This window comes from Myxococcus xanthus, from assembly GCF_013116825.1.
Taxonomy (GTDB): domain Bacteria; phylum Myxococcota; class Myxococcia; order Myxococcales; family Myxococcaceae; genus Myxococcus; species Myxococcus xanthus_B.
Genome location: NZ_JABFNS010000023.1, coordinates 1 through 57,413, shown reverse-complemented (window position 1 = coordinate 57,413; position 57,413 = coordinate 1). Strand labels below are relative to the sequence as shown.

Annotated in this window: 48 protein-coding genes (1 of these 48 running past the window's edge); 21 read left to right on the top strand and 27 right to left on the bottom strand. The window is 70.0% G+C overall.

Features of this window, described 5'->3' with window-relative positions; genetic code table 11:
• On the bottom strand, window positions 1–2,721 hold the 5' portion of the coding sequence (locus tag HNV26_RS09200) for a non-ribosomal peptide synthetase (protein ID WP_171443425.1). It extends 2,616 nt beyond the left edge of the window; the window shows 2,721 of its 5,337 coding nt (coding positions 1–2,721); the start codon lies at window positions 2,719–2,721; its stop codon lies off the left edge, out of view.
• Between the two features lie 256 nt (window positions 2,722–2,977).
• Here HNV26_RS09200 and HNV26_RS09195 point away from each other — a divergent pair, with 256 nt between their 5' ends.
• Window positions 2,978–3,958, top strand: coding sequence for an aldo/keto reductase (locus HNV26_RS09195; RefSeq protein ID WP_171443424.1), 981 nt, complete (start codon window positions 2,978–2,980; stop codon window positions 3,956–3,958).
• On the opposite strand, the gene HNV26_RS09190 is transcribed toward HNV26_RS09195, so the two are convergent.
• From HNV26_RS09190 to HNV26_RS09180, 3 genes are all read right to left on the bottom strand, one after another.
• Complete coding sequence (locus tag HNV26_RS09190; RefSeq protein WP_171443423.1) at window positions 3,937–5,199, bottom strand: DUF4130 domain-containing protein; 1,263 nt, start codon at window positions 5,197–5,199, stop codon at window positions 3,937–3,939. The two genes, HNV26_RS09195 and HNV26_RS09190, sit on opposite strands and share 22 nt — an antisense overlap.
• A gap of 70 nt (window positions 5,200–5,269) precedes the next feature.
• The gene (locus HNV26_RS09185; protein ID WP_171443422.1) at window positions 5,270–6,238 is read right to left on the bottom strand and encodes an FHA domain-containing protein; all 969 of its coding nucleotides are present in this window, start codon (window positions 6,236–6,238) and stop codon (window positions 5,270–5,272) included.
• Window positions 6,226–7,539 (bottom strand): S1C family serine protease, encoded by a 1,314-nt coding sequence (locus tag HNV26_RS09180; protein ID WP_171443421.1) that lies wholly within the window; start codon window positions 7,537–7,539, stop codon window positions 6,226–6,228. Before HNV26_RS09180 ends, HNV26_RS09185 begins: the two co-directional genes overlap by 13 nt.
• A gap of 173 nt (window positions 7,540–7,712) precedes the next feature.
• Between HNV26_RS09180 and HNV26_RS09175 the strand changes: the two genes are divergently transcribed.
• Complete coding sequence (locus HNV26_RS09175; RefSeq protein WP_171443420.1) at window positions 7,713–9,119, top strand: DUF3943 domain-containing protein; 1,407 nt, start codon at window positions 7,713–7,715, stop codon at window positions 9,117–9,119.
• A 23-nt stretch (window positions 9,120–9,142) separates the two neighbouring features.
• Here the strand turns inward: HNV26_RS09175 and HNV26_RS09170 are convergent, their stop codons facing one another.
• Window positions 9,143–9,817 carry a hypothetical protein gene (locus HNV26_RS09170; RefSeq protein ID WP_171443419.1) on the bottom strand — a complete coding sequence of 225 codons (675 nt, stop codon included), beginning with the start codon at window positions 9,815–9,817 and terminating at the stop codon, window positions 9,143–9,145.
• Between the two features lie 143 nt (window positions 9,818–9,960).
• Here HNV26_RS09170 and HNV26_RS37880 point away from each other — a divergent pair, with 143 nt between their 5' ends.
• From HNV26_RS37880 to HNV26_RS09160, 3 genes are read left to right on the top strand one after another with little or no spacing between them, the layout of a single operon-like run.
• Window positions 9,961–10,110 (top strand): hypothetical protein, encoded by a 150-nt coding sequence (locus HNV26_RS37880; protein WP_171443418.1) that lies wholly within the window; start codon window positions 9,961–9,963, stop codon window positions 10,108–10,110.
• Between the two features lie 44 nt (window positions 10,111–10,154).
• On the top strand, window positions 10,155–10,502 hold the full coding sequence (locus HNV26_RS09165; protein WP_171443417.1) for an ArsR/SmtB family transcription factor: 348 nt from the start codon (window positions 10,155–10,157) through the stop codon (window positions 10,500–10,502).
• Window positions 10,499–10,951 carry an SRPBCC family protein gene (locus HNV26_RS09160; RefSeq protein ID WP_171443416.1) on the top strand — a complete coding sequence of 151 codons (453 nt, stop codon included), beginning with the start codon at window positions 10,499–10,501 and terminating at the stop codon, window positions 10,949–10,951. The genes HNV26_RS09165 and HNV26_RS09160 overlap by 4 nt, the downstream gene beginning before the upstream one ends.
• A gap of 15 nt (window positions 10,952–10,966) precedes the next feature.
• Here HNV26_RS09160 and HNV26_RS09155 read toward each other — a convergent pair whose 3' ends face one another.
• From HNV26_RS09155 to HNV26_RS09145, 3 genes are read right to left on the bottom strand one after another with little or no spacing between them, the layout of a single operon-like run.
• Window positions 10,967–11,635: a hypothetical protein gene (locus HNV26_RS09155; protein ID WP_171443415.1), complete on the bottom strand. Its 669-nt coding sequence runs from the start codon at window positions 11,633–11,635 to the stop codon at window positions 10,967–10,969.
• Complete coding sequence (locus tag HNV26_RS09150; RefSeq protein ID WP_171443414.1) at window positions 11,632–11,973, bottom strand: protealysin inhibitor emfourin; 342 nt, start codon at window positions 11,971–11,973, stop codon at window positions 11,632–11,634. The genes HNV26_RS09155 and HNV26_RS09150 overlap by 4 nt, the downstream gene beginning before the upstream one ends.
• A gap of 19 nt (window positions 11,974–11,992) precedes the next feature.
• Window positions 11,993–12,949, bottom strand: a complete 957-nt coding sequence (locus HNV26_RS09145) for a M4 family metallopeptidase (protein WP_253816369.1) — start codon at window positions 12,947–12,949, stop codon at window positions 11,993–11,995.
• 445 nt (window positions 12,950–13,394) lie between these two features.
• Between HNV26_RS09145 and HNV26_RS09140 the strand changes: the two genes are divergently transcribed.
• The 8 genes from HNV26_RS09140 to HNV26_RS09105 all read left to right on the top strand — a co-directional run bounded on the left by HNV26_RS09140 (window position 13,395) and on the right by HNV26_RS09105 (window position 23,741).
• Complete coding sequence (locus HNV26_RS09140; RefSeq protein WP_171443412.1) at window positions 13,395–14,726, top strand: sialidase family protein; 1,332 nt, start codon at window positions 13,395–13,397, stop codon at window positions 14,724–14,726.
• Window positions 14,727–14,954: 228 nt separating this feature from the next.
• Window positions 14,955–15,437 carry a tetratricopeptide repeat protein gene (locus tag HNV26_RS09135; protein ID WP_011554025.1) on the top strand — a complete coding sequence of 161 codons (483 nt, stop codon included), beginning with the start codon at window positions 14,955–14,957 and terminating at the stop codon, window positions 15,435–15,437.
• A 152-nt stretch (window positions 15,438–15,589) separates the two neighbouring features.
• Complete coding sequence (locus HNV26_RS09130; RefSeq protein WP_216611954.1) at window positions 15,590–16,675, top strand: 6-phosphofructokinase; 1,086 nt, start codon at window positions 15,590–15,592, stop codon at window positions 16,673–16,675.
• An 18-nt stretch (window positions 16,676–16,693) separates the two neighbouring features.
• A complete protein-coding gene (locus HNV26_RS09125; protein ID WP_171452786.1) occupies window positions 16,694–18,625 on the top strand; it encodes a serine/threonine-protein kinase in 1,932 nt (643 codons plus the stop codon).
• Entirely contained in the window at window positions 18,622–19,629 is a 1,008-nt protein-coding gene (locus tag HNV26_RS09120) for a hypothetical protein (protein ID WP_171444873.1), read from the top strand. The genes HNV26_RS09125 and HNV26_RS09120 overlap by 4 nt, the downstream gene beginning before the upstream one ends.
• Before the next feature lie 28 nt (window positions 19,630–19,657).
• The gene (locus tag HNV26_RS09115) at window positions 19,658–21,550 is read left to right on the top strand and encodes a sigma 54-interacting transcriptional regulator (RefSeq protein WP_171444872.1); all 1,893 of its coding nucleotides are present in this window, start codon (window positions 19,658–19,660) and stop codon (window positions 21,548–21,550) included.
• Between the two features lie 17 nt (window positions 21,551–21,567).
• A complete protein-coding gene (locus tag HNV26_RS09110; protein WP_171444871.1) occupies window positions 21,568–22,140 on the top strand; it encodes a hypothetical protein in 573 nt (190 codons plus the stop codon).
• Window positions 22,137–23,741 carry a carboxypeptidase regulatory-like domain-containing protein gene (locus tag HNV26_RS09105; protein WP_366816818.1) on the top strand — a complete coding sequence of 535 codons (1,605 nt, stop codon included), beginning with the start codon at window positions 22,137–22,139 and terminating at the stop codon, window positions 23,739–23,741. The genes HNV26_RS09110 and HNV26_RS09105 overlap by 4 nt, the downstream gene beginning before the upstream one ends.
• Before the next feature lies 1 nt (window position 23,742).
• Here HNV26_RS09105 and HNV26_RS09100 read toward each other — a convergent pair whose 3' ends face one another.
• The 5 genes from HNV26_RS09100 to mutL form a co-directional block, all read right to left on the bottom strand.
• Entirely contained in the window at window positions 23,743–24,255 is a 513-nt protein-coding gene (locus HNV26_RS09100) for a hypothetical protein (protein WP_171444869.1), read from the bottom strand.
• A gap of 91 nt (window positions 24,256–24,346) precedes the next feature.
• Window positions 24,347–25,333, bottom strand: a complete 987-nt coding sequence (locus HNV26_RS09095; RefSeq protein WP_171444868.1) for a tetratricopeptide repeat protein — start codon at window positions 25,331–25,333, stop codon at window positions 24,347–24,349.
• Between the two features lie 117 nt (window positions 25,334–25,450).
• Window positions 25,451–26,092, bottom strand: coding sequence for a hypothetical protein (locus HNV26_RS09090; protein WP_366816817.1), 642 nt, complete (start codon window positions 26,090–26,092; stop codon window positions 25,451–25,453).
• Between the two features lie 98 nt (window positions 26,093–26,190).
• Entirely contained in the window at window positions 26,191–26,346 is a 156-nt protein-coding gene (locus HNV26_RS09085; RefSeq protein ID WP_163884409.1) for a hypothetical protein, read from the bottom strand.
• 95 nt (window positions 26,347–26,441) lie between these two features.
• Window positions 26,442–28,301, bottom strand: a complete 1,860-nt coding sequence (gene mutL, locus HNV26_RS09080; protein WP_171444866.1) for a DNA mismatch repair endonuclease MutL — start codon at window positions 28,299–28,301, stop codon at window positions 26,442–26,444.
• A 102-nt stretch (window positions 28,302–28,403) separates the two neighbouring features.
• On the opposite strand from mutL, the gene HNV26_RS09075 reads away from it, so the two are divergent.
• Window positions 28,404–29,366 (top strand): SDR family oxidoreductase, encoded by a 963-nt coding sequence (locus HNV26_RS09075; RefSeq protein ID WP_171444865.1) that lies wholly within the window; start codon window positions 28,404–28,406, stop codon window positions 29,364–29,366.
• Window positions 29,367–29,368: 2 nt separating this feature from the next.
• Window positions 29,369–31,327 (top strand): lysophospholipid acyltransferase family protein, encoded by a 1,959-nt coding sequence (locus tag HNV26_RS09070; RefSeq protein ID WP_171444864.1) that lies wholly within the window; start codon window positions 29,369–29,371, stop codon window positions 31,325–31,327.
• A gap of 38 nt (window positions 31,328–31,365) precedes the next feature.
• Here HNV26_RS09070 and HNV26_RS09065 read toward each other — a convergent pair whose 3' ends face one another.
• Together HNV26_RS09065 and HNV26_RS09060 are read right to left on the bottom strand one after the other, a co-directional pair.
• Window positions 31,366–32,241, bottom strand: coding sequence for a diguanylate cyclase (locus tag HNV26_RS09065; protein ID WP_171444863.1), 876 nt, complete (start codon window positions 32,239–32,241; stop codon window positions 31,366–31,368).
• Window positions 32,242–32,333: 92 nt separating this feature from the next.
• Window positions 32,334–34,943 carry a carboxypeptidase-like regulatory domain-containing protein gene (locus HNV26_RS09060; protein ID WP_171444874.1) on the bottom strand — a complete coding sequence of 870 codons (2,610 nt, stop codon included), beginning with the start codon at window positions 34,941–34,943 and terminating at the stop codon, window positions 32,334–32,336.
• A 180-nt stretch (window positions 34,944–35,123) separates the two neighbouring features.
• Between HNV26_RS09060 and HNV26_RS09055 the strand changes: the two genes are divergently transcribed.
• Both HNV26_RS09055 and HNV26_RS09050 read left to right on the top strand, forming a co-directional pair.
• Window positions 35,124–35,429: a DciA family protein gene (locus tag HNV26_RS09055; protein WP_171444604.1), complete on the top strand. Its 306-nt coding sequence runs from the start codon at window positions 35,124–35,126 to the stop codon at window positions 35,427–35,429.
• Entirely contained in the window at window positions 35,426–36,940 is a 1,515-nt protein-coding gene (locus HNV26_RS09050; RefSeq protein WP_171444605.1) for a CAP domain-containing protein, read from the top strand. Before HNV26_RS09055 ends, HNV26_RS09050 begins: the two co-directional genes overlap by 4 nt.
• A 76-nt stretch (window positions 36,941–37,016) precedes the next feature.
• Here the strand turns inward: HNV26_RS09050 and HNV26_RS09045 are convergent, their stop codons facing one another.
• Complete coding sequence (locus tag HNV26_RS09045; protein WP_002636478.1) at window positions 37,017–37,250, bottom strand: hypothetical protein; 234 nt, start codon at window positions 37,248–37,250, stop codon at window positions 37,017–37,019.
• Window positions 37,251–37,609: 359 nt separating this feature from the next.
• Between HNV26_RS09045 and HNV26_RS09040 the strand changes: the two genes are divergently transcribed.
• Complete coding sequence (locus HNV26_RS09040) at window positions 37,610–39,745, top strand: transglycosylase SLT domain-containing protein (protein ID WP_171444606.1); 2,136 nt, start codon at window positions 37,610–37,612, stop codon at window positions 39,743–39,745.
• A 53-nt stretch (window positions 39,746–39,798) separates the two neighbouring features.
• Here HNV26_RS09040 and HNV26_RS09035 read toward each other — a convergent pair whose 3' ends face one another.
• Window positions 39,799–40,461 carry a glutathione S-transferase family protein gene (locus HNV26_RS09035; protein ID WP_171444607.1) on the bottom strand — a complete coding sequence of 221 codons (663 nt, stop codon included), beginning with the start codon at window positions 40,459–40,461 and terminating at the stop codon, window positions 39,799–39,801.
• A 92-nt stretch (window positions 40,462–40,553) separates the two neighbouring features.
• Between HNV26_RS09035 and HNV26_RS09030 the strand changes: the two genes are divergently transcribed.
• Entirely contained in the window at window positions 40,554–41,054 is a 501-nt protein-coding gene (locus HNV26_RS09030) for a winged helix-turn-helix transcriptional regulator (RefSeq protein ID WP_216611952.1), read from the top strand.
• A 45-nt stretch (window positions 41,055–41,099) separates the two neighbouring features.
• Here the strand turns inward: HNV26_RS09030 and cmk are convergent, their stop codons facing one another.
• The 3 genes from cmk to HNV26_RS09015 are packed head-to-tail and all read right to left on the bottom strand — an operon-like array spanning window position 41,100 to window position 43,875.
• On the bottom strand, window positions 41,100–41,792 hold the full coding sequence (cmk, locus tag HNV26_RS09025; protein WP_171444608.1) for a (d)CMP kinase: 693 nt from the start codon (window positions 41,790–41,792) through the stop codon (window positions 41,100–41,102).
• Window positions 41,789–42,880 carry a histidinol-phosphate transaminase gene (hisC, locus tag HNV26_RS09020; protein ID WP_171444609.1) on the bottom strand — a complete coding sequence of 364 codons (1,092 nt, stop codon included), beginning with the start codon at window positions 42,878–42,880 and terminating at the stop codon, window positions 41,789–41,791. The genes cmk and hisC overlap by 4 nt, the downstream gene beginning before the upstream one ends.
• A gap of 26 nt (window positions 42,881–42,906) precedes the next feature.
• Window positions 42,907–43,875 (bottom strand): acetyl-CoA carboxylase carboxyltransferase subunit alpha, encoded by a 969-nt coding sequence (locus tag HNV26_RS09015; RefSeq protein WP_171444610.1) that lies wholly within the window; start codon window positions 43,873–43,875, stop codon window positions 42,907–42,909.
• Between the two features lie 71 nt (window positions 43,876–43,946).
• On the opposite strand from HNV26_RS09015, the gene HNV26_RS09010 reads away from it, so the two are divergent.
• Window positions 43,947–44,633, top strand: coding sequence for a tetratricopeptide repeat protein (locus tag HNV26_RS09010; RefSeq protein ID WP_253816368.1), 687 nt, complete (start codon window positions 43,947–43,949; stop codon window positions 44,631–44,633).
• Window positions 44,634–44,866: 233 nt separating this feature from the next.
• On the opposite strand, the gene HNV26_RS09005 is transcribed toward HNV26_RS09010, so the two are convergent.
• The 6 genes from HNV26_RS09005 to HNV26_RS08980 all read right to left on the bottom strand — a co-directional run bounded on the left by HNV26_RS09005 (window position 44,867) and on the right by HNV26_RS08980 (window position 53,343).
• Window positions 44,867–46,834, bottom strand: coding sequence for an ArsA family ATPase (locus tag HNV26_RS09005; protein WP_171444612.1), 1,968 nt, complete (start codon window positions 46,832–46,834; stop codon window positions 44,867–44,869).
• Between the two features lie 269 nt (window positions 46,835–47,103).
• A complete protein-coding gene (nla6, locus tag HNV26_RS09000; RefSeq protein WP_171444613.1) occupies window positions 47,104–48,555 on the bottom strand; it encodes an enhancer binding protein Nla6 in 1,452 nt (483 codons plus the stop codon).
• Between the two features lie 79 nt (window positions 48,556–48,634).
• Window positions 48,635–49,372 (bottom strand): HAMP domain-containing histidine kinase, encoded by a 738-nt coding sequence (locus tag HNV26_RS08995; RefSeq protein WP_171444614.1) that lies wholly within the window; start codon window positions 49,370–49,372, stop codon window positions 48,635–48,637.
• A gap of 176 nt (window positions 49,373–49,548) precedes the next feature.
• Window positions 49,549–50,001, bottom strand: coding sequence for a deoxycytidylate deaminase (locus HNV26_RS08990; RefSeq protein ID WP_171444615.1), 453 nt, complete (start codon window positions 49,999–50,001; stop codon window positions 49,549–49,551).
• A gap of 94 nt (window positions 50,002–50,095) precedes the next feature.
• Complete coding sequence (locus tag HNV26_RS08985) at window positions 50,096–50,974, bottom strand: S1 family peptidase (protein ID WP_171444616.1); 879 nt, start codon at window positions 50,972–50,974, stop codon at window positions 50,096–50,098.
• 122 nt (window positions 50,975–51,096) lie between these two features.
• Window positions 51,097–53,343 (bottom strand): PrkA family serine protein kinase, encoded by a 2,247-nt coding sequence (locus HNV26_RS08980; RefSeq protein WP_171444617.1) that lies wholly within the window; start codon window positions 53,341–53,343, stop codon window positions 51,097–51,099.
• A gap of 273 nt (window positions 53,344–53,616) precedes the next feature.
• On the opposite strand from HNV26_RS08980, the gene HNV26_RS08975 reads away from it, so the two are divergent.
• The gene (locus HNV26_RS08975) at window positions 53,617–55,137 is read left to right on the top strand and encodes an Hsp70 family protein (RefSeq protein ID WP_011554055.1); all 1,521 of its coding nucleotides are present in this window, start codon (window positions 53,617–53,619) and stop codon (window positions 55,135–55,137) included.
• 91 nt (window positions 55,138–55,228) lie between these two features.
• Here HNV26_RS08975 and HNV26_RS08970 read toward each other — a convergent pair whose 3' ends face one another.
• A complete protein-coding gene (locus tag HNV26_RS08970) occupies window positions 55,229–57,301 on the bottom strand; it encodes a protein kinase domain-containing protein (RefSeq protein WP_171444618.1) in 2,073 nt (690 codons plus the stop codon).
• Between the last annotated feature and the right edge of the window lie 112 nt (window positions 57,302–57,413).

The window sequence follows — 57,413 nt, the reverse complement described above, 5'->3', positions numbered from 1 at the left end:
GGGTCGTGGGAACGACGTGGGCAGCTCCAACACGGGCAGCTCGCCCCCCAGGCGCTCACGCCACCAGGCCAGGAGCGCTTCGCCCTGCGCTCCCGTGGACCGCCGCGCCAACGACAGGAGGATGGGCGCCGCGGGTGGCGGCGGTGGCGACAGGCTGGACGGCGAGCCTCGGACCTCCGACGTGTAGAGCGCGCCCAGCTCCCCCGCGATGACCTCCAATGACCAGAAGTCCGTGACCAGGTGGTGCATGGCGAGCAACAACACGTCGCCCCGTGGCGCGCCGGTGTAGAGCCGGGCGCGCACCAGTGGGCCCCGCTCCAGGTCGAAGGACTCCCGCGCATCCGAATCGAGCCGCTCACGCAGCGCTTCATCCGTCCAGGTGGACGTCTCCACTCGCGCCAGCTCCAGCGGCGCGACGCAGGCCCTCCTCGCTGGCGCTCCCTGCACCTCTGGGAACGCGGAAGACAACGCGGGGTGACGGGCAACGAGCACGGAGAACGCGCGCACAAGCGCTCCAGCATCCACTGGCGTGACGAAGCGCACCGCTTGGGACACGTGGTAGGCCTTGCTGCCCGGCGCCATGCGCTGGAGGAACCACAATGCCTGCTGGCCATCGGAAACGAAGGCCATGGGGTCGCCGGGCATGACGGCCGGAGCCTCGGGGCGCGCCTCGGCGCCCTCGGTCCGGGCCCGCCCGACCCACCGCGCCAGCTCGCGGAGGCTCTGCCCCTGGAGCACCGCCGTGATGGGGGGCGACACGCCCCATGCCTCTTCCACGGCGTGCAACACCTCCAGCGCTCTCAGCGAGTCGAGCCCTTGGTGCGTCAGGGGCACATCCACGCTCAGCGCCGGTCCATTCGCGCCAGGCAGTGACGCCAGCCGGGACTGGAGCACCGCGAGCACGTCCGCCGCTTCGGGTGCCGCGTCAGGCTTGATGTCCAAGGACGCCGCCGCGGCGTCCTCCTTCCATCCGTGCACCTCGTCCAGCGTGCCCGCCAGGAAAGCCTCACGCGTGGCGCGCCGCTGCACCTTGCCGCTCGACGTCTTCGGCAATGTCCCCGCGGTGATGAGCACCACGGCATGGACGGCCAGGCCATGCGCTTCGCCCAGCGCCGCGCGGATGCTCGCGACGACCTCCGCCGCCGCTTCCGGCGTGGCGACCTTCGCGGCGACCTCCTGCACGATGACCAGCCGCTCTTCGTCGCCAACGTCCACCGCGAACGCGGCACCGCATCCGGGACGCACGCCCGGATGGCAGCGGTCCGCGGCGTGCTCCAGGTCCTGCGGGTAGTAGTTGAGGCCGCGCAGCACCAGCACGTCCTTCAAGCGGCCGGTGATGAAGACCTCGCCGCCGTCGATGACCGCCAGGTCTCCGGTGCGCAGGTACGGGCCCTCTCCCGAGTCCGCCAGCCGGCCATGGAACGTGCGCTCCGTTTCGTCGGGGCGCTGCCAGTACCCATCCGCCACGCTCGGACCGCGCACCCAGAGCTCACCCACGCGGCCCGGCGCACATGGACGGCGGGTTTCCGGGTCCACCACCCGCACGTCCTGGCCGCCCAGCGCCTGCCCACACCCCACCAGCGCCGTCGCTGGAGCGTCCACCTCGGGTGCCCGCGCCTCGCCGCGCAGCAGGCCATCACGAGCGAAACGCCGCACCACCGGCACGGCCGAGCGCGTCCCTCCCGAGACGATCAGCGTCCCCTCCGCCAATCCGTAGCAAGGATAGAAGGCCTCGCGCCGGAAGCCCGCCGGGGCGAACGCCTCCACGAACCGCTCCAACGTGTCGGCGCGTACGGGCTCCGCGCCGCTGAACGCCACCTCCAGCCGGCTCAGGTCCAGCGCCGCGCGCTGTTCGGGCGTCGTCTTGCGCACGCACAAGTCGAACGCGAAGTTGGGCGCACCGCAGACCGTCGCACCGAAACGCGACATCGCCTCCAGCCACCGCAGCGGGCGCTGGAGGAAGGACATGGGAGGCAGCAGCACCGACGGGATGTCGCGGTACAGCGCCTGGATGAGCCCTCCAATCAGCCCCATGTCGTGATACGGCGGCAGCCAGAGAGCGGCCACCGGGTGGGGGCGGGTGTCGAAGCCCCGGGCAATCAACCACGAGTTGTGCAGCAGGTGACGGTGCCGCAGCACCACGCCTCGTGGCGTCCCCGTCGAGCCCGACGTGTATTGCAGGAACGCCACCGAGTCGCCCCGCAGACCTGGCGCGCGCCAGGCCTCTGCTTCGTGCGGGGCCACGGAGTCCGTGGCCAACCAGCGCAGCGCCCGCAAGTCGGGCGCCCCCTGCGTGAGGGGCTCCACCATGTCCGCGATGCCGGAAGTCGTCAGCGCCACCCGCGCGCCACAGTCCGCCACCAGCGCCTGGAGCCTGGGCAAGGTGCGGCCCAGCCGCATCGGGTCCGGTGGATACGCGGGCACCGCCACCACGCCCGCGTAGAGACATGCCAGGAAGCCCAACGTGTAGTCGCGGCCCGGTGGGTACAGCAGCAACGCGCGCTCACCGGGCGCCAGGTGTCTTTGTAGCAGCGCCGCCACCGCGCGAGCGCTCGCGTCCAACTCCGCGTAGGAGAGGGCCTGCTCCCCCGCATCGTCGAGAAACGTATAAATCCAGTCGTCTGGCTGCGCGGCGGCGCGAGCCCGACACATATCCACGAGAGTGACATCCTCTGGGCAGACGAATTCGGAGGCGGGGTCGGCGCGGGTCGGAAGGTGCATGTCGAGAGTCCCGAAGCACTGCCTGGAGGCACCGCCCGGAACGCCGCCTCACATCCCCTGCTGGAAGCACGAGGGGCACGCTCCGCATTGCTCCGAACAGCGCCCCTTGGATTCCGGTTCTTTCTACCGGATTCCCAGTAACCAGAAAAGGCCTGGTACGCGCGCGCCTCGGTCTTCCACGGTATGAGCCATGACACGCCCAGTGGCACAACGAGGCGTGCCGCCATCCACGCTGAATGAATGAGGAACCAACGGAATGAAATACACCAACCTCGGACGCACGGGTCTTCGTGTGTCTCGCCTCGGCCTGGGCTGCATGAGCTACGGCACGCCCAAGTGGCGCCCCTGGGTGCTGGATGAAGAAGCCGCGCAGCCGTTCTTCCGCCGGGCGGTGGAGCTGGGCATCAACTTCTTCGACACCGCGGACATGTATTCGCTAGGCGCGAGCGAGGAGATCACGGGCCGTGCCCTTCGCCGCTACGCGCGCATGGACGAGGTGGTGCTGGCCACCAAGGTCTACTTCCCCATGGGGGACGGGCAGAACATGCGGGGCCTGTCGCGCAAGCACATCGTCCAGGGCTGCGAGGCCAGCCTGAAGCGGCTGGGCGTGGAGGCCATCGACCTCTACCAGATTCACCGGATGGACCCGAACACGCCGCTGGAGGAGACGCTGGCCGCCCTGGACCAGCTCGTGCGCCAGGGCAAGGTGCGCTACCTGGGCGCGTCCTCCGCGTATGCGTGGCAGTTCGCGCGGGCGCTGGGGATCGCGGACCTGCGCGGCTGGACGCGCTTCGTGTCCATGCAGGGCCACTACAACCTCGTCTACCGCGAGGAGGAGCGGGAGATGCTGCCCCTGTGCGAAGCCGAGGGCATTGGCGTCATCCCCTGGTCGCCGCTGGCCCGCGGCCTGCTCGCGGGCTCTCGCAAGTCGCTGAAGGACCGGGACGCCACCACGCGGGCGAAGTCGGACACGCTGTCACCCATGCTCTATGACCAGGCCGGTGACTGGGAAGTGGCGGAAGCGAACCGGAGCGTCGCGGAGAAGCGCAACGTGTCTCCCGCGCAGACGGCCCTGGCCTGGCTCCTCTCGCGCCCCGCGGTGACGGCGCCCATCATCGGCGCCACGAAGCTGGAGCACCTGGAGGACGCGGTGCGCGCGGTGGACCTCAAGCTGACCGCCGACGAAGTGAAGGCATTGGAGGCCCCCTACCAGCCTCACGCCGTGCGTGGACTCTGAGCATGCACCCGGGCCCGCGCGTCCCCCGTGAGCCGCTGCCGCAGCCACGCCGCCGCCGACCGGAGATCCGCTTCGAAGTGGATGCGCGCCTCCGCCCGCGCCCGGCCTTCTGGAAGCCGAAGCACCGCTTCGGGGGCAAACGTGGCCATCCAGCCCTCCGCCCACCGCGTGTCCAACAGCTGCCCACGGCTCAGGTGCATGCGAAACCCCACCCCCAAGAAGGCCTGCGCCGCCACGGGCCCCAGCGCGATGATCATCCGAGGGCGGACCTCCGCCACCACGCCCTCCAGCTCATGGCGGCAGGTGTGCCCTTTCCCCCACACCGCCGGAGGGAGCCCCCCGTGCCGCGAGCGGCATCCGTCCCCGCACGGCCGCACCACCCGGCGACTGGAACGCGTGAGCCCCGCGCGGCCCAACACGACCTCCAGGAGCGCTCCCGCGGCCCCCGCGAAAGGCGGCTCCGCGATGTCCACGGGGGAAGCCCCCACCAGCAGCAAGGACGCGCGCTCCGCGTCCGCCCGTGGGGGCGGATGGGACGCCGCCAGTCCTCCCCGGGCGCGTGCCCACTCCGGCAGCGCCCCGCCTTCCTCGAAGGTCAACCGCTCCCGGTCCCAGTGCGCCCAGGTGTCTGGCGTGAACAGGCTCCAGGAGAAGTGCGGGAAGCGGCGCACGAGGAACGGCGCCACCTCCCGGACGATGAGGTGTTCGGGCCGGTACCACGCGACATGGTGTTCGCGCCCGTCCCGCCACACCCGGCGGAAGCGCAAGGCCGCCATCAGCGCCTGCGTGTCCCGCCGCACCGCCTGCTCCAGCCACCGCAGCCGCCGCACGTCTGCGTCGTCGTGACACTCCAGCAGTGACGGCTCTCCATGGGTCAGCCGCCACAGCACGCGGTACAGCAGCGCCCAGCGCGCCGGCTCGCGGTGGCACACCACCTTCTGCGCCAGCCCCACGAAGTCCCGAGGCACCCCGGACGCGGCGCGCCCCCAGGCCTCCCAGCGCGCGGCCTCCAGCCACATGCCCTGGCGCCCACGCGTCTCCTCGAAGTGCACCCGCTCTGGAGGTTCGCCCCGCGCCAGCAGCCCTCGCGCCACCACCCGGAAGGACGCCAGGTCCGGCGCCACGAAGACCCGCGTCAGCCCACCGTCCCGGTGTCTGGCCGCGAGCCGCTCCCCCTGCGCGCCCCGGACCTGCGACCACCGGGCACCGATGACAGGCCTCAACTCCTGATGGACGTCCATCCGGGCATTCCTACCTGCCCGGTCTGACATCCACCGTCCCGCCCGTGACGTCCTGCCGGCCCCTGGCGGCTCACGGGTCGCGCGCCAGCGCGTCCACCTGCTCCTGGACCTTCACGGCGTCGGAGAAGAAGTCATCCATGGGCTCGGTGCCCACCAGGCGGAAGGCCGGCGGCAGGAGCGACCGGCGGAAGCCCAGCTCCGTGCTGAAGGACTCGTTGCCCAGCCATTCATCCGCCCGCGACAGCGCGCCAAACGACAGCGTGACGACGGCGATGACCCGGATGAGCCGCTCCGGCTCCCAGCGCGTCACGTAGCGCAGGTGCCAGTAGAGCCCCCAGGCCATCAGCGACAGGAAGGCGACGTGGTGGGCCCAGGCCAGGTTGCCGCTCACACCCAGGCTGAAGCCCACCAGCGTGAGCAGCGGCTGGATGACGACGGAGCCCAGCAGCACCAGCGCGGCCACGGTGGCATGCGTGCGGTAGTGGAACTGGCGCCTGCCGATGCGGCTCGCCACCGCCCAGCCCCCCGCCCACAGGAAGGTGATGCCCAGCGGCACCACCAGCGCCACCGTCAGCTCCCCCCAGTCCGTGCGCCCGTAGTTGGCCAGGTAGCCCTCCAGCAGGCTGGCGCCCAGCAGGGCCTGCAGGGCCAGGGAGAAGTAGCGGGGCTGCTCGAACACGCGGGGCCTCGGCGCGGTGGGCGCCGCCGCCACGACGGTCTTCTCCACCGGGTGACTGCGCGCGCGGAAGCGCAGCACCGTGTCCCCCACTGACACGCGGGTATTCGTGGCCAGCTCCAGCTCGGCCAGTTGCGCCCAGGGCTCCACGCGGTAGGTGCCGTTCTGGCTGCCCACGTCGCGCAGCACCAGCGTGCCGTCCTCGCGGCGCTCGATGCGCAGGTGCTCGGCGGAGACCTTCGGGTCATCCAGGATGACGTCGTTGCCGTAACCCCGGCCGACGTTGACGGGGAAGCGCTCCAGGCGATGACGGGCCTGGACGGAGTCCCCTTCCAACACCTCCAGGAAGATCACTTCGTCCACGACAGCCCCTCCAGGTAGCGGCGCGCCAGCTTGCGGCCATTGTCCGCGGTGAAGCCCGCCAGCGTGAGCGACGTGTCCACGCCGCTGGTGCTGGCATTGAGCGTGGCCGCGCGCAGCACCAGGTCATAGAGGCCGGGGAACTTCCGGTAGGCACGCATGCACAGCGCGGCGCGGACGGGCAGGCCCGCCACGTCCACGAACTCCGACTGGCAGCGGTAGTTGGTGACGTCCTGCCGCGTGGCCTCCACCGCGTCCGGGTCCTGTGAGAAGAGCGCGCTGTAGAGCGCGGAGAAGCGCAGCGCCCCCAGCTTCTGGCTGGTGGCGTGCTGATGCAGGAAGGCCACCACGCCCGTCCGGTGGCGGGAGGACACGAAGATGTCCTCCTCCGACGAGCACTGGTAGTTCGTCACCGTGTACGGCACCTCGGGGTCATGCGGCGTGTCCCCCCAGCACTTGAGGAACGTGCCCCAGCGCCCCGGGACGCGGTAGCTGCCCAGCGTCTGCTGCGGCACGGGCGCGCCCAGCAGCCTTTCGGTGACGCGCTGCTGGTTGTCCAGGAGCTGCGCGCGCACGGTGTCGAGGAGCGCCTGCGCGCCGGAGTCCTTGGCTCCCAGCGCGCGGGCCAGCAGCGCGCGCGCGTGCTTCACCGGCACCAGGAAGCCCACCTGGTTGCCCATGGTCGCCACGTTGACGCCCACCACGCGGCCCTCGCCCGTGAGGGTGGGGCCGCCGCTCATGCCCGGATTGATGGCCCCGCTGAAGTGCAGCCGCTCATAGAGCGCGTCGTGGATGAAGCCGTTGTACGTCCCCTCCACGATGGTGGTGCCCAGGTCGCGCGGATTGCCCATGGCGAACAGGCGCGCCCCCTGCGGCGGCTCGCGGTCGTCCAGGTCGAAGAAGCTCTGCACCGGGGTGGCCGTCTGGATGATGGCCAGGTCGTGCACCACGTCCACGTCCACCAGGCGCACCGGCACGGGCTCTGCGCCGCCCTTCAGGACCAGCTCCGCCGTGTAGTCCTCCGGGTGGATGACCACGTCTGAAATCACGTGGTAGTTCGTCACCGCGTGCCCGGCGGCCGACACGAAGAAGGCCGAGCCGATGGACGAGCGCGTGCCGGAGCGCCGCTCGATGATGCGCACCTGCGCGACCTGCCCCTCGATGCGCTGGAACAGCTCGTGCGTGGCGGGTGGCAGCGTGCTCAAGGGCACGGCTTCGGGGGTGCCAGGTGCGGGAGGCGGGCTCGGCGCCGCCGGCACGACCGGCGACTGCGTGAGCACCGCTGCGAGGATGAAGGCGAACATGGATGCGGCGCACCCTACCCCACCGCGCCCCCCGACGGACGTGCAGCCGCATGTCCCGCGCCAGGCAGGCGACCGGGCGGCCCGTCCACCCACCGACGCGGGCCTGCGCCGCCGGTCCATGGTCGCACCGCGCGCGAGGTCCCCATCTTCGCCCTTCGGGTGGGGGAGCCGGCATGCGTCACAGCCAGTGGTGCGGCCGGCGCGGCCCCGCGGCGCGATGGCGGAAGGTGGCGCTGCTGGTGTCCCTGCTGCCCTCGCTCGCCCAGGCGGCGGAGTTGCCCGCGGATGCGCCACGCGCCGAGGACGACGACGAGGAGGCCGCCGCCCTACCTCCCCGGCCCCGCCAGTTCTGGTGGGCCCTGGGTGAAGTGACGGCCATCAACCTCACGGTGTGGGGCTTCAACCGCTACATCATGAACAAGGACTTTGCCCGGGTCGGACTGGACGCATGGCGAACCAACTTCGAAATGGGGTTCTTCTGGGACAAGGATGATTTCAGTACCAATCAGTTCGCGCACCCCTACCACGGCAGCACGTACTTCAACGCCGCCCGGGACCACGGCTTCAGCTACTGGGGCGCCATGGGCTTCACCCTGGTGGGCAGCCTGCAGTGGGAGTTGTTCGGCGAGAACCATCTGCCCTCCTACAACGACCTCATCAACACCACGATGGGTGGGTGGGCCCATGGAGAGGCCATCTACCGGCTGTCCTCCATGCTGCTGGACCAGCGCGCCACGGGAACCCGGCGCGTCGCCCGCGAGGTGAGCGCGGGGTTGCTCAATCCCATCCGAGGCTTCAACCGCGTGGTGCGCGGGGATGCCTGGCGCAGCGCGCCCACCCCGAAGGACTGGCAGCCGCCCGTGTTCGCCGTGCTGACGCGCACCGGCTACCTGAACATCGACGCGGGCACGACGCTGAACCAGTTCTTCGCGGAGCTGGACCTGCGCTACGGCGATGCCCTGCGCTTCCCGGTGGACGCGCCCTTCGACGCCTTCAACATGGGCGTGCAGTTCACCACCGGCGAAAACCGCCTCATCAGCCGCGCCGAGGTGAAGGGCGCGCTGGCGATGCTCCCGCTGGAGAACGGTGGGAACGAGCGCGTGCTGCTCGGCGCCTTCCAGCACTTCGACTACAACGACACGCAGGCCTACGAGCTGGGCGGTCAGTCGATCGGCGCGGGGCTCGTGTACCGGTACCTGACGAAGGAGGGCCGTGAGCTGCGCCTGGCGCTTCATCTGCGAGGCGTGGTGCTCGCGGGCATCACCTCCGAGTACGCGGACAAGGTGGGCCGCGACTACGACTACGGCCCGGGCCTGGGCTTCCACTTCGAGGCGTCCTACGGGCGCTGGCCCTGGGAGTACCTCAAGCTGCACGCGGGCACCACGTGGCTGCACACGCTCAACGGCGCGGACGGCAACCACCTGGTCCATGAGGGCACCTTGCTGCTGGACGTGCCGTTGTTCGCCAACCTGGGCCTGGGCGCCAGCTTCACCTTCTTCGAGCGAAACAGCTTCTTCCGCGACTTCGATACCGTCTCACGCGGAATCCCGCAGGCCCGGGTGTTCCTCTCCGTGCACTGACCGTCCACGCGGGGCGCGGGTGACTACGTGGGGTTGCCCGCCGCGTGACGCAGCCGCCGCCGGCGCCACGCCGTGTACGAGACGACCAGCGCTCCGGCCAGGGTTCCCGCCAGCGCGCCCAGCACCCGGCGTGGGACGGGGCCCCCCGCGCTCGGCGGCTCGTGGCGGAAGGTCTCCAGCGAGGCGCGCACCTGCGGCTCCAGCGCCTGCCACCGCACCGCGGGCGCGCTGACCATCACCACGGCGTGCTCCCCCTCCGAGGCCAGGCCCGCGACGAGCACCGTGCGGACCTGCCCCGCCTCGCGCAGCGTCCCCAGCACCTCCACACGCGGTGTCACCCCGCCCAGGCGCTCCACGCGTTCGGCGGCGAGCGAGAGCCCCAGCTCACGCTGGTAGTGCTGCATCACCGCGGACGCGAACTCTTCCCGGTCAGAGGGGCTCGCGCTGAAGCCGCGCCCCACCACGGACACGAGCAGCGTGGCGGCGTCCGGGCCCTCACCGTCGGTGAGGGCCGCCGACAAGGCGCGCGGCGCGTCTGGATCCAGCGCCACCGCGCCCACGCGCGAGCCGGCGTACTGCTCCCACCGCACCATGTGGAAGCCCTTCGGTGGGCGAAACGAATAGCCATCCCGGCGCAGCTCCGTTCCGAGCGCGCCCGGCAACGTCAGCAGTCCGACGGCCAGGAAGGTGGCGTGCACCGAGGCATCATAGTCATCCCCCCACGCCCGCGCCCGCCCGGAAGCCGGGTGGCCTCATGACCTCAACGCTCGGCCTGTGACCCAGCGTGGCTGGGCTGGGGCGTACTTCCTGTCCCACCTGAGCCGCTCCGATCCTGGCAGCCATGCTCCAGGTACTTCAGCACATCGCCATGGAACGCCTGCACGACGAGGGCGCGCCCAGCCGGCGCTACGTGCACGCCCCGCCGCAACGCTCCGCCTCTCTCGCCCAACCCGAGCGGCGGCCAGGCGCGTCGATGGCCACCATCACTTAAGCGTCGGCTTGACAATCAAACCCCGCGCCTTGATACTTAAGTACGTGCCTAAGCAATCAGACATCGACCGGGTCTTCCACGCCCTGGGGGACCCCACGCGACGAGCGATGGTCGAAACCCTGGGCAGCGGACCCGCCTCGGTGAGCGCGCTCGCCAAGCCGCTCGGCATCTCGCTCGCGGCCGTCGTCCAGCACCTTCAGGTGCTCGAGGAGAGCGGCCTCGTGACGACCGAGAAGGTTGGCCGCGTGCGCTCGTGCCGGCTGGAGCCCAAGGGGTTCCGGGTGGCCGAGCAGTGGATTGCCGATCGAAAGAGCCTCATCGAGCGGAAGTTCGATCGGCTCGAAGCCCTGCTGTCCGAAGAACCCACCCCACCCTCTGGAGACGAGCCATGACCGTCGTTCACAGCACCTTCACCATCGACCGTGCCTTCAACGCCCCCGTTCCCCGCGTGTTCAACGCGTTTGAGAACCCTGAAATCCGCCGCCGCTGGTTCGTCGAGGGTGAGGGCTGGGAGGTTGGCCGCTACGAGCTCAACTTCCAGACGGGAGGCCGTGAGGGCGGTGTCTTCCGGTTCCAGGGAGGCCCGGAGGTTGGCAACGACACGCTCTACACGGACATCATCCCCAACGAGCGCATCGTCTTCGCCTACACGATGACCATCGCAGGCAAGCGCATCTCCTCGTCGCTGGTGACGGTGCAGTTCACCGCCGAGGGCGACAAGACGCTCATGTCCTATACCGAGCAGGGCGCGTACTTCGAGGGCGGACAGGATGCGATCCGCGGCCGCGAAGCGGGCACGAAGGAACTGCTGGAGAAGCTGGCGCTGGAGTTCACGCGCTGAGCGTTGGCGCTGGCCTCACTCGAGCGCCGCGATCCGGTACTCCCCCTCTTCGAGCACCAGCCGAACGGCGCGTTCGTCACCCAGGGGGAACACGGCCTCACCCGCGCCGACGCGGACATGCGTATTGAGTGCGAGCCGAGCACGGCGGAGACGCTCCTTCGCAAGCGGTTCACGCTCGAAATCCTCGCGGAGGCGCTCCGGTGTGTAACGCGCTCGCAAGGGCCCGGCGAGCTGGCCCCAGGCGGCCTTCCAGTCACGGGCCTCCACGCTGTCGATGAATTGGCGAAGAGCGGCCCGAGGCACGTCCGCGGGCCGGGCCTCGACGACACGCCACCCCTGGGTGGACTGCGCGACCGTCAGGGAGGGCGCGCGCGCCTCGAGGAGCGGCGCGCCGGCGCGGACGTCCGCGGCCCTGGCGCTGCGAGCCCCGGGATCCGAATAGCGCTCCAGGAACGCCGCCTCCTCCTCGGCCCCCCCCACCGTCAGCGCGAACGCGTCCCCGACACGTCCTTCCTCGAGGGCGCGGGCATACGCCTCCGCGACGGAGGCGGGTTCGCGCGGCGTGGTCGCACAAGCGGTCAGCAGGAGGCAGAAGACCAGGGAACGGTTCATACGCATCGCGGGGAGAATACCTGCCCGGGCATGCCAGCCAATCGCTGTCTTCGACCAGGCACGGTGCCTCACCCAGGCGTGCCTGGCCGAGCGCCGCGGCGCTGCGCCCGCTCCGCCTTCGTCACCTGCTCCAGCAGTTCATGGAGCCGTGGCTCCTCCACGGGCTCGATGAACTGGACGGTATGCCGCCGCCCCCCCTCCTCCACGGTCAGGGTGAACCGGCGGGCGTCCGGGGCGCCTGGAGGCAGAGCGCCCACAACGGGAGGCAGTTCGAAGAAGCGGGCCGCCTGGACGCATTGCCGCAGCGCCTCCGCCTGCTCTGGGGGCAGGCTCGTCAGGTCCACCTCTCTTGGCCGAGCCAGCCCAGGGAAGTAGGCCGGCCCACCTTCACGCTTGATTTCGATGTGCATGGCAGCCGCGCCGCAGCCCTTACGCCCTGGGGGCGCGCCCCGCTTGTGTCGAGGGCTGGGTGACGGCGCCGACGAACGCGGGCATGCGGACACCAGACCGGGCGACGCGGATGCCCACCTGCTCCCAGGCCTCCCGGACCGCGTCCTCCTCCTCGCCCGGGCCGAACAAGCGCGTCGCGGACATCACGGTGATGCGCGCGAAGTCGAGGAAGCCCATGTCGGGCTTGATGAGTGAGTCGCGGATGGCGTCGTACCAGATGCGCCCCGCCCGCTCCCAGGCGTAGCCGCCCAGGTGCGACGCGACCAGGTAGAACGCCCGGTTGGGGATTCCGGAGTTGATGTGCACACCCCCGTTGTCCTCCCACGTACGGACGTAGTCCTTCATGTGCCCAGGCTGAGGATCCTTGCCCAGCACGTCATCATCGAAGGCCGTCCCCGGGTTCTTCATGGAGCGCAGCGCGACCCCCTCCACGTTGTCGGTGAAGAGTCCCTTGCCGATGAGCCAGTCCGCCGCATCCGCCTTCTGATTGAGCTTCATCTGGCGCACCAGGGAGCCGAAGACGTCGGACATGGACTCGTTGAGCGCGCCAGCCTGGCGGAAATACCAGAGCGGCCCCTCGTCCTCGGTGACACCGTGCGCGAGTTCGTGCGCGATGACGTCCAGGCAGATGGTGAAGCGGTTGAAGAGGTCGCCGTCCCCATCTCCGAACACCATGCGCCGCCCATCCCAGAAGGCGTTGTCGTAGTTGTTCCCGTAGTGGACGAAGGCCTGCAGCGGCATCCCATCCCCGTCGATGGAGTTGCGCCCGAAAATCTCCCAGAAGAAGTTGTAGGTGTCTCCCAGGCCGTCATAGGCCTCCGTGACGGCGATGTCGTCCGTCGCCTCCTGTCCCTCGAAGCGAACGGGCGTGCCAGGAAACGCTTCGCTGTTCTTCAAGTCGAAGATGGTCCGATGCAGCGCGGATTCCACCATCATGGCCCTGGGACGGGTGACGAGCGTCGATGGGGTCGTTCTGCTCCCTGCGAGCCGGAGCGCACGGAACGTCGAATCCGTGGAAAGCGTCCGCAGGACGCGCTCACGTTGTTCGCTGGTGCCGTTCTGCGCGATGGAGCGAGCCAGGTAAGGCGGCAGGATGCAGTGAATGGAGTGTCGGTGTCGTGTTGGGTGGAACATGGCGAATCCCTCTGCTGAATGGGCTCAGCCACGAGGGTAGGAACGCCGGACGTCCCTTCGGGCGACTCGGCCGCGCACGGGCTCCGCCGTCCTGAAGGAGCACAGGCACGCGGACGAGCCGGGCCCCTCGTTTTCCAGGGCGTCTCGCTGTTCGCCATCCCCATGCGAACCGCGCCCTCGTTCAGTGACACCGCACGCGGCCAGCGCCTATTCCTCCGCCTCGCATTTGATGAGGGGGATGGGGAACATGGCGAGCACGATGAGCCGATGTCTCAGGGGCGTGCTGTTCGGAACCGTGCTGCTCTCCAGGAGCGCGGCGGCCCAGGAAGTTCCGGCGCGACTCCAGGAGACCTTCGGTCCGGTGCTGAATTTGAGCGGGACGCCCACCTTCAACTTCGAATTCCAGACAGCCGTCTCCGACGGCAACGTCTACATCGTGTGGAGTGATACATCGTCCCAGGACGTCACCCACGTCTACCTGCGCAGGAGCTCGGACCAGGGAAGGAGCTTCGAGCCTCCCCTGAGGCTGAGCAACAACACCGGGTCCGCCTACCTCCCCACCGTCGTCGCGGAGGGAAAAAAGGTCTACGTCGCCTGGTACGAACAGGGCATCCAGTTCCGCGTGAGCCACGACAACGGAAGGAACTTCGCCCCCGCGGTCACCCTGGCCGCGCACGGCCTTTCGCCCCGGCTCGCGGCCGAGAACAGCGATGTGTACGTGACATGGACCGAGCCCACGGGCGCGCGGTCCGCGACCCAGCGATTCCGGGCGAGTCACGACAAGGGGCTGACCTTCGGCCCCACACTGGCGCTGGATGACCGTCATGGCACCGGGGTGACGGAGATGACCGCGTCCAACAATCGCGTCTACATGGTGGGTGACAACATCGACGCGGATGACCGGCCCGACGTGTACATGAGGACCAGCCCCGACGAGGGAACGGCCTTCGCACCGCGCCTCAACCTCAGTGTCGGCGAGGGCCCGGGGCAGCCGTCACTGCTCGCCCGCATCGCCGTCAAGGACCAGAAGGTCCACGTGGTCTGGGAAGAATGCAACGACCTCTTCCCGGACACCTGCACCATCCTCTACCGCCGCAGCAGCGACCGGGGGGCGAGCTTTGGGCCCACCCAAGCCATGAGTGGGGGCCGAGGCTTCGCGCTCGCTCCGGACCTCGAAATCTCGGGTCAGCACGTCTTCGTGGCGTGGCAGGACGACAGCCCCGGCAACTTCGACATCCTCCTGCGCACCAGCAACGACCACGGGGCCACGTTCTCCGCGCCACGCAACCTGAGCCTGAGCCCAGGATACTCCGGAGCCGTCAGCCTCTCCGCGGCCCAGTCGCATCTGCGCGTCGCGTGGGAGGACACCACCGCCGGCTCGGTCGACATCTTCTACCGGGCCAGCGGTGACCTGGGCGCGTCGTTCACCCCCGTGACGGACCTCAGCAACACGCCGACGCGCTCCTCCGCGCCACGTGTCTTCGCCTCCAGCGGCGGATCGCATGGCTACGTGGCCTGGCTGGAAGACCTGACCAGCGAAAACACCGACGTGTTCTTCCGGCGAACCGAAGCGAAGTAGCCTGAGGCACCACGTCTCCTCGCAGTCGCGGCAGCCGCCCTCGCACAGCGCCCTGGCCTCGGCGCCTGCGCGCGCGACAGGCACCACACAGACAGCCCCTGGAATCCGAGCCTGAGTGTCGGCCACCCCGACACTGCGTGTGGCCTCCCGGAATCCGAGCCTTGTCGCGGCGTCTCCCCGCGTGTTCGTTGTGACATCCCCGCGCGGCGCGGGTAACCTGCCCGAGAGATGAACCCCGCCGCCAGGGCCGACATGGAGTCACGTGCCGATCGCGCCCTGCGCCGCGGCGAGCTCACCGAAGCGCTCCGCCTGTACGAGTCGCTCGTGCGGGCCTTCCCGGCCGACGAGGGGCTCGCCCTCAAGCTCGCCAACGCGCGCGAGTTGCTCCAACCCGCGGAGTTGGAGGTGCTCGAAGCCGCCCGGGCCGAGGCCAGCATCCCCCTCCCTGTGGGCCCGTCCTCCCCCGTCCAGGAAGGCGAGCGCCTCTTCGCGCTGGGCGACTATGCGGGCGCCGCTGCTTGCTACCGGCGCGCGGTCCAGGAACGCCCGGACAGCGAGCTGCTCAAGGAGCGGCTGATCGAGCTCTATGGCCTCGCGAAGGCCATGCCCCTACAGTCCCCGACAGATAGGGCGCTTCCCGACAAGCCGGAGCCTCGGCTCCAGGCCCTGCTGGACCGGGTGGCCTCGCGCCGCCGCCTGAAGCGGGACTGAGGAAAACGCCCGTTTCCACTCGCGAATCAGCCCTGGCCGGTGATTCACGCGTTGCACCCCCGGGGCCCCCCCCCTACAATCAGGTCCGACGTTTCTGTCATGGTGAAGCACCCTCCCTCTGACACCCGCGTCCGACCTGTATGTCCCGTCCCATGAGACTTGGAGTCCTGACCGGCGGTGGCGACTGCCCCGGCCTCAACGCACTCATTCGCGGCCTCGTGAAGCGGGGCACGCACGAATTCGGCTACGAGTTCGTGGGCATCGAGAACGGCTACATGGGGCTGGTGGAGCCAGGGCTCGCCCACCCGCTCACCGAGGAGGACACCCGCGGCATCCTCCCCAAGGGCGGCACCATCCTGGGCACGTCCAACAAGGCCAACCCCTTCAGCTACGCGACCCGTGAGGATGGGCACTGGGTGGAGCGGGACGTGTCCGATCAGGTCCTGCGCCGCTGCGAGGAGCTGGGCCTGGACGGGCTCATCGCCGTGGGCGGCGACGGGACGCTGTCCATCGCCCACCGGCTCGTGGAGAAGGGGCTCAAGGTGGTCGGCTGTCCGAAGACCATCGACAACGACCTGTCCGGGACGGATCAGACCTTCGGCTTCGACACCGCGCGGCTCATCGTCACCGAGGCGCTCGACCGCCTGCACTCCACCGCCGAGGCCCATGACCGGGTGATGGTCGTGGAGATCATGGGCCGCCACGCCGGCTTCCTCACCCTGGAGAGCGGCATCGCCGGGGGCGCGGACGTCATCCTGATTCCAGAGATTCCGTACCGCGTGGAGTCCGTGGTGGAGAAGATCCGCCGCCGCTCCACCCACCGTCGCAGCTTCTCCATCATCGCCATCTCCGAAGGCGCGTTCCCGCAGGGCGGCGAGCTGGCCGTGCTGGACACGGCGGAGGCCATTCCCGGCCGGGGCGTGGTGCGGCTCGGCGGCTCGGGGAAGGTGCTGGCGGACCTGCTGGCCCGGCACATCGAGGCGGAGATTCGCGTGACGGTGCTGGGCCATCTCCAGCGCGGGGGCAGCCCCAGCGCGGCGGACCGGGTACTGGCCACTCGCTACGGTTGCAAGGTGCTGGACCTGGTGAGCGCGGGTCAGTGGGACCACATGGTGGCCCTGCGCGCGGGCGAGATCATCGCGGTTCCCTTGAGCGAGTCGCGCAAGGAGCGCCGGGTGGATCCGGCGGGTGAGCTGGTGCGCTTCAGCAAGAGCATGGGCATCAGCTTCGGGGACTGAGGGGACCGCCAAACCACCATGACGACGCTCGTCGGCCGCCATATCGGTCGCTACCGCATCCTCGAGCAACTGGGCTCGGGGGGCATGAGCGTCGTGTACAAGGGGCTCGACACCGCCCTGGACCGTGAAGTCGCGGTGAAGGTGCTGCACCCCCACCTGGCCGGCAAGGACGAGTCCCGCCGGCGGCTGGCCCGCGAGGCCCGCGCGGTGGCCAAGCTGCACCACCCCAACATCCTGGAGGTCTTCGACTTCTCCGCCGCGGACGCCCAGGACGCGTTCATCGTCACCGAGTACATCCGCGGCCAGACGCTGAAGACGTTCCTGGACGAGGGGCCCATGGACCCGCCGGAGCTGGCGGCCATGGTCATCCACGAGCTGGCCGCGGCGTTGGCGCACGCGCACGAGTCCGGCGTCATCCACCGCGACCTCAAGCCGGAGAACGTCATGGTGCGCGAGGACGGCGTCCTCAAGCTCATGGACTTCGGCATCGCGCGGCTGATGGACATCGAGGAGCGGATGACCGTCACCGGCACGCTGGTGGGCTCGCCGGCCCACATGGCCCCGGAGATCATCGAAGGCCTGGAGGCGGGCCCCACGGCGGACGTCTTCAGCGTGGGCATCATGTTCTACGCGGCGATGACGGGACGGCTGCCCTTCAGCGCGCCCAACACCACCGCCACGCTCAAGCGCATCCTGGACGGTGACTACGAGGACGCACGCCGGCGCGTGCCCGCGCTGTCGGACGAGCTGGCGGACATCTGCGCCATCTGCCTGCAGCGCGACCCGGAGCGGCGCTACCCCGACGCGGCCCGGCTGCGGGACGCCCTGGCGGACTACCTGGCCGGCCTGGGCTTCGCCCGCGTGGGCGAGGAACTGGTGTCGTACTTCGCGGACCCGGCGTCGTACCGGAAGCTGGCCCGTCAGCGCATCGTCGCCACCCTGTTGGAGCGCAGCGAGCGGCAGCTCGCGGAGAAGCGCACCCCGCGCGCCCTGGCCAGCCTCAACCAGGTGCTGGCGCTGGACACGACCAACGCGCGGGCGCTGGCGCTCCTCAAGAGCATCCAGCGCGCCCAGCGCATCAAGACGTGGCGCCGCCGGGGGCTGCGCCTGGGCGTGGGCGTGGCCGCCGCCGGACTGCTGGGACTGGGCGGCTGGAAGGCCCGCCACGCGAACGACGCCGAAGCCACCCTCCCGCCCGACGCCGCCACGCCCGGACAGGTCGCGGCCACGCTGCCTCCGGCCCCGCCTCCCGAGCCGCTCGCCACCGTCGCGCCCCCCGACGCCACCCCGGCTCCGAAGGAGAGCGCCGGGCGTCCCGGCCCTGGCACGTCGCAGCCGCCCCGCCCGGCTTCGCGCGCGGTCAAGGGCACGACGGCACCGGGGGACCTGTCGCCGCGGACGGATGGCACGCCGGCCGTGGGCGGCACCGTTCGCAGCATGGGCACACGCCCCGCGGGCGAGGACGAGGAAGCACCGCGCAAGCCGCTGGTGCGCAAGCTGCCGGTGTCCATCCTGGTGCGCCCCTATGGCAGCATCCGCGTGGATGACGGCGCGCCCAGCGCCCAGCCGCTCCAGAAGCATGACGTGGAGGTGACGCCGGGCCGGCACACCGTCACCATCTCCTGCGACTACTGCGAGGACGTGGTGGACACCATCGACGTGCAGCCGGACGGCGACAACGTCTTCCACCTGCGCGCCCAGCCCAAGGCGTCCCGCCTGTCGGTCGACTTCGAGCCCGCGGGCGCGCTGGTGCGCGTGGGCGACGAGTTCCGCTCCGCGGAGGACAGCGTGAAGACGCCCTTCGAGGTCCGCTCCCCGCGAGGCCCCGCGGGCTTCCAGCACACCGTGGTGGTGGAGGTCTCCCACCCGGGCTACGTGCCGGAGCGCCGGGTGGTGCATCTGCGGCCGGGCGAACCCACCACCCTGCGCGGGAGCCTCCGCCCAGAATGAGCCGCTGCCTCCCGCTCTTGCTCACGGCGCTGATGCTGCTCGTTCCGGGCGCCACGTTCGCCCAGGACGCCGGTGACCCGGAGGTCGCCGCGCTGCGCGCCAGCTTCGAGTACGGCAAGTACGCGGAGGTGATGGACCGCGCGGCCTCGCGCATCGACCGGGGCGGCCTGGACGAGGACGACCTGGCGGAGCTGCACAAGCTCGCGGGCCTGGCGGCCTTCAACCTGGGCCGCACCGACGACGCCCGCCGTCACCTGCGCGCGCTGCTCCGGTTGGATCCGGACTTCAGCCTGGACCCCTTCGTCGTCCCGCCGCCCGCGGTGGCCTTCTTCGACACGCTCAAGGAGGACATGGACACGGAGCTGGACTTCCTGCGCCAGGAGCGGCGGCTGCGTCAGGAGCGCGAGAAGGCGGAGGCCGAGCGCCGCGAGCGCGAGCGCCTGGAAGCCGAGGTGCAGCGCCGCCGCGCCGAGGAGCTGGCGTCCCAGGTGACGGTGCGCACAGTGGAGAAGCGCAACTTCCTGGTCAACTTCGTCCCCTTCGGCGCCGGCCAGTTCCAGCAGGGCCGCACCAGTCTGGGCATCGTCTTCGCCGCCACCGAGGGTGTGCTGGCGGTGACGAGCATCATCTCCTTCTTCGCCTACGAAGGGCTCTTCGAAGAGCGCACCATCGATCTGGACAACGTGCTGGACCCGGACGGCCGGGCCTCCGTCACCGTGCGCTACATCCCCACCAGCCGGGCCAGGCAGCGCGACGCGTGGCAGCTGCTCAAGCTGTCGTCGGCCGCGGGCTTCTACGCCATCTATGCCGTGGGCGTGGTGGACGCGCTGTTCCACCACGAGGACCAGGTGGTCCGCAGCACGGTGGAGCCTCGCGCCGAACAACCCGCGGAGCCGCTCCCCCGCTCCACTTCCGCCCGCGCGACGGCACCGAAGACGTACACGCGCGTGGGCATCTACCCGACCTCCGGCGGACTCGGCGCCGGTCTCACGCTCTCCTTCTGACGGAGACTCCCTTCAGGTACGTGAAGCCATGGCCAGCCTCACCGTCCGCACCCCCGATGGCAAGGTCCGCGCAGTCGCCCTGCACAAGCGCCTCACCAGCATTGGCCGGGGCCCGGACAACGACATCCCGCTGGAGGACACCTCCGTGCCCGCCAGCGCCCTGCACGTCACCTTCGACGGCACGCGCTACGAGGTGGGCAGCCTGGGCGCCACCTTCCACGTCAACGGCAAGAAGCGCGACGCCCATGCGCTCTCCACCGGCGACGTGGTCCGCGTGGGCCACACCGAGCTGATCTTCGCCCGGGACGACGCGCCCCGTGCTCCGCCGCTCGCCGCGTCCTCTCCGCGAGAGCTGATTCACACGTCCAACCCCGACTCGCACACCTCGGAGCTGCCCGGCGTCCCCGGCCGCGAGCTGCTGCTGCTGCGCCGGCTCACCGCGTTCAGCGAGCGGCTGCTGGGGCTCTACGACCTGGAGCGCCTCCTGGAGAGCCTGATGGACGAGGCAATCGAGGTGACGCGCGCCGACAAGGGCTTCCTCATCCTGATGGAGAACGGAGACCCGCGCGTGAAGGTGGCGCGCAACGTGTCCCGGGAGAACATCGAGGACGCGGTGGAGAAGGACAAGATCTCCGACTCCATCATCGCCAAGGTGGTGAAGGAGCAGAAGGCACTCATCGTCGCGGACGCGCTGGACTCGCCGGAGTTCAACAAGAGCGAGTCGGTGGTGAACCTGCGCGTCCACTCCGTCATGTGCGTGCCGCTGATGCAGAAGGGCGACCTCTTCGGTGTCCTCTACGTGGGCAACGACCGGCTGGTGAACCGGTTCGAGCCCAAGAGCGCGGACATGCTCACCATCTTCGCGGCGCAGGCGTCGCTCATCCTCCAGAACGCGATGCTGGTGAGCGACCTCAAGCTCGACAACACCGAGCTGCGCCGCAAGCTGGAGGACCAGCGCTATGGCGACATCGTCGGCGCGTGCCAGGGCATGCGGGACGTGTACAAGCGCATCGACAAGATCGCGCCCACGGACATCTCCGTGCTCATCACCGGAGAGACGGGCACCGGCAAGGAGCTCATCGCGCGGGAAATCCACCGCCGCTCGACGCGCGCGAAGGGCCCCTTCATCACCATCAACTGCGGCGCGATTCCGGAGAACCTGCTGGAGAGCGAGCTGTTCGGCCACGTGAAGGGCGCCTTCACCGGCGCGGTGGCCACCAAGGCCGGCAAGTTCCAGGCGGCCATTGGCGGCACCCTCTTCCTGGACGAAATCGGGGAGATGCCGCTGCAGCTCCAGGTGAAGCTCCTGCGCGCGCTCCAGGAGAAGGTCGTCTACAAGGTCGGCGACAACCGCGGCGAGCCGGTGGACATCCGCGTGGTGGCGGCCACCAACAAGGTGCTCGAGGACGAGGTGAAGAAGAACGCCTTCCGCGAGGACCTCTACTACCGCCTCAACGTCGTCACGCTGAAGCTGCCGCCCCTGCGTGAGCGCGGCGAGGACGTCGTGGTGCTGGGCCGCTTCTTCCTCCAGAAGTACGCCCGCGAGTTCAGCTCCAAGGCCCGCGGCTTCACCCCCTCCGCCACCGTGTCCATGCGCAAGTACGGCTGGCCGGGCAACATCCGAGAGCTGGAGAACCGGCTCAAGAAGGCGGTGGTGCTCGCGGACAAGCCGCTCCTGGGGCCGGATGACCTGGACCTGAAGCCGGAGAACCTGGAGCCCATCATGCCGCTGCTCCAGGCCAAGGAAGAATTCCAGAAGCGTTACATCAACGAGGTGCTCGCCCGGAACAACGGGAACCGCACCAAGACGGCCAAGGACCTGGGAGTGGACCCGCGCACCATCTTCCGGCATCTGGAGAAGCTGGAAGCGGAGAAGTCAGGGCGGCCCCTGCCCCCCGAGGAGGGTGACGAGCTGCTCTAGGGGAGCAGCCCGTCCGGATGATGGAAGCGACGACGCGGCGATACTCCTGGAGACGAGAGCTGTGGCTGCTGATGGCCGCGGGCTGCGCCGCGTCCGGCTGCCTCATCCCCCAGGACGACACGCTGCTGGACGCCGTGCCGGACTTCATGAACCGGCCGCCGCGCATCATCGACAGCCTGGTCGCCCCCCAGCAGCGCTTCATCTCGGACTTCGGCGCCGACGGCTGCGACCTCACCTTCGAGGTGGCCGTCGAGGACCCGGACGTGGACGACCGCATCGTCGTGCACTGGTACGTGGACTACAACCCGCAGGATCCGCGCGGCCCCTACCGTCAGTATGAGCTGGCCAGCACCCGCGAACCCCGGCGCTCGGACCGGGGCACGCTGCTCATCAGCCTCTCGTCCGCGAACAACCCGCTGAGCACGCCCGGCCCCCACCTGGTGGAGGCGCTGGTGACCGACGCGGAGCTGGTGGACCGCGTGGTGCGGCCCCGGCCGGTGCAGCTGCCGGACGGCACCACCATCGACAACCCGGGCTTCGTCGTCACCTATTCGTGGGTGGTCAACACCGTCCAGGGAGACTGCCGGTGAAGCGGGTGCGGCGACTCGCGTGGACGGTCCTGCTGTCAGGCCTGCCCAGCGCCGGCTGCGTGCTGCTGGAGGAAGCGCCCGACCCCAGCCAGCTGGTGTGCCGCGCGGACAGCGACTGTGCCACCAATGAGGTGTGCTTCCCGGACGGCTGCGGCGACCCGGGCCGGGACATCGTGGTGGAGGTGACGCCCAACCCCCATGACGGCCTGCACGCGCAGGACTTCCAGGTCGACGCCATCCGGCCGGAGCTGAACCTGGCGCTGTTCGGGCCCGCCACCGTCCAGGGCCGCACCGTGCGCGCCACGAGCTCCGTCGGCAGCGCCCCCAGCCCCTACAACGAGCCGCTCCACCTCACCGCCCGTGGGGAGAGCGCGCTGCTGCCGGGGGTGGCGCGCCTCTTCACGGCCGACCTGGTCCCTCTCAACGGCGCCTGGGTGCTGCCCGTGGGGACCGGGACGTACACGGTGACGTTGGAGCCGGAGGACCTGGGGCTGCCACCGGTGCGAGGCGAAGCCACCGTGTCACCCGGCGGCGCCGTGCCCATGCACCTAGTGCTGCCCTCCCCCAACCAGGTGGCCCGGCTGGAAGGTCGGGTGGTGCGCCAGGGCGCGCAGCTCGTGGACGCCGCGCTGCAGGTCCAGGCGCTGGACGCGGACCTGACACCCCTGTCCCAGCGCGTGCCGGTGGTGCGTGGCTCGGGCGCATTCTCCCTGGCCCTGCCCCTGGAGGCCTCGCAGCGCACCAGCCTCCTGGTGCGCGTGACGGCGACAGGCGACGTGTGGGTGCCGCAGAAGACGTTCACCGTGGATCCCCGCGAGCCGCTCACCGCGCCGTTGGAGCTGGGAGACTATGGCGAGCCGGTCCAGGTGTCCGGCCGAATCCTGGGGAGGGACGGCCGACCCGTGGTCCGGGCCTCCGTGTCCCTGCGCGGCCCCGTGGGTGGCGGCGGCACGTACCAGGGGCCCCTGAGCACCACCGACGCGGAGGGCCGCTTCACGGTGGAGACGCTCCCGTCAGGGCCGGGCGGAAACCTGTCGCTGGTGGTGGTGCCGCCGTCAGGCTCCACCGCGGGCCTGACGGTGCAGTCGGTGGAGGTGCCTCGCACCGGCGCGGTGCTGCCGGACGTCGTGTGCCCGGACCGGCGCATCATCCGGGGGACGATTCTCCAGACGGACAACGCCTCACCGGCGCTGGGCGTGAGGGTGCTGGCGGATCCGGTGGGACAGGTGCCCGGCTGGCCGCGTCCACCGGCGGGCAGTGAGTCCCTGGGCACCACCGACGACACGGGCGCCTTCCGCCTGGGGTTGGATCCGGGCATCTACCGTGTGGACTTCATCCCCACGGAGAACCTGCCCCGCGTCAGCCGCGTCATCACCGTGCTCCCCGGCGAAGACGCGTCCGAGCAGGTGCTGGCCACCTTCCCGCTCCAGCGCGGCCGCACTGTGCGGGGCATGGTGACCGAGGCAGGAGCGCCCTCGCCCTATGCCTCCGTGCGCTTCTACCGGGTGGCGGACCTGGGAGGGCGGCCGTCTCCGGTGCTGCTGTCGCAGACGGTGTCGGACCACCTGGGCCGCTACACCGCCTTGCTGCCAGTGCGTTGACTCAGGGCAGCCGGCCGGCGCCGGGGCTGCGGCCCGCGGAGTTCAAGGCCTCGTGCAGCGCATCCACCTCGCCGCCCACCTCTCCCGCGTACTGCACCGCGTGGATGGCGTAGAGGTCCTGCACGCGCATCAGGCGGCGGAACACCTCGCGCAGGGGGGCCCGATCACGCGAGTCGAGCGCGCACTCGGACTCACGCACGCGGAGCTGCTGCAGCCATGCGGTGCGGAAGCGCATCCATTCCTGGTCGACGCTCTTGGCGGGAGACACGTTCACCAGCTTCTCGCGCCCGCTCTCCAGCTCCGTCCACAAGGCGCGCGCGCCATCCAGGCACTCGCGGAACGTGAGCGCCACGGGGGCGGGAGGCAGCTTCTCCGGCGTCATGGCCAAGACAGAGCGGCCGACACTCCAGATGAGCCACAACGAGAACAGCGTGGTGACGAGGATGTAAATCCCATACGCGGCACCACGAAAGCGGCGGTAGCGGGGATCTTTCCGGGGGTCGGGAGCGGACACGGGGCCCACGTCTTATGACCGTGGACCCCGTGTGGCAACGCTTCCGTGTGGCAACGTTTCCGGTGGGTGGGGTTCCGGACCCCACGGGCGGCTACTGGCCGGGCTGGCTGGTCGCCTGGGCCGGAGCCGCGGGCACCGCGTTCTCCGGGTTCATCAGGCGCTTCACCGCGGCGATGCGGCCCCGGAACTGCGACTGGTACGGGCTGTTGAGGTAGGCGCCAGCCGCGTCACGGGCGACTTCCAGCGCCTTATCGTACTGGCCGACCTCCTGGTAGGAGTGCGCCAGCATCAACATGGCGTAGTCGCGCGTCTTCGACTTGCGGTCCCCGTCCACGAAGCGGGCGAGTAGCGGCACCGCCTTCTCGTGGTTGCGGGTGTTGTTGTAGGCCGTGCCCAGGAAGAAGGACGCGTCCAGGGCCTGGTCCTGCGGCGGGTTCATGGCCAGGAACCGCTCCATGTTGGAGATGACGCTGACCATCTCGTTCTTGCGGAAGGCGATCTTGCCCTGCTCGAACGCGGCGTCGCCCGTCTCCCGGCGCAGCACGGCGGCGCGGTCGTTGAGGGCCTGGCGCTCCAGGTTGCTCAACCGCGACGTGTCCAGCTTCACCAGCGCGTCGATGCCCTTGAGGCGCTCGTCACCGGGCAGGCTGGTCATCATCTTGTAGACCTTGTTCGCCTCCTGCTGGACCGACTGGTGCGCCGCGGTGTCCGCGCGCTGCTTCTCCAGTTGGCCGGTGAGGTCGGCGACCGTCTTCTCCAGGCGCTCCTTCTCGCTGGTGGCGCTGGTGCTGCGCGCGCTGGTGATCATCAGCGCGGCGCCCACGCAGATGACCGCGAACAGCACGTAGGCCACCGCGGACGACAGCCACTGGCGCTTCTGGAAATCTTCGTGGCGCTTTCCAACCGCCTTCACCTCCGCATGGAGGTTCTTGAGCAGGTTGTCGCTCTTGATGACGAGGTTGCGTGCCTCGACGATCTCACGGCGCAGATCCGTGAGCTCCTTTTCCACATCCGTTTTCGGCTGGTCTGGCATGGACATCTTCCTAGGCCCGGAAATGAATTCGGCCGATTCACGCATCGTAAGGAGTTCTCCCGGTCATGCGTCGATATTTTCCGCAGCGGAACAGCGCTGCTTAGCCAATGCATTTCCCGGAGAGGGGCAACAGCGCCCGGCTCGCCTGCTTCCCCTGTGGACTTACAGGCTCCCAGGCAGCGGCCGTGATGGCTCTGCTGGAAAGCTGTACGTCACGCCCAGCGAGAGCCAGCTCCCGCCCAGGCTGAACGAACCGACGCGCGCCGTGGACGGCCCCACCGGGCCTCGCAGGAACGCGAGCCGGTAGTCGGCAGTGATGCCCCAACGCGGCGTCAGACGCAACGTGGCGCCCACGTTGCCCATCCACGTCTGGGTGGTGGTTTCCTGGAGCGCCTCCCCCTTGCGCTCCGACGAGACGAGCGTGGGCCCCGTCAGCATGCCCGCGAAGGGCACGAGCCCATGGGGGCCCAGCCGCGGAATCACCGTCTGGAAGCGCAGGCCGATGAGCGCCCCATAGCCCAGCACGTCCATCTGCCGGGCCTGCGGCGGCCCGCCGTCGACGCCCGGCTCGTTGAGGTACAGGCGACTCTGCGTGCCGAACAGGTCGATGCCCACTTCCAGCAGGTCCGAGATGGCGTAGGCGAAGGACGCCACCACCGTGGGCCCGCCCGCCACTTCCCGGGCACGCGGCAGCCCCTGGTTGGCGGAGCGCGAGTACCAGCCGTCGTAGAGCGTCTTGTTGGGGGTGATGCGCCAACCGCCCTGGATGGTGATGCGGCCCACCCCATCCAGCGACGTGGACACATCCTCATCACCGTACCCGTAATCCTGAGCGGCGGCGGGAGCGGAAAGCAGCAGTGCAAGCGGAAGAAGGCGACGGAGCATCAATGGCGGCTTTGGCGTCAGGGGCGCTTGGGGCTCAGCGCGATTTCCAGGAAGGTGGTCCGCCGGCGGCGAAGGGATGCGACGAAGCAGCGCACCACGCATCCGGCGCCGAACTCGCGCAGCACCACGCCGAGATTCGCCACCACGTCCCGCAGGGTGATCACACCGTGCATGTGCCCGCTCCTGTGCGCTGCGGAGGTTGGCCTGGGTGCTACAAGCGTGTGGCGCACGGTAGCAGGGGGTCCCCCCCCGTCAATTTTCGGGGCGATCAGCGGGCGCGCCGCTCCAGCTCCAGCAAGGGCATCTCCAGCACCACCACCGTGCCGTGGCTGCACGTGGGGTGGAAGTCGGCCCGGTCCAACTCCCCGAGCAGCGCGCGGAACTGCGCGTCGGAGAGCGGCACGGCGCCGGCCTGCTTCGCGGCGTGGCACGCCATCACCCGCACCGCCTCCGCCAGCGACACCGTGTCCAGCGTCGCGCTCTTCGGCGGAAGCGCCCGCGCCAGGGCCTCCAGCAGCGAACGCGCGTCGGCCCCTTCCAGTCCCGGCGGCACCGTCTTCAACGCCACCGTGGTGCCGCCGAACGGCTCCACGTCGAAGCCCAGGCGGGACAGGGCTTCCCTGCCCTCCACCAGGGCCTTCGCCGCCGCGACGGGCAACTCCAGCGAGGTGCCGAAGAGCGTGGGGGCCGGAGGCGGCTTGCCGGACTCCAACGCGCGCAGGTAGCCAGTCAGGCGCGCGCGCTCCAGCGCCGCGTGCGGATCCATCACCACCAGCGTGCCCCCCGGTCCCTCGCAGACATGGAAGCGGCCCCCCAGCATGCCCAGGGGCCGCAGCGCGCCGAAGTAGCCCGGCGGAGGCGCCTCGTTGAGCTGCGGCTGCGCCTGACCGAAGGCGGGGGCCTGCCCCACCGCGGCGGCGAAGGGCAGCGCGCCCGGCCGAGCCCCCTGCCCCAGCGCCCCCAGGGATGGCGTCCCTGGACCGGGGCCCGGCGCGTCCATGGCGGTGGGCAGCGGGCCGCCCCACGCGGCTTCCTGGGCGCGGGTGAGGAAGCGCTCCACGGCGTGCGCGTAGTGCGCGGCGTCCATGGGCTGGCCGGCCTGGGGCGCGGCGCCCTCCACGCCCGAGCCCAGCCACGGCGCGGCGCGCAGCATTCGGCTGAGCGCGGCCGTCACCGCCTCCTGGACACCCCGGGCGTCGGCGAAGCGGACCTCCTGCTTCTGCGGGTGCACGTTGACGTCCACCGCGCGCGGGTCCACGTCGATGTGCAGCACCACCACGGGCTGGCGCCCGGCGGCGAGGAAGTCCTGGTACGCGCGCTGGATGGTGCCAATCAGGCCGCGGTCCCGGATGTAGCGGCGGTTGACGAAGGTGTAGAGGCCGCGCGCGTTGTTGAAGGTGAACTCGGGCGAGGCGGCATACCCCGTGACGGCCACGCCCAGCCGGCGCTCCTCCACGGGGAACAGGTGCGGATGCGCCGTGGAGCCCAGCGCCGCGGCGATCCGCTCGCGCGGGTCATCCGGGCAGGCCGCGCTGGAGAAGAGCGCGCCGCCCTCGTGCGAGGCGAAGAAGCCCACCTCCGGGTACGCCAGCGCCAGGCGCACCACGGCTTCCTCCGCGTGCTTCAGCTCCGTGTCGCCCCGGCGCAGGAACTTGCGGCGCGCGGGCACGTTGAAGAACAGGTCCTCCACGGTGATGACCGTCCCCGTCCGCGGCGGCGCGTCCTCCACCAGCGGTGGCCCACCGCCCTCCACCGACACCCGCGTGCCCACCTCGGAGTTCGTGGCCGCGGAGTGAAGTGTGAACCGGGAAACGGATGCGATGGCGGGAATGGCCTCGCCCCGGAACCCCATGGAGTCGATGTGGAACAGGTCGTCCAGCTCGCGCAGCTTGCTGGTGGCGTGGCGCTCCAGACAGGCCACGGCGTCCGTGCGCCCCATGCCGTGCCCATCATCCGACACGATGATGCGGTCCACGCCTCCGCCGTCCAGCTCGACGCGGATCGTGCCGGCACCGGCGTCGATGGCGTTTTCCACCAGCTCCTTCACGACGGAGGCGGGGCGCTCCACGACTTCGCCGGCGGCAATCTTGTTGATGAGGACGTCGCTGAGACGGGCAATCCGGGACATGGCGGCCGGACACCCTCCGCCACCCAGGAGACGTTGTCCAGCAACACAGCATGGGTGGCGGCTGACAATCCCAGGCGGCTGGGCTAACACACGACACCGCGTATGGACGTGTCACGACCAGGCAAGGGGCGGCTGCGCATCGCGGTCACGGGCGCGAGCGGCGACTATGGGCGGCTCCTGCTGTCGCGGCTGGACCAGGATCCCGACGTGGAGAGCATCCTCGTGCTCGACGTCGTCCGGCCGGAGGGCGACAAGGTGGAGTTCCACCGCGTGGACCTCACCCGGTACGATGCCGAGAGCGAGCTCACCGACGCGCTCACCGAGCGCCCCGTGGACGCGCTCTATCACCTGGCGTTCCTGTTCGGTCCCATCCGCAACGGATCCCTGGCGCACGAGCTGGAAGTCATCGGCACGATGAACGTGCTGACGGCGGCGGGCCGCTCGCGGCTGCCCCGACTGGTGGTGCCCTCCCTGACGGCCGTCTACGGCGCGCGCGGGAACAACCCCGCGATGCTGCGCGAGGACTCGGCGCTCCAGGGTTGCCCGCACAGTCGCTTCGTCACCGACAAGGTGGAGGTGGAAGGCCAGGTGCGCGCCTTCCGGGAGCGGCATCCGGACATGCGCGTGCTGGTGCTGCGCTTCGCGCCGGTACTCGGGCCCTCGGTGGACAACCCGGCCACGCGCTTCTTGAAGAATCCCGTGGTGCCCACGCTGATGGGCTTCGATCCGCTCTGGCAGGGGCTGCACGAAGACGACGCCGCTCGTGCCTTGCACCTGGCCCTGCGCGCGGACGCGTCCGGTGAGTTCAACATCGTGGGCCGCGGGGTGATGCCGATCTCCGGCCTCATCCAGCAGGCGGGCGCGCGGCCGCTCCCTCTGCCAGGGCCCTTGTTCCGGGCCGGCCTGCATACGTTGGACGCCGTGGGCGCGGGCACGTTGCCCGTGGCCCTGCTCGACTACATCCATTACTCATGGGTCGCGGACGGCGAGCGCGCCGAGTCCGCACTCGGTTTCATCCCCCTCCACCATGTCAGAGACGCCGCTGCGGCGCTGAAGAGGAGCTAGTCATGGCCAAGGGTGTCCTTGGGAACGATCCCTTCAAGCGCGGCGCCGCGTCGCGCCCCACCGAATCCTCCACGCCGGGTGGCGAGGACAAGGCCGCCGCCGCGGAGACGAAGAAGAAGCCGGGGCCTGGCGGGACGGCGTCCGCGAAGGCCGGTGGCAAGGCGGCTGCCGCGAAGTCGCGCAAGCATGAGGGCAAGAAGACGTCCGGGAAGGCCAAGGGAGGCAAGGCGGCCGGAGGCATGAAGGGCGCCGCCGCGGCTGCCCGGCCTCCGGCGCAGGCACCGGGGACGCGGGCCCCCGCGCCGCAGGCCGAAAGGACCGAGGCAGCGAACGCCGCGCTTTCGCCGCGCGAACCCGCCCCGTCCCAGCAGGCGCGGACGCCGCAGGCCCCGCAGACCTCTGCCCACGGCGCGGACGACGCCGTGCTTCCCCTGCGCGAGCCCGCGGTGTCCACGCCGCTCACGCTGGATTCACAGGCCCCCGGCCCGGTGAACGATGCCGGTGCCCCTACGCCGAAGCAGCGCGACGTGGACCTTGCCTTGGCGGAAGCCCTGGCCGCCGACGTGGCCGAAGCCGTCGCCACCGCCGCGGTGGACGCGGCGCTGGGCGCGGAGACCGGTCCCGACGCCGAGGTCGAGCGGCTCATGGCCACGGAGTTCGCGACCGAGCTGGCCGAAGCCGCGGTGGAGGAAGCGCTGGAGCGGGGCGCTCCTGCCCCGTCTCTGGAACAAGAGCAGGAGCGCGCCGCCGCCGTGGCCGCGCAGGTCGCGGACAGCGCCGCACGGGCCGCCATCGAACAGGTGCGTGCCCTCCACGCCACACCGGATGCTCCGGCCGTCACGCGGTGGGAGCGTGAGACGCCGGTCCGCGTCGTGGTGACGGAAGAAGCGGACACGTCCGCGGTGGAGCCGGAAGTAGAGCTTCCGGATGCCACACGCGACGAGCTCCCTCCCAGCCGCAGGGGCCCGCTGTCGCTGGTGCCTCCGCCCGCCACGAACGCGGGTGAGCCATCCTATCGGGAGTCCTTCCCTGCGGATTCCGGACGGGGGGAGCCCGAGGGTCTCCGCCCCCTGGCGGAGCGCGCCGTGGCGGCCCTGTCCCTGGCGCGTGACATCGCTGGGCAGGCCCTGGCGAGCGAGAGTCTGGCCCGGGCGCTGCTCGCGATGGGCGGACTGAAGGACATGCTCCGCGCCGGCCTGGGCACTGGCGGTGGCGCGAACCTGGACGAGTACGGCAAGGACCCATCGCTCGTCGAGCGGCTGGAGCCCGTGCTCGAGTTCCTTTATTCGCAGTACTGGCGCGTGTCCGTGCAGGGCGTGGACCACGTGCCGCCGGGCGCGGCCATCCTGGTGGCCAACCATTCAGGCGCCCTGCCCTACGACGGGCTCGTCATGTCCATGGCGCTCACGCGCGAGCGCCCGGACCTGCGCGATCCCCGCTGGCTGGTGGAGGATCAGATCTTCCACGCACCGATGGTGGGCACCCTCTTCAACCGGCTCGGCGCCGTGCGGGCCTGCCCGGAGAACGCGCTGCGGCTCCTGGACGAGCATCGTCCACTGGTCGTCTTCCCCGAAGGGTACCAGGCACTCAGCAAGCCCTTCGGTGAGCGTTACCGGCTGAAGCGCTTCGGCCGCGGCGGCTTCGTGAAGCTGGCGCTGCGCACCGGCGCGCCCATCGTCCCGGTGGCCATCGTCGGCGCGGAGGAGACGTCGCCGCTGCTGGGCCGCATCCCCGCCTCCTTCCTGGGACTGCCCTACGTGCCCGTCACGCCGCTGGGCCCCCTGCCCCTGCCGGCCAAGTGGAGCATCCGTTTCGGCGAACCCATTGGCGTCGAAGACCTCGAGCCCGAGGCCGCGGACGACCTGGGCGAGGTCCAGCGCCTCACCGAGCGCACCCGTGAGGCCATCCAGAGCATGCTCCAGTCGCTGCTGCGCGAGCGCCGCTCCGTCTTCGCGGGCTGAAGCGGAAGCGCCTGGGCAGACACGGGTGGGCTGGAGACTCAGCCCACCACGCGATTGCGGCCGGACGTCTTCGCATCGAAGAGCTTCTCGTCGGCGTCGCGCACCAGCTCGCCCGGCTCGCGGTGGTGTGGCTCCAGCACCGCGAGGCCCACGGACACCGTGACAGGAATCACCTGCCGGTCGAACTCGAAGCGCTGCTTCTCCACCAACCGGCGCACCTTCTCCGCGAGCTGACGCGTGCCGGACAGCGACACCTCTGGCAGCAGGATGGCGAACTCCTCGCCGCCGTAACGCGCGAACACGTCCTCACGGCGGATCTTCGTGCGCACCGTGGATGCGAGCTGCTTGAGCACCGAGTCCCCCGCCAGGTGCCCGTACTTGTCGTTCACGGCCTTGAAGTGGTCGATGTCCAGCAGCACCAGCGACAGCATCCGCTCGTAGCGGCGGCTCCGCGAAATCTCCCGGTCCAGCTGCTCGTCGAAGTAGCGCCGGTTGTAGATCTGCGTGAGGCCGTCCATGGTGGTCAGCCGGTAGATTTCGTCGTGGTACGCGGCCTCGATGTTACCGCCGGCGATGTACTTGAAGATGGTGCGGCCAATCTTCACGAGGTCGCCGTTGCGCAGCTCGCGCACCCCCTCCGCCACTTCGTCATTGACGAACGTGCCGTTCGTGGAGCCCAGGTCGCGGATGCGCACGCCCTCTCGCGAATTGGTGATGCTCGCGTGGTTGCGGCTGACCGACTCCTGGTCGATCTGGATGTCCGCCTTGGACGAGCGCCCGATGAGCGTCTCGTGGGACGTGAGGTCGAACTTGCGCCCCAGGTCCAAGCCGTAGATCACCACCAGCGCCGCGTCGAGGTTGACCGGCCGGTCGGAGATCTTCGAGATGACCGTGACGACCGTCTCCTTCTGCACCCTGCCTCCTGGGACGACAACGCTACCACCCGGCAAATCAAGAAAGCGAGCCAGCGCACGAAAACCCAGATGGGTGTTCCCGCGCCCGCGCCTCAGGGAATGTCGACCCGCCGGGTCGCGGTGACGAGCGGACGCAGGGGGTCCCCCTCCAGGTCCACCAGGGTGGCCACCAGCAACACGCCCAGCCCCGAGCACGTCGCCGGGAGCTGCAGCTCCACCTCACCGCGTCCCGGTGCAATGGGGGCGGAGGCGAACAGCGCCTGGTCGTTGCAACCCGAGCCGCCCCGCATGCTGACGCGCACCTGGCCTTCGCCGCCGGCCCCCGTGCCCAGCCGGAAGCCGGAGACGCTCACCCGCACCGCGCTGCCTCGGGCCAGCCGCTGCCCATCCGCCTCCGGATGACGCCACGCCACCTCCGGCCGGCCCAGGCTCAGCGTGGCGACGGCATCCGTCAGGTCCGCGAGCCGCTCCGCGCCCAGGCCCATGGGGGCCACCAGACGGGAAGGGCCCTGCCCCACGCGCCGGTCCAGCCCCCGCACGCGCAGCGCCTCCACCAGGAGCTTCGCCCGCGTGTCCTGCAACAAGCCGTCGAGGGTGCGGTCCTCGAACCCCAGCGGCGGCTGGGGAACGACGACGCCGTCGTCCGCATCGTCCGGGTCCATCAACACCGTCCAGCGGCGGCCGGCGCGGTTGGTGAACTCGGCGCGGACCACGCTGGCCCGCCCGTCCACCTGGGCCTGGAACTCGCGGCCGGCGAGCTCGCCGCGGGGGTTCCCGTCGAAGTTGTAGCGAACGGACTCCGGGAGGGAGAGGAAGCTCAGCCCCGCGTCCACGGGCTGCGCGCCGTCCGGATCGAACTCCGGCCTGGGCAAGTCCGCAACGAGCGTGCTGGTCGCCACCGTGCCGTCCTCGGCCTGGTCACCTGACGTGGCAGACACCACCAGCCTGTACGGCAGTCCTTCCAGGCCCCGGTGCGTGGGCGCCATCCGCACGGGCACCAGCCCGGGCCGGCCCAGCCGCGCGTCGGCGTCCGTGTTCGGATCGGCCGGCGCCACGTTGGCCGCGGCGCCCAGCCCCAGCGGAACCATGCCTCGGCCGGGGACCGCCACGGTGGCCAACACGTAGGCGCGGTCCAGGTGCGCGCCCCGGTACTGAGGCAGCGGCGGCACACGCACGGCGAAGGGGAACGACAGCCGCACGCCCGGCGTTTCGCGCTCGAAAGGCAGCGCCTGCGCGTACTCCGCCGCGCGGGTGTCCGGCTCGCTGGTGAGGATGCCGGACGTGGGCGCCAGGGTGAAGCGGGCGTCACGTGCCAGCGCCGAGAAGAAGCGCGTCGAGCCGGGCAACAGCTGCCCCAGTTGCAGCAGCGGATCCGTCCCCGGCGCCATGAGGCTGAGGGGGAGTTCCTTCAGGGGGAGCGAGCCCGTCAGCGCCCAGGCCGTCCGCGTCCCACAGGCGCCCGTGCGAATGGCCAACTCCGCATCCAGCACGCCCGGTAGCGAGCCATCACACACACCCGCCACGCCCGGTGCCGCGACGTCTGGAGCCGTGCTGCCCGTCAACCACAGCGCGCTGCCCGACGGCAGCGACAGGCGGTCCTGCCCCGTGCCCAAGGGGAGCGCCACCTCGTGCTCCGGGCCCAGGAAGGACTCGGGAGCCAGATCGGAGGGGAGCCCGGGCACGGACAACCCCATCAGCCCCACGCGCAGCGAAACCGCCGTCGAGAAGGTCTCCGTCAACGTGGGGAATGGACCCTTCACGCCGCCGAAGCGGTCCAAGGGGTTGCGGCGCAGGGCCATCCGCACGTCGCGGAACTGGCTCGCGTCGTGGCGCGCCAGCGTCAGGTAGCCGTAGTCGGGGTGGAAGGCGGAGAGCGCCACCTTCCCTTCCGCGGGCACCCAGACGGCTCCGTCGGCGTTCGTCACCATGGCCGCATCCAGGCCGCTGTCATCGGCGGACACCGCGACGACGGCCAGCGGCACCGGGCGCCCGGTCAGCGCATCCACCACCAGCACGCGCACCCCACCCGGGGCCACTTCGGCGGGCAGCACGGTGACACGCGCATGGCAGGAGACGTTGCCCACCCGGACCGCCAGCGCCGGGTGCTCCGAGGCGGGCTCGCCCAGCACGACAGAGGCCTGGTGCCCGTCCCCGCCTCCGACCACGGAGGGAGACAACACCTCCCATGCCACGCCGTCACGCAACACCAATGGAGCGCCCGTCGATTCGCGCACCCACACGCGGAAGTCCACCGTCATGCCCGGGGTGCCCACGACGACGTCCGGCGTCACCTCGCACGCGACCGCGCGGGTTTCGGACGGCGGCGAGCCACACGCGCCGTCTCGGCACACCGTGCCTGCGTCACAGTCCGTGTCGGCGGCACAGACAACGGGCACGCACCGGTTCATGTCGCATTGGCAGCCGGCGCCGCCGACCTCGTCACACGCGGCCAGCGCATGAGGGCCCCGCCGCGCCACGCCGCAATCCTCGCGCGTCAGGCAGGCGGGCTCGCAGCGCGAGGTGGCCGAGTCACAGAAGAAGAGCGAGGGGTCCGGGCAGTCCTGATCGACGGAGCAGTAAGTCCCCTGTGGGAACGGACCCACGGGGCTGTCAGGCCCCATGTCCATGTCGCCGCAGCCGTTCAGGTACAGCAGGACACAGGCCAGGCAAGCCAGCACGAGGGGGCGGGGGGGGTGACTCATACGGATGCGGCTCCGGGGGGGACCGTCCGCAACCTTACAGGCAGGACGCGCGCTGCGCGACGGTACGCGGCGCCGGCCGCCGCCCTTCGAGCCCCATCATAGCCGGTCCGCCCGCCGTGCGCCCCTCCTCCGCACGGGATGGTTGGCTTTCAGGGTTAACAGAACGATGATCGGCTCCTGATGGCTCGTAGTGAACCCAAGTCCCTGGAAAGTCTCCTTCCCCGCGTCCTGGCACGGCTGGCGGGAGAGTCGGGAAAGGGCCACGCGCTGGCCCCGGTGTGGGAGGCGGTGGTCGGTCCACACCTCGCGCGCCACACCACCCCCCAGGCCCTGCACGGAACCACCCTGGTGGTGGCGGTGTCGGGTGCCGAGTGGGCCCAGTCGCTGGAGTCCGAAGCGGCCTCGCTCTGCGAGCAGCTCAACGCGCGGCTCGGCCCGGGCACGGTGAAGTCCCTCTCCTTCACGTTCCGGGTGGCGCGCAGATGATGGCCATGCTGGCGCTCATGACCGTCCTGGCCGCCGCACCGCCGGCGTCGGCCGGAATGGAACGCAGCGCCGCTCAGCACGTCAGCCGCGAATTCGAGCGCGTGGGACGGCGCGCCCCGGTGGAAGACCCGAAGCTGACCACCGCCGCGCGGCGGCTGGCACACGAGGCCCTCACCGAATACACCACCGGCGCGCCGGGCCTCTTCACCCTCACCTCCGCCGTCAGTGACGCGGGCGCGGCGGACCCCTCACCGCGCGCGTTGGTCATCCGGGCGTGGGTGCCACGGCACGCCATCGAGACCTTCCTCGAGCGCGACGACTTCAACAGCGAGCGCGCCTCGCACTTCGGCGTGGGCGTGTCCGTGCTCGGCAAGCGCGCGGCGCTCGTCCTGCTGCTGGTGGACCGCAAGGCGGAGCTCCAGGACTTCCCGCGCGTCATCGCCAAGGACGCGCACTCGACCATGACGCTCTGTGGCGCCCTGCTCCCACCGCTGCGGCGGGCAGAGGTGTACGTCACCCAGCCCAACGGCGGGGTGAGCCTCGTGCCCGTCCAGAACCGGGGTCCGGGGGGTGGCTTCTGCAGCCGGCTCGCCTTCGCCACGCCGGGTACGTACACCGTGGAGCTGGTGGGCCGCGCGGACGGAGGGCCGGAGGTGGCGGCGCTCTTCCTGGTGGACCGGGGCGAACCCCGCAAGCACGCCGCCAGCGAGGACACCGCAGAGCCCACCACGCTGGAGGACGCCCGCCGGGCCGTCTACGAGCGCATCAACGCCCTCCGCCGCGCCCACGCGTTGCCCGAACTGTCCCCCGACGCCGTGCTGGAACAGGTGGCCCAGGACTACAGCGCGCGCATGTCGAAGGAGGGCTTCTTCGCCCACATCGCCCCGGACGGCTCCACGCTGACGAAGCGCCTGCCGGCGGGCGCGCGCTACGTGCGCGCGGGAGAGAACCTGGGCCTGGCGCAGGGGCCGCTGGCGGCCCACTTCGGCATCGAGCACAGCCCCGGACACCGCCGCAACGTGCTGGACCCGGGCTTCCGCTTCATGGGCGTGGGCGTGGCGTTCCACACGGTGAACGGGCGCAAGGAGGCCGTCCTCACCGAGGTCTTCACCGTCGCCCCGCCCGCTTCGCCGGAGCTGGCGGACCCGCGGCAGGAGGCCTACGACGCCCTGAGCCGGCGGCGTGCGTCCCGCAAGCTGCCGCCCCTGACGCGCAACGCCGCGCTCGAGTCCCTGGCACGCGCCCACGCCAGGCGCGCGCTGGAGTTGGACCAGCCCTCGGCCCAGCCGGGGGAAGCCCCGGTGCACGACCGCGTCTTCGAGCTGCTGCCCGACGCGGGAACGGCGTCCGTGGACTTCTTCGTGGTGTCGGACCCCACGGCGATTCCAGAGTCCCGCAGCATGGCCGACGCCACGAACAACCGCGTGGGCGTAGGCGTGGTGCGGGGAGATTCCCGCCGCTTCGGCACGAATCAATACTGGGTGGCCGTCATCTACGCGGCCGTCCCCTGACGTCCCGCACGGAGTCGCCGTGCGTGGTGGTGCCCCCGGCGTGTGTGGCCAGGGGCGTCAACGCCATGAACCCCGTTCAGACAGGCCGGCGCTGCGTGGCGTAGGCCTCGAGCCCCATCTGCGGCGGCGCCACCTGCTGATACATCGGACACTTCATGCAGGTGAACGACTGCCAACCTCGCCGGACGGCTTCATCCAGGCAGTTGTCATACTGATGACAGTTGAGGTTGCGGTGGGTCTCGACGCCGGCTCGCTTCGGCCCGGCTTCGGGGTTGATGGTTTGTGGCAGATCGGCTGGACACGGCTTCATGAAGCCCTCCCTCTGAACTGTTTCCCCCCCGAGCGCTGTGAACGAGCAGTGCTACCTGACGACAACGACTGGACCCGCCATGCAACGACGGACCGGAGTGGCGCTGAGCGGCGGCGCAAGGTAGTGATTCACTCCGGGTGACGCAATGGGTCGGCAGTTCCTACCCAAGTGCACGTAATCGCCAGGACGCTTTCAGCGAATGACATCGGGTGCTGAACAGTCTGGACTGACCCGACGCCGCGCGGATCTAGGACTTGTCGCGCCCGCTGTCAAACCACCCTCCCTGCGGGGCAAGGGGAATGATCGGTGTGTGCGTCTCGTTGGCAGGCCGCAAAGCCGCGTCGTGAAAGGAAGACCACATGAGTTGGAGTGGGTGGGTTGCGGGGGTGGTTGCGGGGATGTCGCTGGGACAATCCCCCACGGCGCTGGAGGCCGTCCGCCTCCACAAGCCGGATGCGGCCGCCCTGGCGCGCGCGGAGCTGACGGCCTGCGCCGCGAAGAAGTGCGACGACGTGGGGCGGCTGGCGCTGCTCGCGGGGACGCTCGCCCTCTCTGACGGTCAACCCGCCGAGGCAAGGGAGCTGCTGGTTGCCTGGCCCGCCCCTCCGCTGCTGGCGCCGTACCATGCCTTCTACCTGGGCCAGGCCCGCTTCTACGCCGGGGACGCCGCGGGCGCGGCCGAGGACTTCGCGCGAGTGCTGGAATCCAAGGCACCCGTGGAACTCACGGCCCGTGCCCGGGCGCGGCTGGGGGAGTCACTGCTCAAGGCAGGCAAGCCCCAGGACGCGGCCCAGGTGCTGGAGACCGCCGCGAAGGCGTCGCCCACCGTGGAGTTGCTCTATCAGCGTGCCTTGGCGCGAGGCGGCTCCGGAAACCGCGCGGGGCAGCGCGCCGACATGATGACGGTGGCGCTGCGCTTCCCCGCCCACCCCTACGGCGACGAGGCCATGGCGTGGCTGACGGAGGGCAGCACGCCCCCGGTGAAGCTGGGCTACACCGAGCGCACCACCCGCGCGGACCGCTTCCTGGACGCGGGCGCGACGCAGCGCGGACTCGACGAACTGGCGACGCTGGACAAGGTGAAGCTCGACAAGGCGCAGGCGGCCCGCGTGGCGCTGCTGCGCGCGAAGGCCTGGTTCGCGCTGGGGCGGACGGAGGCTGCGGAGAAGGCGCTCGCGCTGGCGCGCAAGGGCCCCGCCGCCGTCGCCGCTCAGGCGGATCTGCTGGTGGCTCGGCGCGCGCTCAAGTCCGACGACAACGCCCAGGCCCGAACGCTGATGGCGGCCCTGGACAAGAAGTACCCCTCGCAGCCCGCGGGAGATGAAGGCGCCTTCTTCGCGGGCTGGTTGGATTTGCAGGCCGGGCGCTTCGCGGACGCGGTGCAGTCCTTCACGGCTTTCGAAACGCGTTATCCGCGCTCACGCCAGCGCGACGAGGGCATGTGGTTCCGCGCGCTGGCCCACCTGCGTCAAGAGGAGTACGCGAAGGCCCGCGCCGCGTTGGACGCGTTGCTGACCGCCTACCCCAAGAGCAACATGGGACCGCAGGCGCGCTACTGGATGGCGCGCAGCCGCGAGCTGGACGGCGCGAAGGCAGACACGCTGGGCCCCGCGTACGAGGCCGTCATCACCTCGGCGCCCGCGTCCTTCTACGCACTGATGGCCAACGAGCGGCTCAAGGCGCTGAGCCTGAAGACGCCCGCGCACTTCCCACAACCGCCGCAGATGCTGAAGTTGCCCCGCCCTCCCGAACTGGAGCTGGCGGTGGAGCTGACGCGCGCGGGTTTGTTCCGTGACGCGACGGAGGAGGTGGAAGCCCACGCTGCGCGGCTGCGCTCGGCGGACCAGGCCCTGCCCTTCGCGCACGCATTGCTGGGACTGGGTGAGTACGGCCACGCCCACGCGGTGGCGGCGCGCCACCTGTGGGGACGTGCCTTCGGCGCGCGCGCTCCGGAGGCCCTGGCGCCCTTCTATCCTCGCGCCTTCGCCACCGCGGTGGAGGGCGCGGCGACGCAGCACCAGGTGGACCCCTACCTGGTGTGGGCCATCATGCGGCGGGAGAGCGCCTTCCGGCCGGAGGTGATGAGCTTCGCCGATGCGCGAGGGCTGATGCAGATCATCCCCAAGACGGCGAACGCCATCGCGGAGAAGCTGAAGGAGCCCGTCCCCGCGCCCGCGGACCTCTTCTCCCCCGAGCGGAACATCCGCTATGGCGCCTGGTATCTGTCCCGGCTGATGGAGCGCTTTGGACACCCGGTGCTCGCGGCGGCCGCGTACAACGCGGGCCCTGGCTCGGCGGCGAAGTGGGTCCAGGAGCGGAGCTCGCTGCCACTGGACCTCTTCGTGGAGACCATCCCCTTCAAGGAGACGCGCGGCTACGTGAAGCAGGTGGTGGCGGACCTGTTCCTCTACCACTCCTTCTACGGCGACGGCACGGGGGCGCTGAAGCTGCCGCTGCAGGTGCCCGCGCCGTCGAAGGAAGGTGTCAGCTTCTAGGCTCCGACTGGGGCGCCCGGCCCGCGTGTCGACGCGTGGGCGCGCGCCGAGCGTCAATCCCTGTCTGGCGCGCCCAGGGGAAAGAGCGGCCGGAATCGCCGCGCCTCGTTCACCGCGCGGGCGAAGGACGGGCGCGCGAGCAACCGCGAGCGGTAGGCGCGGAGCACGGGAAACGCATCGGAGATCCGGTGCGTCCAGTCCGCGTAGAACAGCGAGGGCGCGGCCGCGCAGTCCGCCAGCGTGAAGTCCTCGCCAGGGGCGGCCCAGGTCCTGCCGGCGAGCTGCCCTTCGAGCCAGGCGTAGGCGACCTCCAGCTTCTTCACGGACAGGGCCAATCCCTCCTGGCGCTTCACCGAATCCCCCGTCAGCGCGCCATCGACCGCGTGCTGCGCCGCGTTCATGACGTGCAGGTCGAAGAAGCGGTCGAGAAAACGCACGTCGAGCGCGGCCATCGGGTCTGCGGGCAACAGACGCACGGGCCCCGGATGTGCGAGCTGCAGGTGCTCGATGATGATGCTGGTCTCGGCGATGTCGCGCTCGCCATCCACCAGCAGCGGGAACTTGCGCAGCGGCCAGCGCCGCGACCACTCGGCCGAGTGCTGAGGTGTTTCCGGCCCGATACAGCGGAACTCGAAGGGCGTGCCGTTCTCGTACAACGCGATGAGGACCTTCTGCGTGTACGAAGAAAAGGGATGACCGTAGAGCACGAGTGACATCGGCGGACTCCTGTCGCAGACCACTTGCATACTGCAAGCAGTCGGAGCCCTATTCCTACCACTTGCACATCGCAAGGAGTAGCCTTGAGAGAATGGCCATGGCGCAGACAGGGCGATCCGGCTGCCCGATCAACCTGACGCTCGAGCAGCTCGGCGACCGTTGGAGCCTCGTCGTCATCCGCGACGTCATGTTCGGAAACAGGCGCAGCTACGGAGAGCTGCTCGCGCAGAGCGAGGAACGCATCGCCTCGAACATCCTCGCGGACCGGCTGAAGCGCCTGACGGCGTCCGGCCTGCTGACGCGACGCGCGGCTCCCACCCACCGGCAGAAGGTCATCTACAGCCTGACGGAGGCGGCCATCCAGCTCGTCCCACTCCTCGCGCACATGGGCGCCTGGGGCCGCCGGCATACGCGCCCGAGCAAGGAGCTGTCCGTACGCGCGGAGCTGCTGGAAAAGGGCGGCGCTCCGCTCTGGAACGCCTTCATGGAGGAGCTGCGCCACCTGCATCTCGGCGCGCCGCGGCCGGCGCGCTCGGTATCCGGCGAGCTGCAGGCCGCCTACGAGAAGGCGCTGGCGAAGCGCTCCCGCTGAGCCCGGCGCGTCGTCCCCTGCGCCGGGCGAAGGCCCCCACCCGCGCTAGGCGCGCTGGGCCATCCGGCGCAGGATTTCAGACTCCATCCCGTGCACCACCTCCGACAGGGGGATGCTGCTGGAGTCCACGTGCACCGCGTCCTCGGCGGCCTTCAGCGGCGCCACGGCGCGGGCGGAATCGTCGCGGTCCCGCTTCATCTGGTCCGCGAGCACGGCGTCCAGGCTGCTCTCCACGCCCTTCTGGAACAGCTCCTCGTAGCGGCGCCGGGCGCGCACCTCGGGGCTGGCCGCCAGGAAGAACTTCGCGTCCGCGTCCGGGAACACCACCGTGCCGATGTCACGGCCCTCCAGGATGGCGCCCTTCTCCGCCTCCAGCGCCAGCCGCCGCTGGAGCTGCAGCAGGCCCGCGCGCACGACCGGCCGCCCGGACACCTGGGACGCCGCCATGGAGATGTCTGGCGTGCGAATCTCCCCGGACACGTCCTGTGCGCCCAGGAAGACGTGATTCTCCTCGCCCACTACCTGGAAGTGGATGTGCACGCGGCCCAGCAGCTCCCCCAGGCCCGCGTCGTCGTCGAAGGCGATGCCCTCACGCTGGGCCATCACGGCCACGCAGCGGTAGATGGCGCCCGTGTCCACCAGCGAGAAGCCCAGTCGGCGCGCCAGCAGCTTGGACACCGAGGACTTGCCGGCGCCCGCGGGGCCGTCGATGGCGACGATGAAGGGCCGGGCGCTCATGACAGGAGCTCTTTCAACACCTGGACGCAGCGCGCGTTCTCCGCGGGCGTGCCCACGGAGATACGCACGTGGTTCGGGAACCCCTGCCCCGCGAAGGGCCGGACGATGACGCCCTTGCGCAGCAGCTGCTCGTACAGCGCCACCGCGGGACGGCCGAAGTCCACGAACACGAAGTTGGCGTGGCTGTGCGTGAGCGTGCCACCCAGCTTCGGCAACTCCGCGGCGAAGTAGTCCAGACCCGCGCGGTTCACCTCACGCGTGCGGCGCACGTGCTCGGCGTCTTCCAGGGCCGCCAGCCCCGCGGCCTGGGCCAGCACCGTCAGGTTGAAGGGCATGCGCGTGCGGTGCAGGTACGCCGCCAGCCGGGCATCCATGATGCCGTAGCCCAGCCGCACGCCCGCCAGCCCGTGAATCTTGCTGAAGGTGCGCAGCGCCACCAGGTTCGGGTGCCGGCCGACCAGCGGCACCGCGCTGGTGTACTCGGGCCATTCGACGAACTCGAAGTAGGCCTCGTCGTGCACCACCAGCACCTCCGGCGGCACCGCGGCCAGGAAGCGCGTCAGGGCGTCGCGGCTGAACGCCGTGCCCGTGGGGTTGTCCGGGTTGGCCAGGAACACCATCCGCGTGCGCGGGGTGATGGCCTTCGCCATGGCCTCCAGGTCGTACTGGAAGCCCTCGCGCATGGGCACCTCCACGAAGGGCCGCCCATGGGCCTGCGCGGAGATGCGGTACGCGGAGAAGGAGCCCTGGCACAGGAGGATTTCGTCCTCCGGCGTGGTGAAGGTGCGGATGAGCAGCTCGATGAGCTCGTTGGAGCCGCTGCCCAGCACCACCTGCTCCGGCTTCACGTCCACGTGCGCGGCCAGCTTGCGCACCAGGTGGAAGGACGTGGCGTCGGGGTACAGGTGCGTCGCGCCAGAGACGTTCCGCATGGCCTCCACGGCGCGCGGGGAGGGCCCCAGTGGATTTTCGTTCGAGGCCAGCTTGATGACGCCCTTGAGGCCGAACTCACGCTCGGTCTCTTCAATGGGCTTGCCGGGCACGTACGGCTTGAGCGTCTCAACGTGGGTGGGGACGAGCGGTCGCATGGTGTAAGGGCCCTGATACGGTGGATTCAGCGTCCGGAGAACACACCGAGCGCGCGAAACTTCGCGTACCGGTCCTGGACCAGTTCATCAGGCGACAGCTCGGCGAGCTGTCCCAGGTGCTTGCGCAGCGCCTTGCCCAGCGCCTCCGCCATCTTCGCGGGGTCGCGGTGGGCACCACCAGCGGGCTCGGAGATGGCCTCGTCGATGATCTTCATCTCCAGCAGGTCCTTCGCGGTGAGCCGCATCGCGTCCGCGGCCTTGTCCGCCTTGGCGGCGTCGCGGAACAGGATGGAGGCGCAGCCCTCCGGGGAGATGACGGAGTAGACGCTGTTCTGGAGCATCAGCACGCGGTTGCCCACGCCAATGGCCAGCGCGCCGCCGGAGCCGCCCTCACCCACCACCGTGGAGATGATGGGCACGCGCAGCCGGCTCATGACCTCCAGGTTGACGGCGATGGCCTCGGCCTGCCCACGCTCCTCGGCGCCGATGCCCGGATACGCGCCCGGCGTGTCGACGAAGGTGAGGATGGGCTTCTCGAAGCGCTCGGCCAGCTCCATGAGGCGGCGGGCCTTGCGGTAGCCCTCCGGGCGCGGCATGCCGAAGTTGCGCGCCATGTTCTCCTTGGTGTTGCGGCCCTTCTGGTGGCCCATCACCATCACCGGCTTGCCGTCGAAGCGCGCGAAGCCGCCGACGATGGACGGGTCCTCGCCAAAGGCCCGGTCGCCGCACAGCTCGACGAAGTCGGTGAAGAGGTAATGGACGTAGTCGAGGAAGTAGGGGCGGTTCGGGTGCCGGGACATCTGCACCACCTGCCACCGAGTCAGGTCACTGAAGATCTCCGTCTGGAGCTTCTTCGCCTTCTTCTCGAGCTTGGAGATCTCCGAGGAGAAGTCCACCGTGCCGCTGGTGGAGAGGACCTTGAGCTCGTCGATCTTCTTTTCCAGCTCAATCAGGGGGCGCTCGAACTCGAGCACATAGCTGGTACCGGTTGCCATGGCGCGGAACTAGCACCAGGGTAAGGCGGCTTTCAACGCGCAAGCGTTTACGCACCCCTGTCTGGAGGCACATGCACCCCGCCCTGCCCCTGTTGCTCCTGGCCCTCACGGGCGCCGCGTCCACCCCCAATGCCCGAGGACTGAACACCCAGGGCTTCCGGCTGTACCAGGCGGGGCGCTACCCAGAGGCCCTGGAGCGCTTCCAGGCGTCCGCCCGGGAGTCCCCGGGCTATGCGCTGGCGCACTACAACCTGGCCGCCACCCTGGGGATGCTCCGCAAGCAGGGGAAGGTCTGCGAGTACAGCGCCCACCGGGACGTCATCGTCGAGCACCTCACCCAGGCGGTGAAGCTGGATGCCCGGCGGCTCACCCGCGCGAAGGAGGACGCGGACTTCACCCCCATCCGGGACACCCTGGGCTGGCAGAAGCTGCTGGGCCGCAGCCCGGCGAGGGAGGCGGATGTCCCCGTGCTGCTGCGCGAGGTGTCCTGGTTCGGCCCGGGCGTGGGCGTCTACGGCACCACCCAGGGGCTGCGCTTCGGCCCCTCCGGCAAGGTCACCCTGTGGACGAAGGAGGTGGGCGACGACGGGACGCCCCGCAACAAGGAGACGCGAGGCCGCTACACGGTGCGCGGCAGACAGGTAACGCTTCGGTTGAATGGCCGGGCGCCGCTGGAAGGCACGCTGACGCAGACGGGCGCGCTCACCTTCCCCGGCCTGGAGACGTTCACCGACTCACCTTCGGAATGCGACGCGTGAGCTCGCGCGCTCGCTTTCAGATACGGCCCGCGCAACCCCCTTGGCACCCATGCCGCGCGTCGTCATGGTGCGCACGGGGGCAGGTGGGAAGGGATGATTCTTCGGGGTGGAATCAGGGCGTGAGGCGGATGTGGCGGCGGCCCCCTCTACTTCTGCAAACAGCCAGGACACGCCCGCCGGGTGAAACGAAGCCCGGCAGGGCCCCTTGGCTCGCTCAACGGCGAGCCTGAACCTCAGGCCGCCTTGGTCTTCGCGGCCGGCGGCGACAACGCGTACCACGCCGTGCGGAAGGCCTTCAGCTCGCGCAGACCCGCCGGGTGACGGCCCAGGGCCGGCGCCATGGTCACAGGCAGGCCCAGCTTCTTCTCGATGGCCTTCGCCGCGTTGAGCTCCAGCTTGCGCCGGCTCTCGCACTTGTCGCAGGTGGACTTGGGGCCCACGCGGTTGACGAGCACCCGCTCCACGGGGAGCTTCTTCTCCTTCAGGTACTCCACCAGCCGCTCGGTGCGGGCCGCGGCCAGCTCCTCGCCACGCGTGACGACCACGAAGCGCGCCTCGCTCGGGGAGGCCAGCGCGTCCTCGAAGCGCTTCACGTGCTTGATCATCCCGGCGATGTCGTCCGCCAGCTCACCCAGGCCCTTGGCGCGGTGCTTGGCCAACACCGCGTGCAGCGCGCCCAGCCACGTCTTGGCCGTCTCCGCCATTTCCACCACGCGCACGGACGTCACCACCGGCGCCGAGTCCACCACGATGCGCTTGAAGCGCTCCTGCACCAGCGCGTCCGTCAAGCAGGACAGCGCGGCCAGCTCGTCGATGCCCGGCGGCGCGCACTCCAGCAGGTTGCGCAGGTAGAGCAGATCCGAGGGCACCTCGCTGCCCGACCGGGGCGCGCCCTCGAAGGCCTTCTCCGCCTTCTCCTTCACCCGCTTGCGCAGGGCATTGAACCAGCCGGCGATGTCCAGCTCGCGCGCGTACAGGCCCTTGGTGCCCTTCACCTGCGTCTCCGTGTCCGTCAGGCGGCTCTGCAGCACGTCCGACAGCGAGTGCGCCGGATCCGTGGAGATGAGGAGCACCGGCCCCTCCTTCTCCGTCAGCGTCACCGCGGCGGCGGCGGCGCAGGAGCTCTTGCCCACCCCGCCCTGCCCCACGAAGAAGATGAGCCGCGTGGGCGGCAGCGGCGGCGCGGCGATGGGCGGCATGGACGGCGCGCGCACCAGCGCCGGAGGCCCTTCGGCCGCGGCGAACTCCAGCGCCTTGGTCTCCTTGCCGGCGGCCCACGCCTTGGCGAACAGCGCCAGGCCATCCAGCCCGCGCGGCGCCACTTCACGCCGGCCCAGCAGGTGCACCGGCACCGTCTTGTCCAGCGCCTGGAACTTGCGGACGTGAGGGGCCTGTAGGCCGCGGCGGCCCTGGCACGCGGGACAGCCGTCCTTGTCCTCGATCTGATTGACGACGATCTCCGTCACCGGCAGCCCGCGCTCGCGAAGCTGGGTGAAGAGCATGCGCGTCTGCGCCTCGGGCACCGGCTCCGCCAGCGCCACCAGATGGAAGGCCGTGCGCGTGGGGTCCTTCAGCAGCGCCAGCAGCTTCTCCGCCTTCTGCCCCACCTGCTCCAGGAAGCCGGGCGCCTCGGCCGCGGCGGCCGCCTTCTTGCCCTTCTTCGCCGGCGCCTCCGCCTTGTCCCCGCCGGCCTTCACCAGCCCCAGGAACTTGCGCAGGCTCGTCGGCAGATCGAACAGCCGCAGGGTGTGGCTGGTCGGCGCGGCGTCCACCACGATGCGGTCGAACTCCTCGCCCTCCAGCAGGTCCACCACGTGGAAGAGCGCCACCAGCTCCTCCAGCCCCGGCACGGCCTGCTGGTACAGCTTGCCCATGTCGTCTTCCGACACGTGCGTGCCCTTCGCCGCGGCCTTCGACAGCGCTGGCAGGTAGGAGGCCAGGAAGGGCTTCATCAGCGCCGTCGGCTCCACTTCCAGGCCGTAGACGCCGCCGTCTCCCTTGCCCGGGACCAGCTTGGTCGCCTTGGCCGGGAGCTTCTTCTTCACCAGGTCCGACAGGGAGCGGACCGGGTCCAACGACACGAGCAGCACCCGCTCCTTGGGCGCCTCCTCCGACAGCCTCAACGCATATGCCGCCGCGAGCGTGGTCTTACCTACCCCGCCTTTGCCGCCGAAGAAGTGAAGTACTCGCGCGTCGCTCATTGCGTTGTGGCCTTCCTTGTGCCCCCCCGCGGCACCCGATGCACACTCCGGGGCGCCCGGATAGATTGGCGCCGCTGGAGTTGCCCGAGGCGTGGAACATGTACGGCCGGGCACTCCCTGTGGGTGGGAGACCCCCCCAGAATCCCCCGTCCGGAGGTCAAAAGTCAAGAATTGACGGGGGTTTCGCGGCGGGGTCGCCGCCTGGGCGGGCATCCCCTCCGAGCCAGGCCAAGGGCCCGGAATCCGAAGGGGATTTCCTACCTGTGAGGTCAGCGGATGACGAACGAGTTGGTGCCCATGGCCCCCATCGCGCCGTCACTCCCCTGCCCGCCCAGGGGGCCGCCACCACCGCCGGGCGCCTGCTGCGCGCGGGCCTCGGCCGCGTAGCGGTTGAGCTTGTTGTAGAGCGTCTTCTCGCTCACCCCCAGCACCTCGGCGGTGCGGGCCTTGTTGTTCCCGTTCCGCTGGAGGCTGCCCAGGATGTACTCGCGCTCCACCGCGTCCAGGCTCAGCCCGAAGGGCAGCCGGAAGGTGTGGCGCTCCGGGCTCTTGCCGGCCATGTCGGGCGGCAGGTGCTCGCGGGTGATCAGCTCCCCGTCACACAGGATGACGGCGCGCTCCACCGCGTTGCGCAGCTCGCGGATGTTGCCCGGCCAGTCGTAGTTCTTCAGGACCTCCATGGCCTCCGGGTGCACGCCGCTGACGCGCTTGCCGGAGTCGCCGCGGAACTTGTCCACGAAGTGCTGCACCAGGATGGGGACGTCGTCGCGGCGCTCGCGCAGGGGCGGCAGGTGGATCTGGAAGACGTTGAGGCGGAAGTAGAGATCCTCGCGGAAGCGCCCGTTCTTGATCTCCTGCTTGAGGTCGCGGTTGGTGGCGCAGAGCACGCGCACGTCCACCTCGATCTCCACCTTGCCACCCAGCCGGCGCAGCTTGCCCTCCTCCAGCACGCGCAGGAGCTTGGCCTGCAGCTCGATGGGAATCTCACCCAATTCGTCCAGGAAGAGCGTGCCGCCGTGGGCCATCTCGAACACGCCGGGCCGCCGCTGATCCGCGCCGGTGAAGGCGCCGCGCTCGTGGCCGAACAGCTCGGACTCGATGAGCGTGGCCGGGATGGACGCGCAGTTGATGGCGATGAAGGGCTTGTCGCGGCGCAGGGACAGGTTGTGCACCGCGCGGGACACCACTTCCTTGCCCGTGCCGGATTCGCCGCTGATGGACACGCTGGCCTTGGAGGGCGCCACCTTCTCCACCAGCTCGATGACCTTGCGCATGCCCACGGACTGGGCAATCAGGTCCGACGAGCCGAGCTGCTTCAGACGCCGCCGCAGCGTCTGCACTTCGCGCAGCGTCTCCTTCTTCTCCAGCGCCCGGTCGATACAGACCTTGAGCCGCGCGGTATCCAGTGGCTTGACGATGAAGTCGTAGGCGCCCTCGCGGATGGACTCCACCGCAGCGTCGATGGTGCCTCGCCCCGTCAGGAAGACCACCGGGCAGTCCGGCAGCTCCTCCTTCAAGTTGCGCAGCAACCAGAGCCCATCCGTCTCCGGCATGGCCAGGTCCGACAGGACCACGTCCGGCCGGAACTCGTTCGCCTTGCGAAGGGCGTCATGCCCGTCGAATGCGATCTCGACCTTGTGTCCCCATGCGCTGAGCATGTCCGCCAGCGCCTCACACGTGTCGCGTTCGTCATCCACGGCCAGGATTCGTGCGCTGCCCAAGTGAAGACCTCCCGTACTGCGTCGTGACGCGAAGTTGTCGTGACTCGAAATCAGAAGCCGGCCCGTCCAGATGAGACACTCAGGCGCGGGAGAAACTCAGGCGGCACAGCCCCGCCCGGACGTACAGGTCGACGCCCAACTGTGAACAGCGCAGCTGCAGCGCGGCCACGGCTTCGGGCAGGGGCTCGGGGCAGGCGCCGGCCGAATCCTCGACCTCCAGCACCGCGCTCGCCTCGTCCCCACGCACCGTGACGCGGATCGAGCCGCCGTTCTCCGCCCGGCGGAAGGCGCGCAGCAGCGCCTGGATGAGGAAGAAGCCCAGCTCCGACGTGTCCTGCAGGCGGACCTGGACGCCCGCCTCCACCGCCGCCTGGACCTGGACGCGGCGCTTGCGGCCCTCGTGCCCCAGCACGCCCAGCGCCCGCGTCGTGGCCTCCGACAGGTCCGCCACGCCCGGCGCGCCGCCACGGAAGACGACGAAGTCGCTGAACAGCTTCAGGATGCCGTCCACGCGCTGGATCTGATCGCGCATGGCCTTGAGGTTCTTCTCCTGCGACGGCGGCACGCTCCCCGTCTCCGCCTTCAGCTTCTCCGACAGGACCTCCAGGTGGATGGCCAGCGCGTTCAGCGGATTGCGGACGTCGTGCAGCAGGCTGTCCATCAGCGTGGGGACGGCCAGATACCGGGCCGCGCCCACGACGGGCTGCGGCGCGGCCTCAACAGAGGGTGCACTATTTGACATTGCTGTCGAGGTAACCAACTGGAACTCCTCGGGATTTTCCCTGATCCACCCCCGCCGCCGCCCAACCGGAGCCAAGAGTTAGGGAGCCGTTCCAACATCGTCAACCCTGGGTCGGTAATTCTTGCCGGAAGTGGCAAATTCCCCATGCACGGCGCGGACTTAAGTCCGCCCGCGAGTGTTTTTCAGGTGACGATTGAGGAGCCCGCGCGATCCGCGCGGAAATGCCCGTACTGCCCCGCGGTGCGGGGTGATCAGGCACCCGAGGCGGGAGGCCGGGCGGCTTCGCCCAGACCCACCAGGTCCAGCTTCAGCCGGGCCGCGTACTCGAAGATGCGAGGGTCCCGGTAGAACTCGCCGAACACGATGCGCACCAGGCCCGCGTTGGCGATCAGCTTGAAGCACGGCCAGCAAGGCGAGGCGGTGGTGTAGATGGTCGCCCCGTCGATGCTGACGCCGTTGGTGGCGGCCTGGATGATGGCGTTGGCCTCCGCGTGGACGGTGGCCACGCAGTGTCCGTTCTCCATCATGTGGCCCACGTCATCGCAGTGCGGCAGCCCGCGGATGGCGCCGTTGTAGCCTGTGGACAGGATGGTCCTGCCCCGGACGATGACGGCGCCCACGTGCTTGCGATCACACGTGGCGCGCGAGGCCACCTGCGTCGCGATGTCCATGAAGTACTGATCCCACGAGACACGTCCGGCCATCCCACGCCTCCAGTCCGGCGGATGTACCCCGCTCGCGCGCGGTGTCGAGATTCCTGCCAGCCCGCCCGGAGGACTGGGACGCCGCGCGAAGTGGCTAACGCCCGGCGGCGTGTGCGACGCCACCTTCCGTCATGGGCTTGCGCGCCAGCAGCCGGCCAAAGCCCTTGGCCTGGAGGAAGTGGCGCACCTTCGCGCTGGGTGCGGCGAACGTCTCTCCGGGCATGGGCACGTCGAAGCTGTAGTTCTCCTCCTGCACCTCGAAGTCCACCTTCGCGGTGCGGTAGCCCTCGACGATGGCCAGCAGCCGGCCCGTCGTCAGGCTGAAGATGCCGCCGCCCGACGCCCCGTAGCCGATGGGGGCGTCCGTCTTCACCATCTTCGGGCGCTGGGAGGCCTTGTCCCACTCGACCTGGGACAGCATGCCGCCGGAGAGCGAGAGCGCGCGGCCGAACGGCGAGGCGGCCACCACCACGTCCTCGCCCAGCTCCAGCTCCGCGTCGTCCGCCAGCTCCACCGCGGGCAGGTCCAGCCCCGGCACGCGCACCAGCGCGAGGTCCAGATCAGGCACCTCGCCCATCGCCACCACCTCGCCCCGGTGCTCCAGCGACTCCGCGCGGCGGTCCACCAGCACGCGCAGCTCTGGAGCCTCCAGCCCGTCCATGGCCACCGCGTGTGCGTTGGTGACCACCCAGGCGACCGTGGCGCCGTTCGCGTCCCGCTCGGCGCCCACCACCACGCCCGACGCCGTGCTGCGCACCCTGCCCTGCGAGGCCAGCTGCAGCCGCACGTTGTGCGGGAGGATGCGCCGCACCTGCTCCTTGCGCGTCATGCGCGGCGCGTCCGGCACCGCGATGACACGCTCGACGACGGGCGCCACCTGGGATGCGGGGGTGGCGGCGGCCGGTTGAGGCGGGGCACCGGCGCACGACACGAGGGCGAGCAGGGCGGGGGCGCCCAGGAGGAAGCGGGTCATCGACTCTCCGGTCTGGGGGGAAAACGGATGCAGCCAGTACAACTCCCTGGCAGCCCCCATCATCCCGAGCCCTTTCCGGCTTTGGAAGCAGGCGTCCAGGCGGGCCTCGGACGCCTGCCCGGTCACGCGTAGCGCTTCTTCATCAGGAAGAGGATGGCGTCCTTCGCGCACGCCTCGCAGTAGCCGTAGCGCTCCGCCATCGTCTTCAGCGTGCTCTGCACCTGCGTCTGCTCGCGCGCGGTGAGCTGGTTGCGGTCCTCGGACAGATACTTGAGGACGTTCTCCTTGTTCTTGCGCAGCACGCGCTTGCGCTCCTCGAAGTAGTGATCTCGCAGGCGCTTGAACATGTCCGGGAAGATGCGGCCGTAGTCCATGACCGCGTCCGGGTTGTCCAGCCGGTGCGCGCCGATGGAGGCGATGAGTCCCCGGCGGAAGTCGGCGGCGTCCTCGCCGCGCGGCATGATGATGGCTTCCACCTCCACCATGCGCTGCTCGTCCGGCGCCTCCATCACCCCGGTGACGCGGTTGCGCATCTTCTCCCCGCGCACCCAGTGGCTGATGGTCTGGATGTAGCGCTCCACCAGCTCGCGGTACTGCCCCTCCGACACCAGGCCCATGGACTCGCGCACCTCCGAGTCCACCCGGTCCAGATACTCCGCCTCCGCCAACCGCACGAAGGCGTCATGGTCGTGGTAGCCGTCCACCACCTCCTGCAAGAGGAACTCGTAGACGCTCTTGTCCTTGCAGATGGCGGACAGCTCCTCCAGCACCGCCAGCGCGTTGAGGCACTTGTAGTCGGTGTTCTGCGCGGCGTTGAAGAGCGCCGTCTTGATTTCGCGCGCGCTGGCGCCCGAGCGCCCCTCGTAGTTGGGGTACGCGTCTGACTCCGTGAACAGGTCCTCGCGCAGCTTGCGCAGCTCCTTCGTGTTGGCAAGGCTCAGCCGGTCCGGCGGCGCGCCCTCCTCGTAGAGGTGCAGCTTCTCCACCGGCGTCACCTGGTCGATGAGCTCCTTCACGTCCTGCGGGTAGCGGTCCGGAATGGGCTTCTTCAGCCGGGTGAGCACCGCCCACATGGCCGCCAGCTCCGTGGCATGGGGCGCCACGTGCTTGCCCACGGTGGTGGAGGTGATCTGCGCGTCGTAGATCTGCTGCTCGGTACGGTAGCGGCGCAGGTAGGGCACGCGCACCAGCTCGATGCGGCCCTTGAAGGACGCGAAGTCCGGCAGCTCCTTGAAGGCGTTGAGGTGCTTCTCATTGGCCGACGCGATGAGCACCTCGTCGAGTTGGAGGACGAAGGGCTCCAGCGGCACCTCGCCCGTCTCGCTGAAGCCCAGCAGGTACTTGAAGGCCTCCAGGGGCCGCTTGAGCAGGTCCGCGTACTCGATGAGGCCGCGGTTGGCGTGGACCAGGGGGCCGTGCGGCTCGAAGAGCACCGTGCTGTGCAGCGGCGCGGGCACGTTGAGCTGGGTGCGGTCCGCGGTGAGCTGCTGGACGACGGCGTCCACGCTCATCTGCGGCTCCACCGTCACCGTGCCCACCTGGTAGCGGCGCGACACGTAGAAGCGCTCCACCTGGACGTGGCGCATCACCTTCAGCCAGTCCCCGCCGTAGGAGTTGAGCAGCGCGGTGTAGATGCGGCGGCACTTGGAGCACAGCTCGCCGTCCCGCACGTAGTCGGACAGGATGAAGTCGCCACTCTCCCCATCCCCGTTGCCCAGGCCCTTCTTCTTGAGCGCCGCCTCCAGCAGCTTGCGGCGCTCGCCGGGCGGGACGGCGAAGAGCGGGTGGTCCCGCAGCTCGCACGGCATGCGCAGGTCAATGGACTCCGCATCCAGGTGCGCGAAGGTGGTCATCTCCCCACTGGCGGAGTCCCGTTCGCCGAAGCCGATGGAGCCCTTGATGAGCTTCTCCGACGGGAACACCCAGGCGAGCCGGTAGAGCGCGCCCTGGGGCAGCCGCGAGTACGTCTCCATGCCCTCCTTCAGGGCATTGACGAGCGTGGACTTCGCGCTGCCATTGGGCCCGTGCAGGAGGATGAGCTTGTTGATACGGCCGGCCCGCACGAAGTTGCCGAGCAACCGGTAGATGGCGTTCTGCACCTCCTCCTGGCCCGCCACCCGGTCGTCCTGGTCGCCGCCGGGCACGTCGAAGACCTGGAAGCGCCGGATGGTGCCCGTGGGGTGCGGCACCGTGGTGGTGCCGAAGTGGTCCATCACGTCCCGCAGGTACTGCGCCGCATTGCGGGCCTGCCCCTTCGGGTCGCTGAAGAAGAGGGAGAGATACTCCTCGAAGGAGAGAATCGACCGGTTCTTGACGAAGTCGGCGTTCACCTGCGCGCCCACTTCCTGCAGATAACCCTTCGCGTCCAAGTTGACTCTCCTCTGGTCCGTCGTCCACCACCAAGTTTTCCGCCCGGGTCACCAATGTCCAGCACCCCGGACGCCATTGTCGGCTGGGGCACGCGCTGCTGGCCACCGGCCGGGCACAGGGGGCGCTACGGCCCCCTCCAGGGGAAGCAGGGAGCCCAGGTCCGCATTCCCGGGGAGCGGCAAACGCCGCGGTGTGTGAACTCGCGCGCGGCGCGAGGGTGCGCTACGGTCTTTTCCTTCCTCTGCGGCCTACCCACCCGGAGTCCAAGCAAGATGCACAAGGAGCCCATCATCGGCATCGACCTCGGCACGACCAACTCGTGCGCGGCGATTGTCGAGGACAGCGGGAACGTCAAGCTCATCCCCTACAAGGGCGGCGAGTACACCATCCCCTCGATCTTCGCGATCGACGACAAGGGGAACGAACTCATCGGCTACGAGGCCAAGCGCCAGTGGCAGCTCAACCCGCGCAACACCGTCTACGGTTCCAAGCGACTGGTGGGCCGAGGCTTCGGCAGCGAAGTCGTCGACACGATGAAGCAGGTCGTGGCGTACAACATGCGCCCCGGCAAGCAGAGCGACGTCATCCTGGACGTGGGCAAGAAGGAGTTCGCCCTCCAGGAGATCAGCGCCAAGATCCTGGGGAAGATCCGCGAGGTCGCCTCCAACTACCTGAAGATGCCCATCAAGCGGGCGGTGGTGACGGTGCCGGCCTACTTCAACGACCGGCAGCGCCAGTCGGTGAAGGACGCGGGCAAGCTCATCGACCTGGAAGTGGTGCGCATCATCAACGAGCCCACCGCGGCGGCGCTGGCCTACGGCGTGGGCAAGGGGCTGAAGGAGAAGGTCGTCATCTACGACCTGGGCGGCGGCACCTTCGACGTCTCCATCATCGAGATCCGCGACCGCGTCTTCGAGGTGAAGGCCACCGGCGGTGACGTCTTCCTGGGCGGCATCGACTTCGACAACGCCATCATCCACCACGTCCTCAAGGACTTCGCGGCGAAGACGGGCCTCGACCTCGCCACGGACCCCGTGGCGATGCAGCGCATCAAGGACCTGGCCGAGCGCACGAAGATCGACCTGTCCGCGCGCGAGGAGGTCCCCTTCAACATCCCCTTCATCACGATGACGTCCCAGGGCCAGCCCCTGAACATCGAGATGAAGTTCAGCCGGAAGATGCTGGAGCAGCTCACCAACCAGCTCGTGGACCGCACCCTGCAGATGGTGGCGCGCGTGCTGGTGGACTCGGGACTGTCCACCAAGGACGTCGACGAGGTCATGCTCGTGGGCGGCCAGACGCGCATGCCCATCGTCCAGGACCGGCTCACCAAGTTCTTCGGCAAGCCGCCCAGCAAGGGCGTGCACCCGGACGAGGCCGTGGCCATCGGCGCCGCGCTCTACGCGCACTCGCTCCAGGACGACACCAACCTGCGCATCCAGCTCCTGGACGTGATTCCCATGGCCATTGGCCTGGAGAAGGCGGGCGGAGCCTTCCACACCGTCTTCCCGCGCAACGCGTCCATCCCCAACGCCAAGCAATTGCTGGCCACCACCAGCATGGACAACCAGACCGAGCTCGCCGTGCGCATCTTCCAGGGCGACAACGAGCTGGTGGCCCGCAACGACATGCTGGGCGAGTTCACCTTCTCTGGCATCCAGCCCGGCCGCGCCGGCGCCGCGCAGGTGGAGATCACCTTCGACGTGAACGTGGAAGGCATCCTCACCATGCGCGCCCGCGACCCGGCGTCCGGCCGCGAGATGAAGACCACGGTGCGCGTCAGCAATGCCTGATTGAAGTCCCCTGCCCCGCTCCCGTGCGCCAGGAGCGGGGCGCCCTCGGCCGCCCCGGACTCCCACATCACGGGACAGCGAGCGCGGCCCCTCAGCCGCCCTGCGTGGTTCCCCGGTCTTCTGGCGCCGCATCCGGCGCCAGGAAGCCGGTCGCGTCGCCGGGGTCCGGCGAGCCATGGCCCTCGTCGCTGGCCAGTTCGAAGAGGCCCGTCTCCACGGGCTGCAGGCGGAAGCGAGACGCCGCACGCGCCTGGGCCCGGCCGCTGAGCAGCACCTGCCCACGCCCGGCCCTCGCCGCCAGCCGCGCCGCGGTGTTCACCACGTCCCCCAGCACCGTGAAGTCCAGCCGGCCGGAGGCCTTCGCCCCCACGCTGCCGGCCACCAGGTCGCCCGAATCCAGGCCCACGCAGACGCCATGCGCGTACGGTGCGCCCTCGCCGCCACGCGACGCCAGCGCGCCCAGTTGCCGGTGGATGGCGTGACAGGCCTCCAGCGCCAGGTCCACGTGCCCGGGGCCTCGGAAGACGGCCATCACCGCGTCCCCCATGAACTTGTCCACGATGCCGCCGCGCGCGAGCAACTCCGGGACAATGGCCTCGAAGTTGGCGTTGAGCCGGCGCAGGGACTCCGGCGGCGCCTCCTGGTGCAGCACCGGCGTGAAGGCATCCACGTCGATGAACACCACCGTGCCGTCCACCCACTCGCCCGCCATGGCGTCCGAGCCCTGGAGCAACGGCGGCAGGCGCTCCAGCACCGCGCCCGGGACGAACATGCGCAGCAGGCCGTTCTCCTCCGTGTAGCGCACGGTGCGGCGCAGCTCGCGCACGTGCTTCAGCGTCTTGACGAGCGTGGCCTCCAGGTCCGGGAAGTCGATGGGCTTGGTGATGAAGTCGAAGGCGCCGCGGTTCATCGCCGTGCGGATGTTGTTCATGTCGCCATACGCGGAGACGATGACCACCCGGGTCAGCGAGCTGATCTCCCCCACGCGCGACAGAAACGTCAGCCCATCCATGCGCGGCATGTTGATGTCGCAGAGGACGACTTCGATATCGGGATGCTGGCGCATCTCCTCCAGCGCCTCCTCGCCGTCCGCGGCGAAGAGGAACTGGTAGACGGAGCGGCGGATCTGCTTGCGGAAGCTCTGCTCCATCAGCACGACGATGTCCGGCTCGTCATCGACGACCAGGATTTTCGCCGGGCGCGACGGCCGGCCCGCGTCCACCGCGCTGGTGAGGGCGGAGGCCTGCTCGTGCGCGGACTGGAAGCGGCGCGCGGGGTCCACGTCCAGGGCGCGCGCGAAGAAGGCGTCCACCTCCGGGCCCAGCTCCGGGGACAGGCTGGACGGTGTCGCGGGCGGCGGCGGCACGTTGCCCAGGCGCATCTGCCGCAGTGACTCCAGGGGGAACGGGTGCTGTCCCGTCAGCGCGCGGTACGCCACCACGGCCAGCGCCCAGAGGTCACAGCGGTGGTCCAGCCGCGGCGCCAGCCCCCGGAGCTGCTCGGGGCTCATGTACCGGGGCGTGCCGGCCATCTCCTCCTCGGGATGCGGCCGGGCCGCGCCGCCCGACATCAGCAGCGCCAGACCGAAGTCCAACACCTTCACCTGTTCGCCATGCTCGGTGCGCGCGAGGAACAGGTTGGCCGGCTTGAGGTCGCGGTGGATGACGCCCGCGGCATGCGCGGCGGTGAGCGCGCGGGCCGTCTGCGTCACCAGCCGCTCCACCATGGCCAGGGACAGCCGGCCGCGGCGGTTCAACAGGGCCTCCAGGTCCTCGCCCACCAGCCACTCCATGACGATGTAGGGCGTCTCGCCAGAGAGGTCGCAGTCGTGGACCTGGATGACGTGGGGATTCTGGAGGCGGGCAATCGCCTGCGCTTCCCATTCGAACTGCCGGCGAGCCAGGGGCGCGGGCGCGCAGTGGGCCGCCATCAGCTTGAGGGCCACGCGGCGCTGGAGCTTGGGGTCCAACGCCACCCAGATGGTGCCCATGCCACCGCCCGCCAGCCGCCGCTCCAGGACGTAGCGGTCGCCAATGACTTGTCGCTCGGAGTTGGGGTCTTCGACCATGGGGAGCAGGGAGTGTCTCATACCGGCCCCTCGCAAGGTATCGCGGGCAGCCCTCTCCCACGGCGGCCAGCCGCGCGGCGTTGACGGGCCTGTCACAACGCGCGTGCTACGGTCCCGGCCCCCCATCCCGATGCGGCGCGTACTCACCCAACCTCCGGAGGCGTCATGCCTGAGACTGAATCCGTCCTGAAGCACCCCGCCCCCGCGG

Coding starts and splice junctions, on each gene's coding strand:
- HNV26_RS09195 (WP_171443424.1), top strand. CDS start 2,978: ATGAAATACACCAACCTCGGACGCACGGGTCTTCGTGTGTCTCGCCTC.
- HNV26_RS09190 (WP_171443423.1), bottom strand. CDS start 5,199: ATGGACGTCCATCAGGAGTTGAGGCCTGTCATCGGTGCCCGGTGGTCG.
- HNV26_RS09180 (WP_171443421.1), bottom strand. CDS start 7,539: ATGTTCGCCTTCATCCTCGCAGCGGTGCTCACGCAGTCGCCGGTCGTG.
- HNV26_RS09175 (WP_171443420.1), top strand. CDS start 7,713: ATGCGTCACAGCCAGTGGTGCGGCCGGCGCGGCCCCGCGGCGCGATGG.
- HNV26_RS37880 (WP_171443418.1), top strand. CDS start 9,961: ATGCTCCAGGTACTTCAGCACATCGCCATGGAACGCCTGCACGACGAG.
- HNV26_RS09160 (WP_171443416.1), top strand. CDS start 10,499: ATGACCGTCGTTCACAGCACCTTCACCATCGACCGTGCCTTCAACGCC.
- HNV26_RS09150 (WP_171443414.1), bottom strand. CDS start 11,973: ATGCACATCGAAATCAAGCGTGAAGGTGGGCCGGCCTACTTCCCTGGG.
- HNV26_RS09145 (WP_253816369.1), bottom strand. CDS start 12,949: ATGATGGTGGAATCCGCGCTGCATCGGACCATCTTCGACTTGAAGAAC.
- HNV26_RS09140 (WP_171443412.1), top strand. CDS start 13,395: ATGGCGAGCACGATGAGCCGATGTCTCAGGGGCGTGCTGTTCGGAACC.
- HNV26_RS09135 (WP_011554025.1), top strand. CDS start 14,955: ATGAACCCCGCCGCCAGGGCCGACATGGAGTCACGTGCCGATCGCGCC.
- HNV26_RS09130 (WP_216611954.1), top strand. CDS start 15,590: ATGAGACTTGGAGTCCTGACCGGCGGTGGCGACTGCCCCGGCCTCAAC.
- HNV26_RS09125 (WP_171452786.1), top strand. CDS start 16,694: ATGACGACGCTCGTCGGCCGCCATATCGGTCGCTACCGCATCCTCGAG.
- HNV26_RS09120 (WP_171444873.1), top strand. CDS start 18,622: ATGAGCCGCTGCCTCCCGCTCTTGCTCACGGCGCTGATGCTGCTCGTT.
- HNV26_RS09115 (WP_171444872.1), top strand. CDS start 19,658: ATGGCCAGCCTCACCGTCCGCACCCCCGATGGCAAGGTCCGCGCAGTC.
- HNV26_RS09110 (WP_171444871.1), top strand. CDS start 21,568: ATGATGGAAGCGACGACGCGGCGATACTCCTGGAGACGAGAGCTGTGG.
- HNV26_RS09095 (WP_171444868.1), bottom strand. CDS start 25,333: ATGCGTGAATCGGCCGAATTCATTTCCGGGCCTAGGAAGATGTCCATG.
- HNV26_RS09085 (WP_163884409.1), bottom strand. CDS start 26,346: ATGCACGGTGTGATCACCCTGCGGGACGTGGTGGCGAATCTCGGCGTG.
- mutL (WP_171444866.1), bottom strand. CDS start 28,301: ATGTCCCGGATTGCCCGTCTCAGCGACGTCCTCATCAACAAGATTGCC.
- HNV26_RS09075 (WP_171444865.1), top strand. CDS start 28,404: ATGGACGTGTCACGACCAGGCAAGGGGCGGCTGCGCATCGCGGTCACG.
- HNV26_RS09070 (WP_171444864.1), top strand. CDS start 29,369: ATGGCCAAGGGTGTCCTTGGGAACGATCCCTTCAAGCGCGGCGCCGCG.
- HNV26_RS09060 (WP_171444874.1), bottom strand. CDS start 34,943: ATGAGTCACCCCCCCCGCCCCCTCGTGCTGGCTTGCCTGGCCTGTGTC.
- HNV26_RS09055 (WP_171444604.1), top strand. CDS start 35,124: ATGGCTCGTAGTGAACCCAAGTCCCTGGAAAGTCTCCTTCCCCGCGTC.
- HNV26_RS09050 (WP_171444605.1), top strand. CDS start 35,426: ATGATGGCCATGCTGGCGCTCATGACCGTCCTGGCCGCCGCACCGCCG.
- HNV26_RS09045 (WP_002636478.1), bottom strand. CDS start 37,250: ATGAAGCCGTGTCCAGCCGATCTGCCACAAACCATCAACCCCGAAGCC.
- HNV26_RS09040 (WP_171444606.1), top strand. CDS start 37,610: ATGAGTTGGAGTGGGTGGGTTGCGGGGGTGGTTGCGGGGATGTCGCTG.
- HNV26_RS09035 (WP_171444607.1), bottom strand. CDS start 40,461: ATGTCACTCGTGCTCTACGGTCATCCCTTTTCTTCGTACACGCAGAAG.
- HNV26_RS09030 (WP_216611952.1), top strand. CDS start 40,554: ATGGCCATGGCGCAGACAGGGCGATCCGGCTGCCCGATCAACCTGACG.
- cmk (WP_171444608.1), bottom strand. CDS start 41,792: ATGAGCGCCCGGCCCTTCATCGTCGCCATCGACGGCCCCGCGGGCGCC.
- hisC (WP_171444609.1), bottom strand. CDS start 42,880: ATGCGACCGCTCGTCCCCACCCACGTTGAGACGCTCAAGCCGTACGTG.
- HNV26_RS09015 (WP_171444610.1), bottom strand. CDS start 43,875: ATGGCAACCGGTACCAGCTATGTGCTCGAGTTCGAGCGCCCCCTGATT.
- HNV26_RS09010 (WP_253816368.1), top strand. CDS start 43,947: ATGCACCCCGCCCTGCCCCTGTTGCTCCTGGCCCTCACGGGCGCCGCG.
- HNV26_RS09005 (WP_171444612.1), bottom strand. CDS start 46,834: ATGAGCGACGCGCGAGTACTTCACTTCTTCGGCGGCAAAGGCGGGGTA.
- HNV26_RS08990 (WP_171444615.1), bottom strand. CDS start 50,001: ATGGCCGGACGTGTCTCGTGGGATCAGTACTTCATGGACATCGCGACG.
- HNV26_RS08985 (WP_171444616.1), bottom strand. CDS start 50,974: ATGACCCGCTTCCTCCTGGGCGCCCCCGCCCTGCTCGCCCTCGTGTCG.
- HNV26_RS08975 (WP_011554055.1), top strand. CDS start 53,617: ATGCACAAGGAGCCCATCATCGGCATCGACCTCGGCACGACCAACTCG.